Consider the following 51571-nt stretch of genomic DNA (forward strand, 5'->3'; position numbering starts at 1 on the left):
AGCGCCGCCGAGCCCAAGGCAAAACCGACCGAGAGATCAAACGCTGCCTCAAACGCTACATCGCCCGAGACCTCTACCGACGCCTCGAAACCCCACCCCCACCACTTGACGCGGCATAGGAGCGTCCTGTTCCTGGCCGTAGCGCCTCGTCTCGACCACGAATGAGTGGCCCGCGCCGGGGTACGCTGTCGCGCGTGCCGCCGTTGAATCTGGGCAACCAGCAGCCGAAGACCCCGCTGGACGCCGACCAGGCCTGGCAGGCGACCGCCGGCCGGGCGTCCGACACCGTCCTCTTCTTCGACTTCGACGGCACACTCGCGCCCGTCGACGACGACCCGACCGCCGTGCAGCCCGCGCCGAAGGTGCTGGCCGCGATCGAGGCCCTCGCGCCGCTGGTGCGCCGGGTCGCCATCGTCTCCGCCCGCCCCGTGGAGTTCCTCCGCGACCACCTCGGCGGGCTGGCCGGCATCGACCTCTACGGCCTCTACGGCCTGGAGCACAGCCACTCCGGCGGCGAGACCGTCACCGAGCCCGCGGCGCTGCCCTGGGTGCCGACGATGCAGGAGCTGTCCGACCTCGCCCGCGCCGAGCTGCCGCCCGGCGCGCTGGTGGAGTTCAAGCGGCTCTCCGTGGCACTGCACTGGCGCACCGCCCCCCAGCTCCGCGAGATCGTGGAGGAGTGGGGGCAGGCCCAGGCCGAGCGGCTCGGGCTGCGCGTGCAGGCCGGCCGGATGGTGCTGGAGATCAAGCCCCCGGTCGACCGCGACAAGGGCATGGTGATCGGCGAGGTGGTCCGGGACGCCGGCGGGGCCTGGTATTTCGGCGACGACGTCTCCGACATCAAGGCGTTCGCGGCGCTGCGCGCCCGCGCCGCGGCGGACCCGGACTTCCTCGGGGTCTGCGTGGCCGTGGCCAACCCGGAGACCGGCCACGAGGTCGCCGAGGCCGCCGACCTGACGATCGACTCCCCCGCCGCCCTCGGCGACTTCCTCACCGAGGCCCTGCCGCGCCTGCGGTGAGCCCGGCCCCGCCCGGCCGCCGCCCGGTCGGGCTCGGGGCCGGGCGGGTCAGACGCCGAAGCGGCGCTGCCGGTTGGCGTACGAGCGCAGGGCACGCAGGAAGTCGACCCGGCGGAAGTCGGGCCAGTTCAGCTCGCAGAAGTAGAACTCCGAGTGGGCCGACTGCCAGAGCATGAAGCCCGACAGGCGCTGCTCGCCGCTGGTCCGGATGATCAGATCCGGGTCCGGCAGGCCCCGGGTGTAGAGGTGCTCGGAGATGTGGTCGACATCGAGGGTCTCGGCCAGTTCCTCCAGCGTGCCGCCGGCCGCCGCGTGCTCGTGCAGCAACGAGCGGACCGCGTCGGCGATCTCGCGCCGGCCGCCGTACCCGACGGCGATGTTGACCTGCGCGCCGCCGGCGCGCTGCCGGGTGCGTTCCTCGGCGGCCTTGAGCGCCGCCGCGTGGTGCGCCGGGAGCACGTCGAGCGCGCCGACCATGCGCAGCCGCCAGGGGTTGCCCTCCTCGGCCAGCTCGGTCGACAGATCCTCGATGATCTGCAGCAGCGGGTCCAGCTCCTCCGCCGGGCGGGACAGGTTGTCCGTCGACAGCAGCCACAGCGTCACGTGCCCGACGCCGGCGGCGTCGCACCAGCGCAGCAGCTCCTTGATCCGCTCCGCGCCCATGCGGTGCCCGTCGTTGGGGTCGACGAAGCCCATCTCCCGCGCCCAGCGACGGTTGCCGTCGCACATGACGCCCACGTGCCGGGGCACCGGCTTGCCCGCGAGCGTGGCCGTCAGCCGCCGCTCGTACACGGAGTAGAGGAGATTCCGCAGAGTCATCACTTGCAGAGTAGCGACCCCGCGCGCGCTTCAACCCTTCGGTGGCCGATGCCGCGCCGAGAGACCGACACCGATCATCGCGAGGGTCCGCGCGTCCAGGCGGCCGTCGCCGAGGCCCAACTCGACGACGGTGCCGAAGACCCGCTCGTCGCGCCGGGCCGCCCGCACCGCCGCGTCGACGACCCACCGGCGGCGGGCGAGCCAGGCCGCGGCCGAGCTGTGCCGCAGGTGCACGCCGAGGCGGCGGCGCAGCGCGGCGACGTAGTCGCGGGCGGCGTGGGCGGGGTCGCCGGCCGCCGCCGCGCCGGCCAGCGCGCCGGAGAGCAGCGCGTAGAAGATCCCCTCCCCGGTGAACGGGTTGATCAACGACAGGGCGTCCCCGGCGAGCAGCAGCCGCCCCCGGCCGGGCGGCGGGCGGTGCGTGGACAGCGGCAGGTGGTGGGCGCGCAGCCCGGTCACCATCGCCGGGTCGACGTCGGGCAGCAGCGCGGCCAGCCGGTCCAGCAGGTGCGCCCGGGTCAGCGGCTCGCCGCGCAGCACCTCCCCGTACCCGACGTTCGCCCGCCCGTCGCCGATCGGGAACGACCAGGCGTACGCCGGCCAGCGCGGGCCGGAGGTGACGATGAGCTGCTCGGGCGGGCCGGGGCGGGCCGGCGCGTACCCCCGGATCGCCAGGGCCAGGTGGCGGTCCGGGTTCACCGGGTGGCCGAGCGCCCGCCGCACGACCGACGACGCGCCGTCCGCCCCGACCACGGCCCGCGCGGCGATCTCGCCGTCGAGCACCACCCGCCCGCCGCGCGGCTCGACCCGCCGCACGGCGTGCCGGCGCAGCTCCGCGCCCGCCGCGACCGCCGCCGCCACCAGCCGGGCGTCGAACACCTCCCGGGGCACCGTGTACGCCGGCCGGGGCAGCGCCCGCGCCACCGCGTCCCCGCAGGGACCGACCAGCCGGATCCGGGGCAGCGGCGCGTACCCGTCGACGGCCCCGGTGACGCCCAGCCGGGCGAGGACGTCCAGCGCGTGCGCGGCGACGCCGTCCCCGCACGCCTTGTCCCGGGGGAAGTCGGCCCGGTCCAGCAGCAGCACCCGGGCACCGGCCCGGCGGGCGGCCAGCGCCGCGGCCGCACCGGCGGGACCCGCCCCGACCACCGCCACGTCGTACTCGTCGCTCATGGCGCCTCCCCTGTCCCCGGGCGGCTCACCCCCGGCGTCGGCGTGGCCTCCGCCCGGCCGGCGCGCCACAACCCGTACAACGCCAGGACGGCGGCGGCGAGCAACGGGGCGCCGTCACGGACCAGGCCGTCGACGCCGAGCAGCCACCAGCACAGCGGCAGGTCCACGGCGAGCACGCCGAGGGTGACCGCCACCAGCAGGCGGCGGGCCCAGCGCCGGCCGCGCAGCAGGAAGGCGGTGCAGAACAGCACGACGTAGCTGACCGCGATGCCGGCGGCGAACCAGAACAGCACGGCGGGCCCGGCGGCCGGCCGGCCGTCGAACACGACGCCGACGGCCACCAGGGCCGGGACGAGCATCAGCGGGCTGTACGTGAACGCGGCGGCCCGGCTGGTGAGCAGCCAGCCGGTGACCGGAGGCCGCTTCGGGGCGACCTCCCGCCAGGCGATCGTCCCGCCCTCGACGACGAGACCCTTCCGGTGCCGGACGAGGTGGCCGGCGACGGCGTCGGAGCGGTACAGCAGCCAGACCACGGCCACGCAGAGCGCGGTGAGCAGGGCGAAGCCGAGCAGCCCCGGCAGTGGCGGCACGCCCTGCCTCGGCACGACCAGCCGGCCGACGGCGAAGACGGTGGTGACGGCGAGGATCAGCCCGAACGGCCGGGCCAGGGCGCGGCCCCGGCGCACGTGCCCGATCAGCAGCAGGAAGCCCAGCGAGCGCAGCATCGCCCAACCGGTGCGCACGGCCAGCCCGAAGCCCTGCTCCGGGGCGTACCACCAGTTGAGCAGCTCGACCACGACGGTGGCCGCCGCCGTGACGGCCAGCAGGGTGGTCAGGGCCCGGACGGCGGACGGCCGCCGGACCTCGGTGGTCGCGGCGGCCGTCCTCATGGCATCCGATGGTGCCCGGTGCGGGCAAGCGTCACACCTACCGGCGGGGCTGTTCCTGGTCGAGCCGGGCGCGCAGCGCGTCGAGCTCGGCCCAGAGGACGCCGGGCAGCTTGTCGCCGAACTTCTCGAACCACTCGGTGATCAGCGGCAGCTCCTCGCGCCACTCGTCCGGGTCGACCTTCAGGGCGATCCGGACGTCCTCCGGGGTCATGTCGAGGCCGTCGACGTCCAGCGCGTCCTGCGCGGGAACCATGCCGATCGGGGTCTCGACGGCGTCGGCGCGGCCCTCGATCCGCTCGATGACCCACTTGAGCACCCGGGAGTTCTCGCCGAAGCCCGGCCAGAGGAAGTTGCCCTCGGCGTCCTTGCGGAACCAGTTGACGTAGTAGACCTTGGGCAGCTTGGCCTCGTCGCCGTCGGTGCCCTTGCCCATCTCGATCCAGTGCCGGAAGTAGTCGCCGGCGTGGTAGCCGATGAACGGCAGCATCGCCATCGGGTCGCGGCGCACCACGCCGACGGCACCGGACGCGGCGGCGGTGGTCTCCGAGGACAGGGTCGCGCCCAGGTAGACGCCGTGCACCCAGTCCCGGGCCTCGGTGACCAGCGGGATGGTGTCCCGCCGCCGGCCGCCGAACAGGATCGCGTCGATCGGCACCCCGTTGGGGTCGTAGTAGTCGTCGGCGAGGATCGGGCACTGCGTGATCGGGGTGCAGAACCGGCTGTTCGCGTGCGAGGACAGGCCCTCGCTCTGCGGCGTCCAGTCGTTGCCCTTCCAGTCGACCAGGTGCGCCGGCGGCTCGCCCATGCCCTCCCACCAGATGTCGCCGTCGTCGGTGAGGGCGACGTTGGTGAAGATGGAGTTGCCCCGGTCGAGCGTGCGCATCGCGTTCGCGTTGGTCTTCCAGTCGGTGCCCGGGGCGACGCCGAACAGGCCGTACTCCGGGTTCACCGCGTAGAGCCGGCCGTCCGGGCCGAAGCGCATCCAGGCGATGTCGTCGCCGATGGTCTCGACCTTCCAGCCGGGGATGGTCGGCTCCAGCATGGCCAGGTTGGTCTTGCCGCAGGCCGACGGGAACGCCCCGGCGACGTGGTAGACCTTCCCCTCCGGGGAAGTGATCTTGAGGATCAGCATGTGCTCGGCGAGCCAGCCCTCGTCCCGGCCCATCACGCTCGCGATCCGCAGCGAGTAGCACTTCTTGCCGAGCAGCGAGTTTCCGCCGTAGCCGGAGCCGTAGGACCAGATCTCCCGGGTCTCCGGGAAGTGCGAGATGTACTTCGTCTCGTTGCACGGCCACGCCACGTCCTGCTGGCCCGGCGCGAGCGGGGCGCCGATCGAGTGCAGGGCGTACACGAAGTCCGCGTCGTCGCCCATCGCCGCCAGGACCTTCGCGCCCATCCGGGTCATGATGCGCATCGAGGCCACCACGTACGGGCTGTCGGTGATCTCGACGCCGAACATGGGGTTCTCGGCCTCGACGGGGCCCATGCAGAACGGGATGACGTACATGGTGCGACCGCGCATGCAGCCGCGGTAGAGCTGCGTCATCGTCCGCTTCATCTCGGCCGGCGCCATCCAGTTGTTGGTGGGGCCGGCGTCCGCCTCGTCCACCGAACAGATGAACGTGCGCTCCTCGACGCGGGCGACGTCGGAGGGGTCGGTGCGGGCGTAGAACGAGTTCGGTTTCTTCTCCGGGTTGAGCCGGATCAGGGTGCCGTTGGCGACGAGTTCGTCGGTGAGGCGACGCCACTCCTCGTCGGACCCGTCCACCCAGACGACCCGGTCGGGAGTGGTCAGTTCCGCTACCTCACGGACCCAGGCGAGCAGTTTGGGGTGGGACGTCGGGGCCTGATCGATCCCCCGAACGGTGGCCGGAGCAACCATGACACATCTCCTTGTGGTCGACGCTGACCGGACTGCGGCATGCACGAGTGGTGACGGCGCGAGGCGTCGCCTTCGTGGAAACCTGGGATTGGCCTCAGCGTAAACCGGGCGACGTCGCGAGTCAGTGGGACTGGTTGTGAAGAACTGCACAAGGTGCGGTCACGCTGCGGCATCGCGATCTGATACCCGCTTTCACGCGCAGTTTCACGCAGATTCTTCCGCAACCTTCGCCGAGGTCCGGGCCCTGCGGAAACCGAAGGGCCGCGCGCGACGGGTGGTGCGGATGAGGGTTGCGGTGACATCGGCGAAGTGCCGACGGAATGCGCGAAGCTGTGCGCGAATGCGCATTCCCGAAACGATCCGCGAATTATCGCCCGGCCGGTTACGCTCCGCTCGGCCCCGGCCCGCCCGGTCACGCCACCGCCCCGCCCGGTCGCTGCTACCCGCCCGCGCAGCGGGCAACCGGTACGCTCAGCGGGTGGCCGCGACGATGACCGGTGACCAACCAGGGTCCCCGCCGACCCGACCCGGCATGGTCCGTGCCCTCATCGACCGCTTCGGTCACCTGATCCGCGAGCTGAGCAAGTTCGCCACCGTCGGCAGCGTCGCGTTCGTCGTCGACATCGCGCTGTTCAACTACCTCGCCAATGCCCGGGGCGTCGAGCAGGTCACCGCGAAGACGATCTCCACGGTGATCGCCGCGAGCGTGGCCTTTGTCGGCAACCGGTTCTGGACGTGGCGGCACCGCCAGCGCTCCAACCCCGCGCGCGAGTACGCGCTGTTCTTCTTCTTCAACGGCGTGGGCATGGGCATCGCGGTGGCCTGCCTCGCCATCAGCCGGTACGGCTTGGGCGCCATCTGGCCCGGGGTCTTCCAGACCGCCCTCGCCGACAACATCGCCAGCTTCGTCGTGGGCACCGGGCTCGGCACGCTGTTCCGGTTCTGGTCGTACCGACGGTTCGTCTTCGCCGAAGCGGGAACCCCGAAGGTCGCGGAAGCGGGAACCCGGACGGCCACGGAGGCGGCGACCGACCGGGATCCTCCGGCGTGACCCGCCGCCCATCTCGTCCGGCCGGACCGGCCCGGCCCGCCCACTCGCCTAAGGTGTTGCGCATGCGTCTTGTCCGTCTGCTGCCTGAGCGCTGGCAGAAGTTCATCCACGAGGCGCTCAAATTCGGCGTCGTCGGCGGCATCAACACCGCCATCAATTACGCGGTGTTCAACGCACTGGCACTCACGGTGTTCCGCGACGGCCAACTCAAGGCGACCGTCATCGCCACCATCGTGGCGACGATCACGTCGTATCTGATGAACAGGCACTGGACGTACCGGGATCGCCCGAAATCGGCATTGCGTCGCGAGTACGCCCTTTTCTTCCTGTTCAACGCGACCGGCCTCCTCATCGAACTCGGCGTCCTGGCGGCGGCCAAGTACGGCCTCGGCATGACCAGCCTGCTCGCCCTCAACGTGGCGAAGACCGGCGGCGTGCTGCTGGCCACCCTGTTCCGCTTCTGGTCCTACCGGACGTTCGTCTTCCAGCCCGCCCCCGCCGAACCGGCGGCCGACACCTGGCACACCATCCCGCGCGACGAGTGGGACACGATGGCCGAGCTGGACCCGGTGGCCGAGCTGGCCGAGTCCGTCACCGAGCTGGAGGAGTCCGAGCCGAAGCCGGGCCCCGCCGGGCGGCCGGCGGTCGGCCCCGACGAGCCCGCCACCGCGTACGGGGTCCCGACACCCGCCCAGGGCCGGCCCGCGCCGGCCGACGCGGGGCTCGGCAACGCGGGGCTCGGCAACGCGCTCGACGGTGAGCTGGCGGCCGAACTCGCCGAGGAGCTGCACGCCGGCACCCGCCGACGCCGGCGCTGAGTGAGGTGGCAGAGGTGACGAGGGTGACCGCAGCTCCCGAACCAGTCGCAACTCCCGGCCCGATCGCAGCTCCCGAGCAGGCCGCGCCCGCCGGGGCCGCAACCGGTCCCGAGCAGGCCGCGGCCCCCGAACAGGCCGCAGCTCCCGAGCAGGCCGTGGCTCCCAAACCGGCCGCGGCTCCCGGGCAGGCCGTGGTTCCCGCACCGGCCGGGGGGAACGGGGCGGTGGCCCCGAACGAGGGGGCGGGCGCGACGGAGACCGCGGGAGCGAACGAGGCGGCGGGCCCGACGGGCCCGGCGGAGGTGACCGGCCCGGCCCGGTCGGGCACCGGCGCGCCGGCCGAGCTGTTCTTCGAGGACCTGACGCCCGGGCGCACCTTCGACCTCGGCGAGATCCGCGTCGACGGCGCCGAGATGGTCGCCTTCGCCCGCCGGTTCGACCCGCAGTGGTACCACGTGGACGCCGAGCGCGCCGCCGCGAGCCACCACGGCGGGCTGATAGCCAGCGGCTTCTACACGGTCAGCCTCTTCATGCGCGCGTACGTCGACCACGTGCTGGCCCGGGCCGCGGCGGACGCCTCCCCCGGCCTGGAGGAGCTGCGCTGGCTGGCCCCCGTCCGCGCCGGCGACCGCTTGGCGGCCCGCCTCGACGTGATGGGCGCCCGCCCGTCCACCGCCCGCCCCGGGCTCGGCACCGTCAGCCTCAGCGGCACCATGTTCCGCCTCGGCCCCGACGGCCAGCCGGCACAGGAGGTGCTGCGCACCCGCTTCCGCGGCTGGTTCACCCTCCGTCCCGGCTGACCGCCTCCCGCCCTTCGCTCAGCGCGGCGGCGGGCAGAGGGCGGCGGGATCAGGCCGTCGGGTCGCGCAGCGGCTTGCCCTCTCGCATGTCCGCGAGGATGTCGCGCATCTCGCCGTCGCCGAGGGAGTGCTTGTCGTGGTGCGCCTCGACCAGCTCGTACAGCTTGGTCTGGACCTTGTCGACGTGCGGGACGTCGGTGAGCACCGACTGGCCCCGCTCGCCGGCCGACTCGATGGTCAGGGTGCCGCAGCCGAGCAGCCGCTCGACGAAACGCTGGCTCATCGCGTGGTCGTTGATCCGGGTGAGCGGGATGTCCCGCCGGTCCCGGGAGAGGACGCCCTCCTGCAGCAGCACCCGCTCGTTGGTGAACAGGTAGTGGGTGCTGCGCCAGACCAGGAATGGCCAGAGCCCGAGCCAGAGCACCAGCAGCACCGCCAGCCCCGCGAGGACGTACAGCGCGATGGTCGCGGCGTCACCGTCCGGGAGCAGGATCCAGCCCGCCACCACCGCCGCGACGGCGAGCACCAGCACCAGGACCGGACGCACCACGGCCTTCCAGTGCGGGTGCAGGTGCAACACGACGTGCTCGTCCTCGGTGAGCACGTCTTCGGGAAACGCCACGCCGAACCTCCTCGCCAGAAACCGGACGAGCTGACCGTAGCGGGTCGACGCCCCCGCGCGGATCACCCGGTGCGGTGGCTTTCACGCGCGCCGCGCCGCGACCGCCTGCGGGCGTGAGAAGGGGACCCTTCTCTACCGTAGGCGTTAACAAGGGGCCCTTCCTTTCACCGCAGATGCAGGACGTCGCCCGCCGCCAGGGTGCGCGGGCCGGCCGGCGTGTCGACCAGCAGCCGGCCGTCGGCGTCCACACCGGTCGCGGTGCCGGTCACCTCCTGCCCGCCGGGCAGCAGCACCCGCACCGACCGGCCGATCGTCGCGCAGGCCGCCACGTACGCCTCGCGCAGCCCGCTGGCCACCGCGTCGCCGCCGGCGCAGCGCCAGCGGTCGTACCAGTCGGCGACGGAGCGCAGCAGGGCGCGCAGCAGCGGATCCCGGTCGGTGGCGGCGGCACCGGCGAGTTGGAGCGAGGTGGCCGGCAGGCCGGTCGGGTTCGCCGGCAGCTCGTCGGCGCGCAGGGTGACGTTGAGGCCGATGCCGAGGACGATCGCCGGGGGCTGCTCCGGTGTCGGGCCGGGCACCGCCTCGGCCAGGATGCCCGCGCACTTGGCGTCGCCGATCAGCAGGTCGTTGGGCCACTTGAGGGCGGCGTCCAGCTCGGCGAGCCGGCCCACCGCCTCGACGAGCGCGACACCGGCGAGCAGCGGCAGCCAGCCGTACCCGGCGGCGGGGACCGCCTTCCAGCCGCGCTCCGCGGCGGCCTCGCCGGGCCGCAGCAGCACGCTGGTCGCGATGCCGGCGCGGGCCGGCGACTGCCAGACCCGGTCGCGGCGCCCCCGGCCGGCGGTCTGCCGCTCGGCGACCACCACGAGACCCTCCGGCTCGCCGGACCGGGCGGCGTCGGCCACGTCCGCGTTGGTCGATCCGGTCTCGGCGCGTAGCTCCAGCCGGGCCCACGGGCCGTGCGGGGCGGTCAGCGCGCGGCGCAGCCGGGCCGCCGACAGCGGCGGGCGGTCCAGGTCGGTGTACGGCGAGCCGGGCATCCCGCCAGCCTACGGCCCACCCGTGCGCGGCGGCGGGTGCCGGCCGGCCGACCGGTGGTGGATGCCGGCCGCGTTCGGGTGCGCTGCTGGTCCGGCGCGGTTACTGAGGCGTACTGCACACCGTCGGCCACCTGAACCATCGTTATATTCCGTGGGTGACCAACGAGACCGGGATCAACATCCACAGCACGGCGGGCAAGCTGGCGGACCTGGAGCGACGGGTCGACGAGGCGGTGCACGCCGGGTCGGCGCGCGCGGTCGAGAAGCAGCACGCCCGGGGCAAGAAGACGGCGCGGGAGCGGATCGAGCTGCTGCTCGACGAGGGGTCCTTCGTCGAGCTGGACGAGTTCGCCCGGCACCGGTCCACCAACTTCGGCCTGGAGCGCACCCGCCCGTACGGCGACGGGGTGATCACCGGCTACGGCACGGTCGACGGCCGGCAGGTGTGCGTCTTCGCGCAGGACTTCACGGTCTTCGGCGGCTCCCTCGGCGAGGTGTTCGGCTCCAAGATCGTCAAGGTGATGGACCTCGCCATGAAGATCGGCTGCCCGGTGATCGGCATCAACGACTCCGGCGGGGCCCGCATCCAGGAGGGCGTGGCGTCCCTCGGGCTCTACGGCGAGATCTTCTTCCGCAACGTGCGGGCCAGCGGCGTCATCCCGCAGATCTCCCTGATCATGGGCCCCTGCGCGGGCGGCGCGGTCTACTCCCCGGCGGTCACCGACTTCACCGTGATGGTCGACCAGACCTCGCACATGTTCATCACCGGCCCCGACGTGATCAAGACGGTCACCGGCGAGGACGTGGGCATGGAGGAGCTGGGCGGCGCGCGGACGCACAACGCGCGCAGCGGCAACGCGCACTACCTCGGCGCGGACGAGGACGACGCGATCGACTACGTCAAGGCGCTGCTGTCGTACCTGCCGTCGAACAACCTGGACGAGCCGCCGATCCTCGACGCCCCGGCCGACCTGGCGGTCAGCGACGCCGACCGGGAGCTGGACACGCTGATCCCCGACTCGGCCAACCAGCCGTACGACATGCACCGGGTCATCGAGCACGTCCTCGACGACGGCGAGTTCCTGGAGGTCCAGCCGCTGTACGCGCAGAACCTCGTGGTCGGCTTCGGCCGCGTCGAGGGCCGCCCGGTCGGCGTGGTGGCCAACCAGCCGATGCACTTCGCCGGCACCCTCGACATCGCCGCGTCGGAGAAGGCGGCCCGGTTCGTGCGCACCTGCGACGCGTTCAACGTCCCCGTGCTGACCTTCGTGGACGTCCCCGGGTTCCTGCCCGGCACCGGCCAGGAGTGGGACGGCATCATCCGCCGGGGCGCGAAGCTCATCTACGCGTACGCCGAGGCGACCGTCCCGAAGGTCACCGTGATCACCCGCAAGGCGTACGGCGGGGCGTACGACGTGATGGGCTCCAAGCACCTCGGCGCGGACCTGAACTTCGCCTGGCCCACCGCGCAGATCGCGGTCATGGGCGCGCAGGGCGCGGTGAACATCCTGTACCGGCAGGAGCTGGCCGCCGCCGAGGACCCGGCCGCCGTGCGCGCCGAGAAGATCGCCGAGTACGAGGACACCCTCGCCAACCCGTACATCGCCGCCGAGCGCGGGTACGTCGACTCGGTGATCGCGCCGCACGAGACGCGTACCCAGATCGTCCGGGCGCTGCGGGTGCTGCGCACCAAGCGCGAGACGCTCCCGCCGAAGAAGCACGGCAACATCCCGCTCTAGGTGCAAGGAAGGGCCCCCTGTTAACGCATTCTGCATAGCAGGGGCCCCTTCCAAACGCCCCGGCACCCGCGGGCCGCGCCACCGCGGGCCAGCGGCGACGGGGACGGCGGACGTCAGCAGGCCGGGTTGGCGGCGAGGCACATCCGGCGGGCCGCCGCGCGGCCCAGTTCGAGCAGCTCCGTGTCGCCCGTCCGGCGGTCGGCCGCCGGCAGGTCGAAGCCGAGCCCGCTCGCCGGCACGATCACGGTGACCAGGTCACCGACCCTGACCAGCAGCAGGGTCTCCGTCGACGGCTGCAGATCGAGCGGCTTCCCCGTCGCCACGTCCACGGGTGTCGACGAGGTGCGCTGCAGCACGACGGCCTGGTCGCCGGCGAAGTTGCCCGCGGCGGCCCGCCAGGTGTGCGTCACCGAGACCGTGACCGGCCCGCCGACCCACTGCATCGGCCGCGACTCGTGCCAGGTGTCGCAGGCCGCCATCGTCGCGGCCAGGTCAACGAACAGCCGGGTGGCGGCCCTCGGGGGAAGGCGGTAGACGTCCTGGGTGAGGACCCAGAGGCCGCCCGGCTGGTCCTTGTCGGGCGCGGCCCTCTGGAGCAGGGTCTGCGACCGGGAGTACCGGGACACGGGCGGCTCCGCCGCCAGCCCCCTTTCCCCGGCGCACGACTGGAGCAGCGGGTCGATCCGGATCGGCTCCTGGAGCCCCGAGTCGCCCAGCCGCACGTCGCTCGGCACGCCCACCTCGGTCGGGTCCAGCAGGGCCTCCTGCGGGATCTCGGCCCGGCCGGCCGGCTCCGCGCCGTTCGAGGAGAGCCGCTGGCCCGCCGGTGGCGCGAGGTGCCCGGCCCGGCCGCCGGCCGCCACGGCGAAGCCCGAGAGCACGGCCAGCACGGCGGTCGCCGCCGCCAACGCCGTACGCCGGCTGCGGCGGCGGGCCCGGGCGCGGATCTCCGCCGGTTCGAGCCAGCGTACGTCCCGCAGGTCCCGCCGCATCCGTTCGGCGAACGTCAGGTCGGTCAGCTGGTCCACGTCGTGGTCGTCACGCATCGGCGGCCTCCTCCAGGTCAGAGACGGCGAGCAGCCCGGCGAGCGCGGTGCGCCCCCGGGAGAGTCGGGCCTTCACGGTGCCGACCGGGGCGGCGGTCTCCCGCGCCACCTCGGTGACGGGCATGCCGAGCAGGTAGTACAGGGCGAGGGCGGTGCGCTGCTCCTCGGGGAGCTGACGCAGCGCGGCCACCACCGCGACGGTGTCGGTGCTCGGCGCGGGCGTGCTGTCGTCGGCGCCGTGTCGCAGGTACGCCCGCGCGCGGCTGCGCAGGCTGCGCCACCGGCTGACCGCGATGCGGGAGGCGACGACCCGCACCCAGGCCTCCGGGTCGTCGTAGCCGGCCACCGTGGACCAGCGTTGCCACGCCCGGATGTACGCCTCCTGCACGGCATCCTGCGCCTCGGCGAGGTTGCCGGTGAGCGCGTAGACGAAGCCGAGCAGCCGTTGCCGGCTGCCCCGGTAGAACTCGTCGAACCCGTCGACTTCCGCCATACGTCTTCTCCCCCGCGTCCGATCGCAGAGGACACGCGCGGGACGGGTCGGTCGGTTGCCTGATCGCGCCGCCGGTTCGGGGCGGCACACCTGCCCGGTCGGCCCGCCCGTTCCCGGTGGTGCGCCTCCCCGGGCGGGTCTGGCCGTCAGACGGTCAGGCGGCAGGCAGTCAGACGGTCAGGCCGGCGTCGGTGAGGATCGGGCCGGCCAGCAGCGCCGCGCCGACGACCAGGGCCAACAGGTTCACCAGCGCGAACAGCGCGACCCAGAACAGCGGCGGGAACGGGGTGAGCCGGGCCAGCTGGTCGGCGTCGGACTCCGGCATCCGGCCCCGGGAGCGCAGCCGCTGGAGCTCGACGACGGGCCGTACCCCGCCGAGGAGCAGGAACCACACCGACGTCCAGGCGAAGGCGGCCTGGACGTCCGGCGAGGCGTACCAGGAGACGGCGAGCACCACCCCGCCGGTGGCCAGCAACGACACCGCGCCGAAGGCGTTGCGGACCATGACCAGCATCGCCAGCAGCAGCGCCACGGCGATCCAGAGCAGCAGGGTGATCCGGTTGCCGCCGAGCAGCCAGGCGCCGGCGAGGCCGACCAGGGACGGCGCGACGTAGCCGGCGAGCAGGGTGAGGATCATGCCGGGGCCGGTGGGGCGGCCGGCGGAGAGGGTGAGCCCGGAGGTGTCCGAGTGCAGTCGGATGCCGTGCAGCCGGCGGCCGGTGAGCAGGGCGGCGAGGGCGTGTCCGCCCTCGTGGGCGATGGTGACGGCGTTGCGGGCGATCCGCCAGGGCAGCCGGGTGGAGACCACCGCCAGCGCCACCGCGGCGGTGACGACGACGAGCAGCGGCGGCGGGTCGGGCTGCGCGGAGAACAGCTTGTCCCAGAGCGTGCCCAGCTCGTCGATCGCCACCATGGGGCGCGAGCCTACCGGCCCCGGCCGGGCTGAGGTCGTACCGAGCCGAGGATGAAAGTTTCCTTTGAACATCTTGTGATCTAGGGCAACTAGCTCCAAAGATGGATGTCAATCGAATGGCGTCCCTCTGGAGGAACCCATGATCCGTACCGGATTCACGCTGCGCCGACTGATCGCGGCGGGGATCACCGCCGTAGCGGCAGCGGCCACCGCCCTCGTCGCCACGACGGGCCCGGCGGCCGCCGCCACCACCGCCGGCGTCGACGTCTCCCACTACCAGGGGTCGATCAACTGGACGAGCGTCCGCAACGCGGGCATCGAGTTCGCGTTCATCAAGGCCACCGAGGGCACGAGCTACAAGGACCCGAACTTCAACGCCAACTACGTCAACTCCTACAACGCCGGGGTGATCCGCGGGGCGTACCACTTCGCCCGGCCGAACATCTCCTCCGGCGCCACCCAGGCCAACTACCTGGCCAGCAACGGCGGCGCGTGGTCGGCGGACAGCCGCACCCTGCCGGCCGCGCTGGACGTCGAGGCCAACCCGTACAGCGGTGGCACCTGCTACGGCCTCAGCACGTCCGGGATGCGCAGCTGGATCCAGGACTTCCTGAACACGTACCGGTCCCGCACCGGCCGGTACGCGGTCATCTACACCACCACGAGCTGGTGGAACCAGTGCACCGGCAGCTGGACCGGGCCGTGGGCGAACCACCCGCTGTGGCTCGCCCGCTGGTCGAGCACCCCCGGCACCCTGCCGGCCGGCGCGCCGGTCTGGAGCTTCTGGCAGTACACGGCGTCCGGCAGCGTCTCCGGCATCAGCGGCAACGTCGACCGCAACTACTGGAACGGCGACCGCAGCCGGCTCATCGCCCTGGCCAACAACACCTGATCCGCGCCTGATCCGCACGCCTGACCGGCACGTCCGTGGCGGTGGTCGGCGGCAGCGGGATCGACTGCGACCGTACGGTCGACGGTCGCTCCGGCTGCCGCCGGCTCGTCGCTGCCCGGCCCTCGTCAGCCGGCACTCCCCTACCAGGCCCGGGTGACGGGGCGCGCCGGCAGCGCGTCCTCCCGCACCACCGTGGCCCGTCGCGTCAGGCGCCAGGTGGCCACCCCGGCGACGGTGACCGCCACGACGCCGAACATCGCGAACAGCACCGGAAGGCCCGCGCTGACCAGCAGCAGCGCCACGTCACCGAGCGCGACGAGCATCCACAGTGCCAGCCGGGGCCGCGCGTCCCTGCGTCGGTATCCCATATCGCACCTCCTTGCGTCGTCCGGGATCAGATACCCCGTTCGACGCAAGGTCATGCGAGCCGCTTTCACGGCGGTGGGAATCGCCTGCTCAGCGGGCCGGGTCGCGGGTCGCGGGTCGCGAACCGGCTCCGGCCGGGCGCTCAGTCCTTCCGGCCGGGCGCTCAGTCGACCCGGTCCGGCTCGAAGCCCTTGGCGATCCGGTCGAAGTCGGCCAGCCGCGCCTGCCAGTCCTTGTTCGCCACCTCCCAGCGGAAGGCGTACCCCCGGTTTTTGGCGGTGACGAAGCCCCGGTTGCGGACGTGGATCCGGGTGTTGTCCCGGGTCTCCAGCCACTCCCAGTCCGCACACGTCTTGTAGTAGTCGCAGCGCTCGATGCTGAGATACTGGTAGTTGTTGACGCGGCTCTTCCGGGCCGGTTCCTGCTCTCTCCAGTCGGCGACGGCGTCGGGCTGCGGGGTGTTCGTCCACTGCACCAGCAGCTCGCCCACCCCGTCGCGCTCGTCGAACACGATCGTGTTCTGCCCGACGTTGCGCCGCACCCAACCCTTCGGCAGGGGCAGCGAGAAGCCCGCCGGGTCCTTGTGCAGGACCCAACCCTCGGGCAGAGCATTCGGGTCGACCGACGGGGTCGCCGACGGCGTCGGGCTGGGCGGTGCGGCGCTGCTGGTGGCCGGCGCGGGCGAGGACGGCGCGGCGGCCGACGGCGTCGCCGAGGACAGGCCCGCCTGCGGGTCGCCGGGCCCCGGGTCGTCGTCGCCCCGGCCGAGCAGCGGCACCGCCACCAGCAGGCCGAGCAGCAGCACCGCGACGAGCACGCCGACCAGCAGGCTGCGGCGGCTGCGCTCGGGCTTCGTACCCGAAACGACCGCGGCCCGGCCCGTCGACGAGGGTGCCGGGCCTGCGGCGGCCGGCAGCACCGACGTCGGCGTGGCCCGCTCGCGGGCCCGGTCGGCCCACTCGCGCGGCGGCCCGGCCTTCCCGCTCGACGGACCGGTCTTCTCGCTAGACGGTCCCGCGTCCTCCTGCGGCCGGTCGGCCTGGTCGCGCGACCGGTCGGTCTGGTCCCCGGAGGCGTCGGCCTGGTCCCCGGCGGGCTCGGCCCGCTCGACAGGCGGCGCGGGCGGCGACACCGGCACGGCGGGGCCCGGGTCGACCCGGGTGTCGTCGACCTGCCCGGCCGGGGCGGCGTCGACCCCGTCGACCGCGCCCCCGGTGCCCGTGACCTCGCCGGAGCCGGCCTCGTCGGCCTCCTCCGCCGGTGACTCCTCGCTCCCGTCGACCGGCGCCCCCGCGACCCGGTCGGCGCCGGTCGCGGCGACCGGACCGGGAAGCTTCGCCGTGGGGTCGGCCGCCCGCGCGCCGGTGTCCGCGACCTTCGCCGTCGGCGCGGCGTTCGTGCCCGACGCCGGAGGGTCGACCTTCGCCGTCGGCGCGGCGTCCACCCCCGGCGAGGGGACCTTCGCGGTCGGCGCGGCGTCCGTGCTCGGCGGGGAGACCTTCGCGGTCGCGTCGTCACCTGCCGCGCCGGTCACCGCCGCGCCGCCGGCGACGAGGCCGCCCCCCGGGGTACGCGGCGCGGGCGGCACGGCCGGCCGGCTCGTGCGCGGCTCGGCCGGGCGGGGTGCGGGCACCACCGGCGGTCGCGGCTCGCGCGGCCCGTTGGGCCCCGGCCGGCGTACGCCGTCGAGCAGCGAAATCGTCTTGGAGCGCCGCCCGGCGGCCTTCCGCAGCAGCCGCTCGGCCACCTCGGCGTCGATCCGCTCGGCCGGATCCTTGCGGAGCAGCCCGTTCAGCACCGGCTTCAGCGGGCCGGCGTTCCTCGGCGGCGGCATCGGCTCGGTGGCCAGCGCCGCCAGGGTGGCGATCGCCGACGGCCGGGCGTACGGCGACTTGCCCTCCACCGCCGCGTAGAGCGTCGCGCCCAGCGACCACAGGTCGGCCTCCGGCCCCGCCGTGCCGTCGCGCGCCCGCTCCGGCGCGATGTACGCCGGGGAACCCAGCACCATGCCGGTGCGCGTCACGTTCGGGTCGCCCGGGATCGTCGCCAGGCCGAAGTCGGTCAGCACCACCCGGCCGTCCGTGCCGATCAGCACGTTGCCCGGCTTGACGTCCCGGTGCATCACGCCGGCCTTGTGCGCCGCCTTCAGCGCGCCCAGCACCCCCAGGCCGATCTCGACCGCCTTCGCCGACGTCACCGGCCCGTCCTCGGCGATGGTGTCCTGAAGGGACTTCGACGCCACGTACTCCATGACGATCCACGGATCGCCGTCGGTGCGCAGCACGTCGAAGATGCGGACCACGTTGACGTGGTTGAGCCGCGCGATCGCGCGGGCCTCCCGCAGCGAGCGCTCCCGCATCTCGCGGCGCTCCTCCGGGGTGAGGCTGGGCGGCGGGACCAGTTCCTTGATCGCCACGTCCCGGTGCAGCACCTCGTCGCGCGCCTTCCACACCCGACCCATGCCGCCCTGGCCGAGCGGCGAAAGGAGCCGGTACCGGTCGGCGACGAGTTGGGGAAGCGCGTTCGACATCGGTGGAGACGGTACCCGGCGGCGGCCCGCCGCACACCGCCGGCACGCCACTGTGCGACGAAGGTCAAGTTCGCGACGCGTACGCTGGAGGGCATGTCTGCCGATGAGCCGCTGTTCCGGGTGACCCGGGGCGTGCCGACCGCCGAGGAACTGGCCGCGCTGGTCGGCGTCATCGTCGCCCGGACCCGCCCCACCGCCGCCCCCGAACCGGCCGCACCGTCGGCCTGGGCACGCAGCGGCCGCCCCCTCGGCACGGCGCTCGCCGCCGGCCCGGGAGCCTGGCGCGCCTCCGGCCTGCCCCGCTGATCCTCCGGCCGCCGTCCGGCACGCCCCGCTGCCGTCGGGGGCTCCCGGAGGTCGGCGACACCCGTTAGCCTCACTCAGGGAAACGGTGTCGTGACGGGTCGGGAGGGCCGATGATCCCCGAGGAGGACCGCCCAGCGCCCTGGTTGAGCGGCTACGGCAGCATCGAGGCCGACATCCGCCAGATGCGCGAGTTCGCCGACAAGCTCCAGGCGGAGGTCGAGCGAAACTACGCTCCGCACCTGTCGTACATCGCGGACGACATGAAGGCGCAGATCCCCAACCCCGCCGACGCCTTCGTCGAGCTGGTGCAGTTCCTCAAGGCACACAACGAGACCCAGCAGGCCACCGCCACGATGGTCTGGTCCGTCGGTGGGGCCACCGGCCACCTGGCCGCCGCAGCCGGCCGGATCGCCACGCAGTACGCCGACTCCGACGCCTTCTCGGCCGCCCGCGTCTCCGACGTGGAACGGGCCCTCGCCAACCCCGGCGGGGCCGGGCAGGGGCGGCCCAGGCCAGCCCTGCCCGATCCGACCGGCCCGGACAGCGGGCCGGGGCGGGCGGTGCTGCCATGATCGAGCGGGGCAGCGGCCGGACGTCCGGCCTCACCGACTGGCGGTTGATGGACCTGCTGAGCATGTGGGCCTGCATCCAGGACCACGACACCGCAGGGCACTGGAAGCAGGTCGCCGGCTGGCGCAAGGTCTGCGACCTCGCCCAGGCACACCTGGGCCGGCTCAAGGAATACCGGCGCGGCCTCGCCGAGGCGTGGCCCCCGGCGACCAACGCCGCCGCCCAGGCGTACCTCGGCGAGCTGGACGACCTGATCGACAAGGTGCAGCGCACCCACGACGCGGCAGCCGCGAACTACGACGCCCTCGCCGCCGCCACCCGAGCGATCAGCAGCGCCCGCGCCGAACTGAAGCCCCTGCACGACGAGTACGTGGAGAAGCTCCAGCAAAAGCGGACGTACGAGGCGACCGCCGCCGATCCGAAGGCGGCGATGGGCGCCCGGGTGCCGGACAAGCCGGTGACCGACGCCGACCTGGAGCGACTCAACGTCCAGGCCCGGAACCTGATGTACGGGTTGAGCGGCGAGCTACAACAGGCCCAAGTAATGCTCCGCCAACCTCCAAAGGTCAGGCCACCCAAACAAACTGACAACCCAGACGTGTATGGCGCTTCAGCTGCACCCGAGATCCCGCCGATCATCCCCGTCCCTCTGGCCACAACTAGCAGTAGTTCGACCCCCAAGTCTGTTGGGACGCCAAAAGGCGTAGAGGCAGCATCACCGCCTAGAATCAGTCACGGGCCAATCCTCGGCGGGACGAATGCCACATTGAGTCCCATTTCCGGAATTTCGAGCACGAACCCACCACTTCAATCGACTTCTCCGGCTGGGCCCCACCCTGGCCCAATTTCAATCCCTCCCCTCTCAAATACCAACAATGGTCACACCACCCCTCGAATCAGTCCGGAAAGATTGAGTTCGAACTTCAGGCCACCCGGCGACGGGAAGACCGCAACTCCAGGCCCCCCTAACACACCTCGGCCACTTCCATCAGGGGGCATAATTGGCACCCCGCCGAGTATGGGGTCAGGGCATCACGGAAGCATGAACGCCTCCCGCCGAATCAACCCAATAGGCGGCGTTATCGGAGGGGGTGCCGGGACCGCACCGAGCGGAGCAGCCGGATCTCGGCCGGGCATCGGCCGCGGCATACACTTCGGCGCAGGCCACTTCGCGCCCCCTTTCGGCAACGCCCCTGGAACAGGCGGCGCACCCTTCCCTGGAAACACGACGGGGCGACTACAGGCAGAAGGTGAAGGCGAGTCGCGACATTGGGACCCTGACCATCCCTGGGAAACAGATTCCGGAGTAACGCCAGTAATGCGGCCGCTTGACGAGAATGGCCCCATCGATCCCGGACCGGCCATTGGCTTCGATCGGTAGTTCCGCCCTGCGTTACGCAGTACGCGCGGCTGCAACCATCACCCAGTCAGCTATTATCGCCGGCTCGGGGATGGTTGCTCCGCCCAATATCGCACCAACACCAGACGGATCGGCCTTAATTCGGACCGACCAGTGGCACTTGCGCTACCTGGATACCATCGACGCTCATCGCATTACCCGGGGGCGAGGAGTAACGATCGCCGTACCCGACACAGGGGTTGATCCCCACCCCGATCTGCGTAAAAATTTACTTTCCGGCATAGATGTTATCCCCGGCGGAAATGGGAGCGGAAAGGGGGATCTGGATAGCCACGGAACCGCAATGGCCGGCCTTATCGCCGCCCACGGCCAGCACAACGAGGTTGGCGCGCTGGGCATAGCCCCCGAAGCTAAGATTCTACCAATATTCAGCTCTCCACCCAACGGCGACGGCGACCCGGACGCATTAGCCCAGGGCATCGAATTTGCCATCGACACGGGTGTCGACATTATCAGCGTATCAAGCGGAGGGAGTTCAAGCCGTAGACTTATAGAAGCAGTCAAGCGGGCATGCGCATCGAATATTGTAGTTGTTGCAGCTGCGGGCAATTCTCCGGAAGACACAGGAGTTACATATCCTGCTTCAGAGGACGGAGTCATCGCGGTTGGCGGGATAGATCGGAACGGAAATCACGCCACCATCTCAGTAACCGGCACAGGAATCGACCTCACCGCACCGGCGGTCGATATTTACAGCACTAGTTATGGCGGCAAGTACTCCAAAGGGACCGGCACTTCCAGTGCCACTGCGATAGTCGCGGGGGCCGCTGCTCTTGTCCGGTCCAAATACCCCGACCTGCCAGCCTCGGAGGTCGTCCACCGCCTCACTGCCACCGCCGTCGACAAGGGGCCGCCCGGCCGTGACGACGAGTACGGCTACGGGGTCGTGGACCTGGTGGCGGCGCTCACGGCAGACGTACCCCCTCTCGGTTTCGAGTCGGCTACGGCGGGTGCGCCGGGCGCGGGCGGGCCGACCACGACGGTGGTCGCGGAGCCGGCCGATGATGGTGACGACGGGTCTACGGCTCGTGGCCTGGCCACGTTGGGGGTGATCGTGGCCGCTGCGGGAGCCTGGGCGTTGGTCGCACGGCGCCGACGACTGAGCGACGACCCGCCGCCGCGGATTAGCCGGTGAGCCGCCAGCTGTGACGCCATGTCGGCGACATTGGGGGGTTGGAGCGGGCGGGATACCGCGATGTCGGCGACATGGAGTCGATCAACGGGCAGGCCGGCACCCACCTGCCCGGAGTCGATCAACGGGCAGGGCGGCACCCACCGGCCCGGAGTCGATCAAGGCGGCGAGTCGATCAAGGCGACAGAGCGGGTCGCGGCCAGGCAGAGGCGGCGCAGGTGGTGGAGGCGGTAGCGTCGGCGGCGTGTCGAACTCGATTGCGCTCCGACTCGTGCTCGCGTCGGCGAGCCCTGCCCGTCGCAAGCTCCTGCATGCCGCCGGCATCGAACCCGATGTGCTGGTCAGCGGGGTCGACGAGTCTCAGGTGGTCAGCGAACGGGCCGAGGACCTGTGCCTGGAGCTGGCCCGGCTGAAGGCGCAGGCGGTCGTCGGCCGGCTGCGGCCCTCCGCCGACGAGCGGACGCTGGTGCTCGGCTGCGACTCGGTGCTCGCCTTCGACGGCGAGATCCTCGGCAAGCCCGCCGACGAGGCCGACGCCACGCGGCGGTGGGAGCGGATGCGGGGGCGCAGCGGGGTGCTGCACACCGGGCACTGCCTGATCGACGTCATCCACGAGACGCGGGCCGAGGCCGTGGCCTCGACCACCGTGCGGTTCGCCGAGGTCAGCGACGAGGAGATCGCGGCGTACGTCGCGACGGGCGAGCCCCTCGCGGTGGCCGGCGCGTTCACCATCGACGGGCTGGGTGGGGCGTTCCTGGAGGGTGTCGACGGCGATCCGGGCACGGTGGTCGGGCTTTCCCTGCCGCTGCTGCGCCGCCTCCTCGGCGAGCTGGACCTGCGGATCATCGACCTGTGGACGAAGGTCGCGCCGGGCGGCCAGGAGGTCGAGGCGCTGGGTACGGTCCGGTCATGACGACGAAGTCGCTGCCGCTGACCCCGGAACTGCACGCGTACGTGGTGGCCCACGGCTCCGCCCCGGACGAGGTGATGCGGGACCTGGTCGAGGAGACCCTCGCCGCGCTGCCCGCCGAGGCGAGGATGCAGGTGGCCCCGGAGCAGGCCGCGTTCCTGACGTTCCTCACCCGGCTGGTGGGGGCGCGGCAGGCGGTGGAGGTGGGCACCTTCACCGGGCTGTCCTCGCTGGCGATCGCGCGCGGGCTGGCCGAGGGCGGGCGGTTGACCTGCTTCGACATCTCGGCGGAGTACACGGACGTGGCACGGCGGTACTGGGCGCGGGCCGGGGTCGACGACCGGATCGAGCTGAGGATCGGGCCGGCCGGGGACACGCTGCGGGAGCTGCCGTACGAGCGGCACCTGGACTTCGCGTTCATCGACGCGGACAAGGTCGGCTACCCGGTCTACTGGGCGGAGCTGGTGCCGCGCATGCGCCCGGGCGGGATCGTCGCGGTGGACAACACGCTGCGCGGGGGTCGGGTGCTCGCCCCGAGCAACGCCGACGACCGGGCCGTCGCCGCGTTCAACGACGAGGTGATGGCCGACGTCCGGGTGGAACCGATGCTGCTGCCGATCGCCGACGGGCTGACGCTGGCTCGGGTGCGCTGACGACGGCCCCGGGCCGACCGATCGCTCCCGCTCGCCGACGCTCAACGTGCCCCGCCGCACCCCGATCATGCTGGGGTGCGGCGGGGCACGTTGTTTGGAGGGGGCCCTTCCTATACAGAAAGCGTTAACAGGGGGCCCTTCCTTGCACGCGTCGCGCGCATTGCGCGCGTCGCCGTGCCTCAGCGGACGCTGCGGGCGAACTGGCGGGCGGCCCAGGCGACGCCGGCGGCGGCCAGCACCGCGATGATGCTCAGGCCCTGCCAGACCTTGTCGTTGCCGAGGTCGCCGGCGAAGAGGGCCCGGGTGCCGTCCACGGCCCAGGAGAACGGGTTCCACTCGGCGACGCCCTGGAGCCAGCCGGGGGCGAAGGTGAGCGGCAGCAGGATGCCGGAGAGCAGCAGCACCGGCTGGGCGACGGTGTTCATCAGCGGGGCGAGCGCGTCCTCGCTCTTGACCTTGAGCGCGACGCCGTAGGAGACGGCCGAGGTCATCAGCGCGATGAGGGCGAGCATCAGGTACGCCAGGAGCAGGTCGCCGATGAACACGCGCAGCTCGAACAGGAGCGCGAGCACGGTGATGATGACGGCCTGGGCGAGCAGCGACACGACGTCGCGCAGGGACCGGCCGAGCAGCAGCGCGAGCCGGCTGACCGGGGTGACCCGGGACCGTTCGATGACCCCGGCGCGCAGCTCGGCGATCAGGCCGAAGCCCTGGAAGAGGCCGCCGAAGATGGCCAGCAGCACCAGCAGGCCGGGCACGAAGATCTTGTACGCCTCGGCCTGGGTCGGCGCGTTCAGCGCCGGCTTGAGCAGCGGGGCGAAGAGCAGCAGGTACATCACCGGCTGGAAGACGCCGACGAAGACCCAGACCGGGTTGCGGAGCAGGAGCTGCGTCTGGCGTTGGAAGACGAGCCAGGTGTCGCGGGCGAACTTCATGGTCGACTCCGGGGAGGTCAGGACTCGCGCAGCGAGCGGCCGGTCTTGGTGAGGAAGACGTCGTCGAGGCTGGGGCGGTGCAGCTCGATGGAGTTGAGCGCGAGGCCGGCGTGGTCGAGCCGGCGCAGGACCTGCGGGATGGCGGTCGCCCCCTCGTCGACGGTCAGCCGCAGGCCGCCGCCGTCGACGGTCTCCAGCTTGGCGACGTACGGCTCGGTGTCGAGCAGTTGGGCGGCCTGCCCGGTGGTGGCGACGTCGAGCCCGACGAGCAGCACCTCGCCGGAGATCTCGCGCTTGAGCCCGGTCGGGGTGCCCTCGGCGACCACCTCGCCGTGGTCCATGATCGCGATGCGGTCGCAGAGCGCGTCGGCCTCGTCGAGGTAGTGGGTGGTGATGAAGACGGTCATCCCCTCGGCGCGCAGCCGGCGGATCTCGTCCCACATGTGGGCGCGGCTCTGCGGGTCGAGGCCGGTGGTCGGCTCGTCGAGGAAGACGATGCGCGGGTCGTGGATGATGCCGAGGGCGATCTCGACGCGGCGACGCTGACCGCCGGAGTAGGTCTTGCACTTGCGGTCGGCGTACTCGGTGAGCTGGAAGGCGGCGAGGGCGCGTTCGGCGCGGCGGCGGGCGTCTGCCTTGCCGATGCCGTACATCCGGGCGTGCAGGACCAGCTCCTCGCGGGCGGTGGAGTCGTCCCAGGTGCTGCCGCCCTGGGCGACGTAGCCGATGCGGCGGCGCACCTCGGCGGGGTCGCGCAGCAGGTCGGCCCCGGCGATGGTGGCCTGGCCGCCGTCGGGGGCGATGAGGGTGGCCAGCATCCGCAGGGTGGTGGTCTTGCCGGCGCCGTTGGGGCCGAGGAAGCCGAAGATCTCCCCCTCGGCGACGTCCAGGTCGACGCCGCGGACGGCGTCGACGGTCTTGTGCTGTCGACCGGCGCGGGAGCGGAACGACTTCCGCAGCCCTCTGGTCTCGATCATCTTCGCTCCTGGTCGTCCTTGGCCGGACGGGGCCGGCCTTTCCCCCGGGGACGCCACGCGACACGGGTGGCCCCGAAACTCCCGGCGAGGCTAACGCGATATAACTTCTCTAGTCAACTTTGATTATTCTGCTCGCGTGCCCCTTCCCCGACGCTCCAGTCGTCCCGCCCGGCCAGCCCTTCCGGCAGGTACGGCACGCCGGCCTCGATCCGGTCGGCGACCCGCTCGCACCAGTCCGCCTCGACCTCGCCCCGGGCGATCCACAGCTCGTACGTCCAGCTCACGCCCACCGGCTTGGAGTCGCGGATCCAGGCGGACGCCATCGAGGCGCGCATGCTCTCCACGCCGGCCCGCAGCACCTGCCCCCGGCTGCGCAGCGCGGCCGCCGCCTCCGGCCTGGGCAGCGCCGGCAGGAACGCGAACGCCGCCATGAACGGATCGTTCGTCTGATGATTGCCCCACCACAGGTCGCGCAGCAGGGTCTCGAACTCGTCGACCCCCTTCGGGGTGATCTCGTACGTCGTCCGGGCCGGCCGGACGCCGACCTGCTCGGTGGCGACCTCGCGCAGCAGTCCCTCCTCGCCGAGCTTGCGCAGCGCGTGGTAGATCGAGCCGGGCTGCACGTTGGCCCACTTGTCGGCGCCCCAACTGAGCAGCTCGCGGCGGACGTCGTAGCCGTGCACCGGCTGCATCCACTTGACCAGGCCGAGAATCATCATCCGAGTGGCAGACACCGGAGAAGCGTATTAGGCAAGTTTGACTATCGGCGGCGGGACAGTGCCACATCCCACACTGAGCGATCGTTAGGGCCGCGACCTCGGCCGATAAACTCCCCGTCAGTAACATCCCGGGAGGAGGCACGAGGTGCGCAAGGTACTCATCGCCAACCGAGGCGAGATCGCCGTCCGCGTCATCCGCGCCTGCCGCGACGCCGGCCTGGGCAGCGTCGCCGTCTACGCCGACTCCGACCGGGACGCGCTGCACGCCACCCTGGCCGACGAGGCGTACGCCCTGGGCGGCGACACCGCCGCCGAGACGTACCTGCGGATCGACAAGCTGATCGCCGTCGCCGCGCAGGCCGGGGCCGACGCCGTCCACCCCGGGTACGGCTTCCTCTCCGAGAACGCCGACTTCGCCCAGGCCGTCCTCGACGCGGGCCTGACCTGGATCGGCCCGACCCCGCAGGCGATCCGCGATCTCGGCGACAAGGTCACCGCCCGGCACATCGCCCAGCGGGCCGGCGCGCCCCTGGTCCCCGGCACCCCGGACCCGGTCGCCGGCCACGACGAGGTGACCGCGTTCGCGGTCGAGCACGGCCTGCCGGTGGCCATCAAGGCCGCCTTCGGCGGCGGCGGGCGCGGCCTCAAGGTGGCCCGCACCCTGGAGGAGATCCCGCACCTGTTCGAGTCGGCCACCCGCGAGGCGGTCGCCGCGTTCGGCCGGGGCGAGTGCTTCGTCGAGCGCTACCTCGACCAGCCCCGGCACGTCGAGGCGCAGGTCCTCGCCGACCGGCACGGCAACGTGGTCGTCGTCGGCACCCGGGACTGCTCGCTGCAACGCCGGCACCAGAAGCTCGTCGAGGAGGCCCCCGCGCCGTTCCTCACCGACGCCCAGCGCGCCCAGATCCACGACAGCGCCAAGGCGATCTGCCGGGAGGCCGGCTACCACGGCGCCGGCACGGTGGAATACCTGGTGGGCGCGGACGGCACGATCTCCTTCCTGGAGGTCAACACCCGCCTCCAGGTCGAGCACCCGGTCACCGAGGAGACCGCCGGCATCGACCTCGTGCGTGAGCAGTTCCGCATCGCCGACGGCGAGCGGCTGCGGCTGACCGAGGACCCGACGCCGCGCGGACACGCCATCGAGTTCCGGATCAACGGCGAGGACCCGGGCCGCAACTTCCTGCCCGCCCCCGGCACGGTCACCGCGCTGCGGCTGCCCACCGGGCCCGGCGTCCGGGTGGACACCGGCATCTCCGCCGGCGACGTGATCGGCGGCAACTTCGACTCGCTGCTGGCCAAGGTGATCGTCACCGGCGAGACCCGCACCGAGGCACTGGAGCGGGCCCGGCGGGCGCTGGACGAGATGGTCGTCGAGGGCATGGCCACCGCGCTGCCGTTCCACCGCCTGGTGGTGCGCGACCCCGCGTTCACGGCCGCGCCGTTCACAGTGCACACCCGGTGGATCGAGACCGAGTTCGACAACACCGTGCCGCCGTTCACCGCCGTCGCCGGCCCCGCCGAGGGCCCGGCCGAGCGGGAGACCGTCGTGGTCGAGGTGGGCGGCAAGCGGCTGGAGGTGACGCTGCCCGCCGGCCTCGGCGCGGGTACGGCCACCGCCGCGCCCGCCGCGCGTAAGCCGGCCCGCCGGGGCGGCGGGGCCAAGGCCGGCGCGGCGGTCGACGGCGACGCGCTCACCTCGCCGATGCAGGGCACGATCGTGAAGATCGCCGTCGCGGACGGCGACACCGTCGCCGAGGGTGACCTGGTCGTCGTGCTGGAGGCGATGAAGATGGAGCAGCCGCTGCACGCGCACAGGGCGGGCACGGTCAGCGGGCTGTCCGCCGAGGTCGGCGCGGTCATCACCGCCGGCTCCCCCATCTGCACGATCGCCTGAGGCGCGTTAGGAAGGGCCCCCTGTTAACGCATTCTGTATAGGAAGGGGCCCTTCCTAACGCCCTGCGCCGCCGCCAGGCGCGGCGGGCCGCCCCGTGCGCCGCCACCGGGAGCCGGCCGGGAGCCGACCCGGCCACAGGGCGGCGCGTACCGGCCCGGGGGTGTTTTCCGCGACCACCGCGGGCGGCGGAGCCCAGGTCCGGCAATGATGGCCGGGTGCGGTTCCTTCATGGCGCGGTCCCCGCGCACGACCTGACCTACAACGACGTCTTCATGGCGCCGGCCCGATCCGAGGTCGGCTCCCGGCTGGACGTCGACCTGGCCACCTCGGACGGCACGGGCACCACCATCCCCCTGGTGGTGGCGAACATGACGGCGGTGGCCGGCCGGCGGATGGCCGAGACCGTCGCCCGGCGTGGCGCGATCGCGGTGATCCCGCAGGACATCCCGATCGACGTGGTGGCCAACGTGGTCGGCTGGGTCAAGCGGCGGCACCTGGTGCACGACACGGCGATCACCCTCGGCCCCACCGACACCGTCGGCGACGCCATCCACCTGCTGCCGAAGCGGTCGCACGGCGCGGTGGTCGTGGTCGACGAGACCGGCCGCCCCCTGGGCGTGGTGACGGAGGCGGACACCCTGGGCGTGGACCGGTTCGCCCAGCTCCGGCACGTGATGTCGACCGAGCTGCACACGGTGCCGGCGGACGCGGACCCGCGTACCGGATTCGACCGGCTCTCGGCGGCCCGGCGGCGGCTCGCGCCGGTGGTGGACGGCGACGGCCGCCTCGTCGGGGTGCTGACCCGCAAGGGCGCGCTGCGCGCGACCCTCTACCGGCCGGCGGTGGACGACGGGGGCCGGCTGCGGATCGCGGCGGCCGTCGGCATCAACGGCGACGTCACCGGCAAGGCCGCCGCGCTGCTGGAGGCCGGGGTCGACACCCTGGTGGTGGACACCGCGCACGGGCACCAGGAGCGGATGATGTCCGCGCTGCGGGCGGTGCGCAGGCTCGACCCGGGCGTCCCGGTCGCGGCCGGCAACGTCGTGACCGCCGACGGGGTACGCGACCTCGTCGAGGCCGGTGCCGACATCGTGAAGGTGGGCGTCGGGCCGGGCGCGATGTGCACCACCCGGATGATGACCGGCGTGGGGCGGCCGCAGTTCTCGGCGGTGCTGGACTGCGCGGCGGCGGCGCGGGCGCTCGGCCGGCACGTCTGGGCCGACGGCGGGGTGCGGCACCCGCGCGACGTGGCGCTGGCGCTGGCCGCCGGCGCGTCGAACGTGATGATCGGGTCCTGGTTCGCCGGCACCTACGAGTCCCCCGGCGACCTGTACACCGACGCGGACGGCCGGCGGTACAAGGAGAGCTTCGGGATGGCCTCGTCGCGGGCGGTCAGCGCGCGTACGGCCGAGGACGGCGCGTTCGACCGGGCGCGCAAGGGGATCTTCGAGGAGGGCATCTCGTCTGCCCGGATGTATCTCGACCCGGACCGTCCGGGCGTCGAGGACCTGATCGACGAGATCATCTCCGGGGTACGCAGCGCGTGCACGTACGCGGGTGCGCGCACGCTGGCGGAGTTCGCGGAGCGGGCGCTGGTCGGGGTGCAGAGCACGGCCGGCTACACCGAGGGGATGCCCCTCCCGACGAGCTGGTGAGCCCGCCGAGGTTCCCCGCGCGCCAGGTGAATTACTCGCCTGTCTAACTATTATCGGGTGCTAACTTTTACCCATGGAGCACGTTTCGCCCGCATCACCGGCGCGGGCAGTCGTGCCCGGCGCCCAGGCGAGCCCGGCGGACAGCGGGACGACGCGCAATGGGAATGCGGGCAGCGGGACCGCGGGCAACGGGGCCGCGGGCCGGCCGGCGGCGGACACCGAGACGGTGGCGGCGCTGCGCGACATGCTCCGGATCGCCGGGGACACCCGCGCCGCGCTGGCCCGGCGGCTGGGCATCGGGGCGACCGACGCCGCCGCGATCGAGCACCTCGTCGCCAGCGCGGAGCCGCTCGGCCCCGTGGAGCTGGGCAACCGGCTGGGCATCCGGTCGGCGTCGGCGACCAGCCTGGTCGACCGGCTGGTGCAGGCCGGGCACGTGGCGCGGGCGCCGCACCCGCGCGACCGGCGGCGGCTGTGTCTCCAGGTCACCGACCACGCCGCCGAACAGGTGGTCGAGGCGCTGCGGCCGATGCTCGTCGGGGTGGAGCGGGCGGTCGGTCGGCTCTCTCCGGAGCAGGCGGCGGCGACCGCCGCGTTCCTGCGCGAGATGGCCGAGGTGATGCGCGAGTACATCGACGCGACCCCGGCCGAGCCGGCGCAGCGGCGCGCGCCGCGCTGAGCCGGCGTCAGCCGAAGCCGAAGGCGGGGGCGTCAGCCGACAGCCGGGCAGCCGAAGCCGAAGCCGGGGGCGTCAGCCGACAGCCGGGCAGCCGAAGCCGAAGCCGGGGGCGTCAGTCGTGGCCGGGCCGACGTCAGTCGAAGAGGCGGCGGATGACCTTCCGGGCGGCGGCCTCCGGGTCCGGGCCGGTGCGGGGCGGTAGCGCCCCGGCCAGCCAGAGGGTCGCGAATCCGTGCACGATCGACCAGGCGGCGAGGGCGTCCGCCTCCTCGTCCGGGTCGGTGCCGTCGCGCGGGAGGGCGGCCACTCCGGCCCGCAGCGCCGCGCCGGCCCGCTCGCGGGCGGCCGCCACCTCCGGGTCGTCGCGGCGGTAGAGCTCGGGGCGGAACATCACCTCGAAGTGGGCGCGGTGCCCGACCGCGAAGCGGACGTACGCGACACCGGCGTCGAGCAGGTCGCCGGCCTCGCGGAGCGCCCCGGCCAGCAGGTCGAAGCCCTCGACGGCGAGCGCGGTGAGCAGCCCCGCCTTGTCGCCGAAGTGGTGGGCGGGGGCGGCGTGCGAGACCCCGGCGCGGCGGGCCAGGTCGCGCAGGCTCAGGGCCGCCGGCCCGGCCTCGGTGATCGCCTCGACGGCGGCGGCGAGCAGGGCGCGACGCAGGTCACCGTGATGGTAGCCACGCTGTCCGGTCATGGCCGAAGCCTAACTTGTCGTTGACAAGATGGCGAGCCGGGCGCAATCTAGTCAATGACAAGTTGCCCCTGACCGAGGAGGTTCCCATGGCGCCCCTGATCGCCCTCGTCGCCGGATTCACCCTGGCCCGGCTGGCCGGGCTGCTCGGCGTGGACGCCCTGGACGGCTGGCACCCCGCGCTGCGGGTCGGGCTGGCGGCCCTGTTCGCGCTCACCGCGTTCGCCCACTTCACCGGCCGCCGGGCCGACCTGATCGCCATGGTGCCGCCCCGGCTGCCCCACCCGGGGCTGCTGGTGACCGTCACCGGCGTGCTGGAGCTGGCCGGCGCGGTGGCGCTGCTCGTGCCGGCCACGGCGGGGTGGGCGGCGGCCGGGCTGGGGCTGCTGCTGCTCGCCATGTTCCCGGCCAACGCCTCGGCCGCCCGGCGCGGGCTGACCCTGGCCGGTCGGCCGGTGACCCCGCTCGTGCCTCGCGCGTTGCTCCAGGTGGTCTTCCTCTCCGCCGCCGCCGCTATTTCGTTTGGGGCCTGACTATCAGGGGGCTAACATGAGCGCATGGACCTGATCGGGCTGCGGGACGTGCCGCTCGGCCGGCTGCTGGTGACCGCCGGTCACATCGTCGGCCAGCGGTGGAACCGTTACCTCGCCGAGGAGCACGGTCTGACCCAGGCGGGCATGGCCACCCTGATGACCCTGGCCCAGCACGGCGAGCTGCCCCTCCGGGCGGTCGCCGAGGCCGGCTTCATCCGCCCGGCCACCCTCACCGGCATCGTCGACACGCTGGAGCGGGACGGCCTCGTCGAGCGGCAGCGCGACGACACCGACCGGCGCAGCGTGCGGCTCGTCCTGACCCCCGCCGGCCGGGAGCGGGTCGCCGCACTCATCACCCTCATGCAGTCCGGCCGACCGCTGACCTCGGTCGACGCAGACCCGGCGAAGGCGGCCGTGATCCGGCAGTTCCTGCTCGAGGTCATCGGCAGTGGAGAGGAACCACAGATGACGCCCCACGACACGAGACCGGAGACCTCGGCGTGCTGATCCGGCTACTCCGCGCATACCTGCGCCCCTACCATCGGCCACTGGCGGCGGTGCTGGCGTTCCAGTTCGTCGGCACGATGGCCTCGCTCTACCTGCCGAGCCTCAACGCCGACATCATCGACCAGGGCGTGGCCCGGGGCGACACCGGCTACATCATGCGTACGGGCGGCTGGATGCTGCTGGTCAGCCTGGTGCAGATCGCCTGCTCCACCGCCGCCGTCTACCTCGGCGCGCGCACGGCGATGGGCTTCGGCCGGGACGTCCGCGCCGAGCTGTTCGCCCACGTCAACCGGTTCTCCGCCCGCGAGGTGGCCCGCTTCGGCGCGCCCTCGCTGATCACCCGCAACACCAACGACGTGCAGCAGGTGCAGATGCTCGTGCTGATGAGCTGCACCATCCTGGCCGCCGCGCCGATCATGAGCGTCGGCGGGGTGGTGATGGCGCTGCGGGAGGACATCGGGCTGTCCTGGCTGATGCTGGTCAGCGTCCCGGTGCTGGCGGTCGCGCTCGCGCTGATCATCCGGCGGATGGTGCCCGGGTTCCGGCTGATGCAGACCCGCATCGACGCGGTCAACCGCGTGCTGCGCGAGCAGATCACCGGCATCCGGGTGGTCCGGGCGTTCGTCCGGGAGCCGTACGAGACGGAGCGCTTCGGCCGCGCGAACGCCGACCTCACGGCGACCGCCCTGCGCACCGGCCGGCTGATGGCCCTGATCTTCCCCATCGTGATGCTGGTGCTCAACGTCTCCAGCATCGCCGTGCTCTGGTTCGGCGCGGAACGCGTCGACGCCGGCCAGATCCAGGTCGGCGCGCTCACCGCATTCCTGCAATACCTCATGCAGATCCTGATGGCCGTCATGATGGCCACCCTCATGCTGATGATGGTCCCCCGCGCCGCGGTCTGCGCCGAGCGGATCGTCGAGGTGCTGGACACCGACTCGACCGTCGTCCCGCCAGCCGCGCCGGTGACCGAGGTGACCGTCCGGGGCGAGCTGGAGCTGCGCGACGTCCGGTTCCAGTATCCGGGGGCGAGCGCGCCGGTGCTGCACGACATCTCGTTCACGGCACGCGCCGGGCGCACCACGGCCGTCATCGGCAGCACGGGGGCCGGCAAGACGACCCTGCTGACGCTGATCCCCCGACTGGTCGACGCCACGGCCGGGGCGGTGCTGGTCGACGGGGTGGACGTGCGCGACCTCGCCCCGGACGAGCTGTGGCGGCGGATCGGGCTGGTGCCGCAGCGGCCATACCTGTTCAGCGGCACGATCGCCAGCAACCTGCGGTACGGCAACCCGGATGCCACCGACGCCGAGCTCTGGGCCGCCCTGGAGGTCGCCCAGGCGCGCGACTTCGTCGCCGAGCTGCCCGAGGGGCTGGACGCCCCGATCGCACAGGGCGGCACCAACGTCTCCGGCGGGCAGCGGCAGCGCCTCGCGATCGCCCGCGCCCTGGTGCGCAAGCCGGAGATCTACCTTTTCGACGACTCGTTCTCGGCGCTCGACCTCGGCACCGACGCCCGGCTACGGGCGGCGCTGCGGCCGGTCACCAGGGACGCGGCGGTGGTGATCGTGGCCCAGCGGGTCTCCACGATCGTCGACGCCGACCAGATCATCGTGCTCGAGGACGGGGGCATCGTCGGGATGGGCCGGCACGCCGAACTACTGGAGAACTGCCCGACGTACGCGGAGATCGTCGCGTCCCAGCAGACGGCGGGGGTGCCGGCATGACGGCCGTACCGGACCAACGGCCCGTCGGGGCGGCGAAGGCGGAGCCGGCCACGCCGAAACGGCTGCCCCCCGGCGGCCAGCGCGGCGGCCCGCCGTGGATGGGCGCCGGCATGCCGGCCGAGAAGTCGATGAACTTCGGGCCGTCGGCCCGGCGGCTGCTGCGCCGGTTGCGACCCCACCGCCTCCAGCTGATCGTCATCGTCACCCTCGCGCTGGTCAGCGTCGGTTTCAGCGTGTACGGGCCGAAGGTGCTCGGCCACGCCACCGACCTGATCTTCAGCGGGGTGATCGGTCGGCAGCTCCCGGCCGGGACCACCGCCGAGCAGGCGGTCGCGGCGGCCCGCGCGGCCGGCAACGACAACTTCGCCGACATGCTGGCCCGGATGGACGTGGTGCCCGGGGTCGGCATCGACTTCACCGCCCTGGGCCGGGTGCTGCTGTTCGCGCTCGCCCTCTACCTGGCGGCCAGCGTGCTCATGTGGTGGCAGGGCTGGCTGCTCAACGGGGTGGTGCAGCGCACGGTGCTGCGGCTGCGCGCCGACGTCGAGAACAAGCTGAACCGGCTGCCGCTGCCGTACTTCGACCGGCAGCCCCGGGGCGAGCTGCTCAGCCGGGTCACCAACGACATCGACAACATCTCGCAGACCCTCCAGCAGACGCTGAGCCAGCTGCTCACCTCGCTGCTGACCGTGGTCGGCGTGCTGGCCATGATGTTCTGGATCTCGCCGTTGCTGGCGCTGGTGGCCTTGGTCGCGGTGCCGCTGTCGGTGGTGGTCACCGGCGCGATCGCGAAGCGTTCGCAGCAGCGGTTCATCGCCCAGTGGACGCACACCGGCGAGCTGAACGGCCAGATCGAGGAGGCGTTCACCGGCCACGAGCTGGTGAAGGTGTTCGGCCGGCAGCGCGAGGTGGAGGCCGCCTTCACCGCCAAGAACGACGAGCTGTTCCGGGCCAGCTTCGGCGCCCAGTTCATCTCCGGGATCATCATGCCGGCGATGATGTTCATCGGGAACCTCAGCTACGTCGCGATCGCCGTGGTCGGCGGGCTGCGGGTGGCGTCGGGCACGATGAGCCTCGGCGACGTGCAGGCGTTCATCCAGTATTCGCGGCAGTTCACGCAGCCCCTGGCCCAGGTCGCCTCGATGGCCAATCTGCTGCAGTCCGGGGTCGCCTCCGCCGAGCGGGTGTTCGCGGTGCTCGACGCCGAGGAGCAGAGCCCCGACCCGGCCGTGCCGGCCCGGGTCGCCGACCCGCACGGCCGCGTCGAGTTCGACCGGGTCTCCTTCCGGTACGAGCCGGACAAGCCGCTGATCACCGACCTGTCGCTGGTCGCCGAACCGGGCCACACGGTGGCCATCGTCGGGCCGACCGGGGCCGGCAAGACCACCCTGGTCAACCTGGTCATGCGCTTCTACGAGCTGGACGCCGGCCGGATCACCCTCGACGGGGTCGACATCACCACCCTGCGCCGCGACGACCTGCGCGGCCGGATCGGCATGGTGCTCCAGGACACCTGGCTCTTCGGCGGCACGATCCGCGACAACATCGCGTACGGCCGGCCGGGCGCGAGCGAGGAGGAGATCGTGGCCGCCGCGCGGGCCACGTTCGTGGACCGCTTCGTGCGCAGCCTCCCCGACGGCTACGACACCGTCATCGACTCCGAGGGCAACAACGTCAGCGCGGGCGAGAAGCAGCTCATCACCATCGCGCGGGCGTTCCTGGCCGAGCCGTCGCTGCTGATCCTCGACGAGGCGACCAGCTCGGTGGACACCCGCACGGAGGTGCTGCTCCAGCGGGCCATGGCGGCGCTGCGCTCCGACCGGACCAGCTTCGTCATCGCCCACCGCCTGTCCACCATCCGCGACGCGGACCTGATCCTGATGATGGAGAACGGCCGCATCGTCGAGCAGGGCACCCACGAGCAGCTGCTGGCCGCCAGGGGCGCGTACCACCGGCTCTACCAGGCCCAGTTCAGCCAGCCGGACCCGGTCGCCGTCGGCGAGCCGGGACCCCTGCCCGCCCCGGTCCAGGGCTGAGCGTCGTGACACGGGCGGGCCGCCGGCACGGGACCTGCCGGCGGCCCTGGCGGCCCGGACGTCGGGAACGAGGGCCCGACGTGCGGGGCCGCGCCCCGACAACGGTACGCCGCTCGTCACGGACGCGCCGACCGCCTCCACCCGTACGCCGAGGTTGCCGGCCCGCCGGCCGTGTCGGCGGTCACCACCGGCCGGGGTGGGCTGCGGTGACGCCGGGCACGCCGGCAGGCTTCGGTGCATCCGATCGGCCGGACCCGGCGAGGGGGTTGTCGTGCCTGAGCTGCTGACCAACGTCGCCTCGCCGCTCTGGGCCTACCTGGTCCTGCTCGGGTTGCTGGCGATCGACGCCTTCGTGCCGGTCGTACCCACGCAGGTCCTGATGATCACCGGCGGCGCGCTGACCGTGTACGGCGGGCTGAGCCTGCCGGTGACCATCGGCGTCGGCGCGCTCGGCGTCTTCGTCGGCGACCTCGCCTGCTATCTGCTGGGCCGGCGCGCGCCGGACCGCCGGCCGGCACCGACCGCCGCGCCCGGCCGGGCCCGCCGGATCGCCGGCCGGGTGACCCGGGGGCTGCGCCGGCCGGGGCCGCTGGTGATCCTGCTCTGCCGCTTCGTGCCCGGCGGCCGGATGGCCGCCTGCTTCGCCGCCGGCCGCAGCCGGTACCCGTACCGGCTGTTCCTCGCGTACGAGGCGCTGGCGGCGGCCGGCTGGGCCACCTACGGGACGCTGATCGGGCACCTCGGCGGCACGGCGCTGACCGAGTCGGCGTGGCAACTGCTGGTGATCGCCGGGGCGGCGGCGGCCGGCTTCGCGGCGGCCGGGTGGGCGATGACCGCCCTAGCCTCCCGCCGCGCCCGCCCCGAACCCCCGACCGACTGACCTGGCGCGCCTCCCACCTTGCCGAATAAGCCGAACTTATATTCGTGAGGCGTGGGACGTGAGGCTGCATCCCGAGGTCGAGGCGTGGTTCCTGCTGCTCTGCCGCACCGATCCGGCCACCGCCGACCTGGTCAGCGAGGCCATCGACCTCCTGGCCGAACATGGCCCGGCGCTGGGCCGCCCGTTGGTCGACCGCCTCAAGAGCAGTTCCTTCCATCACCTGAAGGAACTGAGGCCCGGCTCAAGCAAATCGACAGAGGTGCGGATGATCTTCGCCTTCGACCCTCGGCGGGAAGCGGTGTTCCTGGCGGCCGGAGACAAGTCGGGAAGTTGGCAGAGCTGGTACCGGACGGCCGTACCCTTGGCGGACGAGCGATTCCAGGAACACCTGATCAGTCTGAAGGAAGCGCAACGATGACCGGTGGAGCGGATTGGCGGGATGTCAAGGCCAAGGCCCGGGAGATCGACCCCGAGTGGGAGCACCCCGAGCGAGTGGCCCGGCGTGAGGAGCTGCGCGAACGGATGCTGGCAACGGTCAGCGGCGCTCAGCTGGCCGAGATCCGCAAACAGCTCGGCATGACCCAGACGCAACTCGCGGAGACCGCGGGGCTGTCCCAGGCACGGATCAGCCAGATCGAGAACGGCGAGCACACCAGCCTGGAGAGCCTCCGCGCATACGTCACCGGCCTGGGCGGACACCTCGACGTGGTCGCCCGGATCGGAAACATCCGACTCGACGTCGCATGAAGCCACCGGGCTGACCACGAGGGGTGGCAGGGAGCCGGCTCGGCTACTCCAGCTCGTGGAGCATGAGCTGGCGGGCCGCCTCGGTGATCGAGCCCGACAGGCTCGGGTAGATCGTGATGGTCTGGGCCAGCTCGTTGACCGTGAGGTTGTTCTCCACCGCCATCGTGATCGGCAGGATCAGCTCGCTGGCCTTCGGGGCCACCACCACGCCGCCGATCACCTGGCCGCTGGCCGGGCGGCAGAACAGCTTCACGAAGCCGTCGGCGAGGTCGTCCATCTTCGCCCGCGCGTTGCCCGACAGCGGCAGCATCACCTGGCGGGCCGGGGTCCGACCCGCGTCCACCTCGTCCTGGGAGACGCCCACGGTGGCCAGCTCCGGGTCGGTGAAGACGTTCGCGGCGACCGTACGCAGCCGCAGCGGCCGGACCGCCTCGCCGAGGGCGTGCCACATCGCGATCCGGCCCTGCATCGCGGCGACGCTGGCCAGCGGTAGCACCCCCGTGCAGTCGCCGGCCGCGTAGATCCCGGGGACGTTGGTGCGCGACACCCGGTCGACGGTGACGTAGCCGCCCCGGGCCAGCTCCACGCCGTATTCTGCGAGGCCGAGGCCGGCGGTGTTGGGGATCGAGCCGACCGCGATGAGCGCGTGCGAGCCCTGCACCAGCCGGCCGTCGGCCAGCTCCACCTCCACCCCGTCGGCGGTGCGCCGCACGCCCTCGGCGCGGGAGTTGTTGAGGATCGTCATGCCCCGGGAACGGAACACCCGCTCGATCGCCATGGCGGCGTCGGCGTCCTCGTGCGGCATCACCCGGTCCCGGCTGGAGACGAGGGTGACCGGGACCCCCATCGCCAGGTACGCGCTGGCGAACTCGGCGCCGGTGACGCCGGAGCCGACCACGATCAGGTGCTCGGGCAGCTCGGGCAGGTCGTACACCTGCCGCCAGGTCAGGATGCGCTCGCCGTCGGGCACGGCCGTGGGGAGCTGGCGCGGGGTGGCCCCGGTGGCGACCAGCACGGTCGACGCGTCGATCGAGTGCTTTCCGGAGCCGTCGGCCGGGGTGACGACGACGCGGTGGGTGTGGCCCAGCATGTCCTCGCCGAGCCGGGCCGTGCCGGCGACGAAGGTGACGCCGGCCTTGACCAGCTTGGCGTGGATGTCGGCGGACTGGGCCAGCGCGAGCCGCTTGACCCGCTCGTGCACGGTCCGCGCGTCGACCGTGACCGCCTCCAGCCCGTCGGAGTGCACCCCGAACTCCTCGGTGTCCCGGTAGCCGGTGACCACCTCCGAGCTGGCGATGAACGTCTTCGAGGGGACGCAGTCGGACAGCACGCACGCGCCGCCGGCCCCCTCGGCCTCCACCACGGTGACATCGGCGTCCAACTGGGCGGCGACCAGAGCCGCCTCGTACCCGGCCGGCCCACCGCCGATGATCACGATCTGGCTCACAGCTGTCGCCCCTCGTCCATGCTCACAGTGACTTTCTTCTCCCCGACACGTCCGACACGCACCGTCGTATTCTCCCCCACCCGTCCGCCGGGCTATCGTCATCGCCGTGCGTCATTACGCCGCCTACGGCTCAAACCTGGATCCCGCCCGGATGCGCGCCTACTGCCCGCACTCCCCGATGGTCGGCGTCGGCTGGCTGGAGGGCTGGCGGCTCACCTTCGCTGGCGAGGGCGTGATCGGCTGGGAGGGCGCGGTCAGCACCGTCGTCGAGTCCCCCGGCGACCGGGTGTTCGTGGCGCTCTACGACATCCACCCCTACGACGCCGCCCAGCTCGACGAGATCGAGGGGGTGGCCTCCGGGACGTACCGGAAGCTGCACGTCCGGGTCTCCACCCTCGACGGGGACGTGACCGCCTGGGTCTACGTCTTCGACGGCTACGAGGGCGGCCTGCCGACGGCCTGGTACCTGTCGGAGATCGCCAACGCCGCCGAGAAGGCGGGCGCGCCCGACGACTACGTCAGCGAGCTGCGGTCCCGCCCCACCGGCACCGCGTCGGCATAGCGCGTCTCCCACGCCCCCAGTCTGCTCTTCCCCGGATCGGGGCGCACGGCGGCCCGGGGCGGGGTCGCCTGGCCCACACCGGCGGGCCGCCCGTCACGCAACGGCGGGTTTCCTGTCACGCAGCGGCGGGGCTCCGTCACGTGCCGGCGGCGGGGACGGTGCGCTCGTACATGTCGGCCCAGTGCAGCTCCCGCAGCCCCACCGAGCGGTAGAGCGTCGCCGGGGAGGTCGGGTTGGCGAGGTCCACGCCGAGGCCGGCCTGCCGCCGCCCCTTGGCCGCGTAGATCGCGAAGGCCCGGCGCAGCAGCGCGGCCCCCACCCCGCGCCGCCGGTGCGTCGGCAGCACCGACAGGGTGCGCACCCAGCCCATGTCCTGCTCCAGCGCCTGGTCGGACGACTGCAACGCGCCGGCCGGCTCACCGTCGACCTCGGCGACGAACCACTCGTCCCAGGTCCTGGCGTACGCGGGCAGGTGCTCGCGCCACTGGTCGTACCCGACCGGCTCGTAGTCCGGGGTGTCCCGGAACGCCGTGTCGAAGATCCGGTGGAACAGTCGCAGGTCCGCCTCGTCGCCGGCCCGCAACGAGCGGACCGTCACCCCCGGCGGCAGCGGCGGCTCGGCGGGCAGGTCGGCCAGCTCCCGGCTCATCCGCAGGTACCGCTTCACCCGGGTGAACCCGGCCTCGGCCAGCTCGCCCGCCCACCGGGTCTCCGGCCCGTACGCCGAGACGCGGACGGTCAGCGCGGGCAGGCCCCGTTCGGCGGCCCGTTCGGCGACCCGGTCCAGCATCCGGGCGAGCAGCGGCGCACGGACCGCCGCGCCGTGCTCCGGGTCGACGAGGACGTCGACGAACTCCCGGCCCACCCCGGTCGGGTTGTCGACCAGCGACCAGGCGACGAGCCGGCCCTGAGGGTCGCTGACCAGCCAGGAGTCGCGCGCCGGGTCGAAGTGGGGTGCCGTCAGCGCGGCCTTGACGTCCTCGGCGTCGAAGTCCGGGTGGCCGATCGAGAAGGTGTCGGCGGCGTGCACGACCGCGAGGATCGCGGGTACGTCGTCGAGGGTGGGGCGGCGCGCCGCCCAGCCGGCGGGAAGAGTCACGGGGCGATCCTGGCAGCCACCCCTGCGCCGCGCCCCCCATTTTCCTCCCGCCGCTCCCGCGCCCCCTGGCGCGCTCGGCGCCCCGCAGCGCCCCGCGCCGCCCCGCGCGCCGCTCGGCGCGGGGCGGCGTGGTGAGAAGGGGACCCTTCTCTACCTCAGGCGTTAAGAAGGGGCCCTTCCTTGCACCAGGGTGTGCGCGGTGGTCAGCAGGTCGAGCAGTTCGGTGCCCTCGGCCGGGGTGAGGGCCCGGAAGCCGACCGACGTCAGGCGGTCGGTCACCGCGTCGGCCCACAGCCGCCGGCGCACCAGGGGCCCGGCCGGGGGATACGGCGGCGGCCAGCCGCAGGCGAGCGCGGCGGACTCCCCGTCCGGGCCGGACAGCACCGACTCCAGCGGCGTCAGCCCGCCGGCCCGCGACGCCAGCAGGCACGCCCCGATGACGTGTTCCCGGAGCAGCAGCAGCCCGACGGCGGCGCGGGCGGCCGGTGAGTCGGCCGGCGGCGGCGTGGCCCGCCAGGCGGCGAAGAGCGGCATCGCGCTGGCGTCGGCCGCGTCGGCCACCCGGTGCAGCAGGGTCGCCAGCCGGGTCACCCCGGCCATGGCGGCCAGGTGCTCGATGCCCCACCGGCAGCATTCGGCCAGGTACGCCGCCGCCACCTCGGGCGGCCGGAGCACGCGGGCGGCGGCGTCCCACCCGTCGGCGACGGCGTCGGGGGCGACGAAGCCGAGGGCGGCGGTCACGGTGGCGACCCGGACGTCGCCGAGCACCCCGGCCCGGCCGGCGATGTGGAAGGCCCAGCCGGGGATGCCGAGCCGGCCGGCCCGGCGCAGGGTGGCCGGGCAGCGGGTGAACGCCGACCCGAGCCCCAGCACCAACGGCTTGCTCGCGGCGGCGACCTGCTCCGGCGTCATCGGGATCAGTCTGCCCCGCCGGGGCCTTCCGCCGCAGCCCCCTCTTCGGCGTCCACCGCCTCGATCGCGCCCTCGACCTCGCCGGTGCGGCGGCGGGCGGCGGTGACGGCCCGCTCCGCCGCCCGGCGGGCCAGCTTCCGTCGGCTCAACTCCTGTTCGGCCTGGGCGCGCCGCCGTTCCAGCTCGGCCAGCGACCGTTCGATGCCGGCCAGTTCCTCGGCACCGTCGTGCTCGGCCTCCGCCGCGCCGGCCAGCTCCGCCTCGGCCCGCTCCTGGTCGGTACGCGCCCGCGTCAGTTCCCGCTCCAGCGCCCGGCGCTGCCGGGCCCGCTCGGCCCGCGCGGCGCGCTCGGCCTCCCGGGTGGCACGGGCGGCGTCCCGCTCGGCACGGTCGGCCTTCCGGGCGGCACGCTCGGCGCGGTCGTCCTCCCGGGCGGCGCGGCGCCCGGGGCCGGCGGGTGGGCCGGCGGGTGGTGTCGGCTCCTCGCCGCCGGTGACCAGGCGGAGCTGGGGGCGGGGCACCTCGCCGAAGCCGGCGTAGCTGGCGGCCCGCAACAGCCGGCCGGAGCGCACCTGCTCGGCCACCTCCGCGTCCGAGAGGGCGGCGTTGAGGGTCGCCTCCACCTCGCCCAGCGGCAGCTTCCCGGCCGGCGGGCCGCCCTCGACGTCGGCGGCCAGCCGGCGCGCCTCGGCGACCAGCGCGGCGACCGCCGCCCGCCGCTGGGCGGACAGCTCCCGCAGCCGGGGGCCGCGCAGGTCGCGCTGGGCGGCGCGCAGCGCCTCGGCGAGCCGGGTCAGGTCGGCGACCAGCTCGGGGCGGCGCAGGGCGAGCAGGTTGACCAGCCAGGCGGCCACGGTGGGCCGGCGCAGCCGGGCGATCTCGCGGGCCGTGGCCGGGTCGCCGGAGCGCCGGGCCTCGGCGACGGCCGCGTCGCGGGTGGCGACGAACCCCTCCGGCGGCTCGGTGTAGAGCCGCCGGAGGAGGTCCTGCGGGAGTGGCACGGCTCAGGCGTCGAGCCGGCTGCCCGGCTCGAGGCGCTGGTAGTCGGTGCCGGACAGGGCGGCGTACTGGCGGTCGAGGACGGCGAGCCCGTTGTCGTTGAGCAGCCCGTCGTGCAGGGCGAAGGCCCGGCGCGGGGCGACCGCGCGGATGAAGTCGACGACCTCGGAGAACTTCGACCAGGGGGCGTGGATCGGCGCGAAGAGCGTGTCCACCTGGACGTCCTCGGGTGCCACCAGCGCGTCGCCGGGGTGGTAGACGACGTCGTCGAGCAGGTATCCGAGGTTGTCCACGACCGGGATGTCGGGGTGGATGACGGCGTGCCGGCCGCCGTAGGCGCGTACCGGCACACCCGCGGCCGTGAACGACTGACCGGGCGCGACCGGCTCCAGGGCCTCGGCCGCGTCGCCGAGGACGCCGGCCAGCGAGGCCGGGCCGTGGATGCGCAGCGGCCGGCGGTCGAGCTGCCGGGTGAGGGCCGCGACGTCCACGTGGTCGGGGTGCTCGTGGGTGATCAGCACCGCGTCCGCCCCGTCCAGCGCGCCCGGGTCGCTGAAGACGCCGGGGTCGACGACCAGCACCCCGCCGTCGTGCTCGACGCGGAGGCAGGAGTGGGCGTACTTGGTGAGCTGCATCGTGACTCCTCGATTGACCTAATCGTGATGTCTCAGAGCGCAGTCTGCCGGAACCGGCCCGGTGCCGCGCCACGTCTGACGTAACGCCCGACGGGGGGCGCAGACGATCGGAGCTGTTGATGGACGGACACGCGAGACGCAGGTTGTGGACCGCGGTGGGGTTGGTGGCGTTGCTGGCGGTCGGCGGGTGCAGCGCCGACGGCAGCGGCGGCGCCGAGGACTCGGCGGCGGTGGCTCCGCAGCAGGAGGCACCGGCCGGCGGGGCGAAGGCGGAGCAGGGGGCCGACGCCGGTGGGGCGCGCTCGGGCGCGGGCGGCGGGTCACCGGACCTGCGGGTCGACCAGCGCTCGATCATCTACACCGGAACCATGCGGGTACGGGTGGACGATGTGGACGCCGCCGCCCGGTCGGCCGTCACGGCGGTCACCGGCATCGGTGGCTTCGTCGGCGGCGACGAGCGCAGCAGCGGGGGGACCGCCAACGCCCGGGCGGAGCTGCAGCTGCGGGTGCCGGCGGAGCGGTTCACCGCCGTGCTGGAGGAGCTGGCGCGGCTCGGCCGGCAGGAGCAGCGGGCGATCCGCACGGAGGACGTGACCGAGGAGACCGTCGACCTCGACGCGCGGATCGCCACCCAGCGGGCCCGGGTCGAGAGCGGTCGCAAGCTGCTGGCGCGGGCCACCTCGATCGGCGACCTGGTGACGCTGGAGAGCGAGGTGGCCCGCCGGGAGGCCGACCTCGCCTCGCTGGAGGCGAAGAAGCGCCGCCTGGCCGACCTGACGGCGCTCTCCACCATCACCCTCACCCTGGTCGGGCCGGAGGCGGACGTCCGGGACCCGGAGCCCGACACCGGTTTCCTGGTCGGTCTGCGCGGCGGCTGGACGGCGTTCGTCGCCTCGCTGGGCGTGCTGCTCACGGTGCTCGGGGCGCTGCTGCCGTTCGCGGTGGCCATCGGCGTGCCGGTGGCCGTGCTGGTGACGGTGCTGAGGCGGCGCCGGCGGCGGGCGCCGGCGCCGGTCGTCAGCGCGCCGCCGCCAGTGCCCGCAGCGCGGTCTGCACCATGACCCGGACGCCGACCGCGATGGCCCGCTCGTCGACGTCGAACGAGGCCCGGTGCAGGTCGACGTTCGGGCCGGACCGGCCGACGCCGAGGCGGGCCAGCGCGCCGGGGACGTGCTCCAGATACCAGCTGAAGTCCTCGCCGCCCATGCTCTGCGGGGTCTCGGCGACCCCGTCCGGGCCGAGCGCGGCGTGGGTCGCCGCCGTCAGCACCTGGATCGCCCGGGCGTCGTTGGTGACCGGGGGCCGGCCGCGCAGGTATTCCAGGTCGACGGTGGCGCCGGTGGGGGCGATGACGTCCCGCACCACCTGAGCGACGATCTTGGGGGCCTCGTCCCAGGTGTTGCGGTCCATCACCCGCAGGGTGCCGGACGCGGTCGCCTCGGACGGGATCACGTTGTACCGGGTGCCGGCCGAGGCGTGGCCGAACACCAGCAGCAGCCCGCTGTTGGCCGGCACCCGGCGGCTGACCAGGGCGGGCACCTCGGTGACCAGCCGGCCGAGCGCGTCGACCAGGTCGACGGTCAGGTGCGGGCGGGCGGTGTGCCCGCCCGGTCCGGTGAGCCGCACGGTGACGTTGTCGGCGGCGGCGGTGATCGGGCCGACCCGCAGGCCGACCTTGCCGACGGGCTGGTTGGGGTCGCAGTGCAGCGCGAAGATCTGCACGACGTCGTCGAGGCCGCCGGCCTCGATGACCTCCAGCGAGCCGCAGGGCAGGATCTCCTCCGCCGGCTGGAAGATCAGCCGGACCCGGCCGTCCAGTTCGCCGAGGTCGGCGAGCTGGGCCAGCAGCATGCCGACGCCGAGCAGCACCGTGGTGTGCACGTCGTGGCCGCAGGCGTGGCAGACGCCGTCCTTCGTGGACCGGTAGGGCACGTCCTTGACGTCGGTCAGCGGCAGCGCGTCGATGTCGGCGCGCAGCGCGACCACCGGGCCGTCGGGGCGGCCGTCGATGTCGCAGATGACCCCGTTGCCCTTCGGCAGCAGGCGGGGCCGCAGCCCGGCGAGGGACAGCTCGCGGGCGATCAGGGCCGCTGTCTCGAACTCCTCGCCGGAGAGCTCCGGGTGGGAGTGGATGTGCCGGCGGGTGGCGATGAGGCCGGGCACCCGGAGGGCGAGCAGATGGTCGAGCTCGAAGGGCAAAGGCTGCGACCCGGACGGCGACTCCGGCCAGGCCGACGACGCCAGGTGGCTGCCGTTCGGCAGCGTCAACGCACTCGTCACGTCGAAATCTCGATCACTAGGAATGGATGGATCTTCGGGGATGACAGCCGCCAGCCTAGACCTTCGACGGTGACTCTGTGCAACATCATTCCCGTAGTGATCGGACCGCGCAGCGTCACGAAAGCCCTGGTGGGAGGGCTCCATAATCTGCGGGACAGCAGGTAGATCGCGGTTGAACGCCGTCATCTGCCCCACACCTCCTACAACCCGTAACCGATTCGGCGGTCACGAAATCACCCTCGATCCGGGGCCGTCGCTACCGAATTGTCGCATTAGTCGCTTCGGCTAACCGCCGCTCAGACAATTAACCGACCGCACTCGGCGGCCGGACGACTCCCGACGGTGACACGACGGGTCGGCATGCTCCCGCACACGCTGTCCGTCCCGTTCACCCGGACGGGTTACCCACTGCCCCGGGTGGCACACACCGGGCCGCCCCGGCTGGGCTCACACCGGCGACCCTAGCCCCGCCCGGTTACGCTTCGCGACCCCTCAACCGACGGATCAGGGGTGGGTCAGAACCTGTCGCTGGGGCGGTACGTGCCCCAGACCTGGCGCAGGGTGCCGCAGACCTCGCCGACGGTGGCCCGGGACCGCAGCGCCTCCTTCATCGGGTGCAGCACGTTCGCCGTGCCCTCGGCGGCGGCGCGCAGCTCGCCCAGCGCCCGCTCGACGGCGGCGTTGTCCCGCTCGACCCGCAGCTTCGCCAGCCGCTCGGCCTGGGCCGCCTCGATCGTCGGGTCCACCCGCAGCGGCTCGTACGGCTCGTCGGTGTCGACCGTGAACCGGTTGAGGCCCACCACCACCCGCTCGCCCGAGTCGATCTCCTGGGCCATCTGGTACGCCGACTGCTCGATCTCCCGCTTCTGGAAGCCCGCCTCGATGGCGTCGACCACCGAACCGTGGTCGGCCACCCGCTCCATCAGCTCCACCACCGCCGCCTCGATCTCGGCGGTCATCGCCTCCACCACGTACGACCCGGCGAACGGGTCGACGGTGGCGGTCAGGTCCGTCTCGTACGCGAGGACCTGCTGGGTGCGCAGCGCCAGCCGGGCAGCCTTCTCGGTGGGCAGCGCGATGGCCTCGTCGAAGCTGTTCGTGTGCAGCGACTGGGTGCCACCGAGCACCGCGCCCAGCCCCTGGATCGCCACCCGGACCAGGTTCACCTCGGGCTGCTGGGCGGTGAGCTGCACGCCCGCCGTCTGGGTGTGGAAGCGCAGCATCATCGACTTCGGGTTCTTCGCGCCGAACTCGTCGCGCATGAGCCGGGCCCAGATCCGCCGGGCGGCGCGGAACTTCGCGACCTCCTCCAGCAGGGTGGTGCGGGCGACGAAGAAGAACGACAGCCGGGGCGCGAAGTCGTCCACGGCCAGCCCGGCGGCGAGCGCCGCCCGGACGTACTCGACGCCGTTGGCCAGGGTGAACGCGATCTCCTGCGCGGGCGTCGCGCCGGCCTCGGCCATGTGGTAGCCGGAGATGGAGATCGTGTTCCACTTCGGCACCTCCGCCCGGCAGTAGGCGAACGTGTCGGCGACCAGCCGCAGCGACGGCTTCGGCGGGAAGATGTACGTCCCCCGGGCGATGTACTCCTTCAGGATGTCGTTCTGGATGGTGCCGTTGAGCGCCGCGCCCGGCACCCCGGCCTCCTCGGCGACGAGCTGGTAGAGCAGCAGCAGCACCGACCCGGGCGCGTTGATCGTCATCGAGGTGGACACCTTGTCCAGCGGGATGCCGTCGAACAGCAGCCGCATGTCCTCGATCGAGTCGATCGCGACGCCGACCTTGCCGACCTCGCCGTGGGCGATCGGGTCGTCCGAGTCGTACCCCATCTGGGTGGGCAGGTCGAACGCGACGGACAGGCCCATGGTGCCGGCGCGCAGGAGCTGGTGGTAGCGCGCGTTGCTCTCGGTGGCGGTGCCGAAGCCGGCGTACTGTCGCATCGTCCACGGTCGGGAGGTGTACATGGTGGAGTAGACCCCACGGGTGTACGGGAACTCCCCCGGCCCGCCCAGCCGGTCGGGCAGGTCCTCCGGCAGGTCCGCCTGGGTGTAGACACCCTTGATCGGGAAGCCGGACTCGCTCGACCGCGGTTCGCTCATCCCCGGATGGTAGGACGTGCCGCCGCGCCGGAGGGTGAGGGATTCCGCACACCGGACCCCTGTCTTTCCCGGCGCCCCCGAGGGTGAACGCCTGGCCACGTAGGGTCCGGTTCGGTAAACGTCCGTCGCGTCGGGTTTCGCATCGGGCGTCGGAACCAGCAAGATAGGGGTGTTGTGTCCCAGCCCCCTCGATTTCCCCCGGTGGCTTTTCTGTGACTCAGATCCCGACGTGGAGCGGCGGACCAGTCAGCCCACCCCACGGACGTGCGGCAGCCGGCACCACCATCGGTGACCGATACTCCCTCCGGTCCGCGGTGGGCAACGGCGGCATGGGCACGGTCTGGCGTGCCACAGACACCCTGTTGCGGCGCGACGTGGCGGTGAAGGAGGTCGTCCTCCCGCCGGGCCTGGCCCCGAGCGACCGCGACGCCATGTACGAACGCACGCTGCGCGAGGCCCGCGCGGCGGCGGCCATCCAGCACCCGGCCGTCGTCCAGGTGTACGACGTGGTCACCGAGGGTGGCCGCCCCTGGATCGTGATGGAGCTGCTGGACGCCCGCAGCCTCGCCGACATGGTGATCGAGGACGGGCCCGTGGCCCCCCGCGCGGTCGCCAAGATCGGCATCGCCCTGCTCGGCGCGCTGGAGGTGGCCCACGCGATCGGGGTGCTGCACCGCGACGTCAAGCCGGCCAACGTGCTGATCTGCACCGACGGCCGGTGCGTGCTCACCGACTTCGGCGTGGCCAAGCTCCCCACCGACGTGCAGCTCACCACGCCGGGGATGGTGCTCGGCTCGCCGCACTTCATCTCGCCGGAGCGGGCCATGGGTCAGGATTTCGGCCCGCCGAGCGACCTGTTCTCCCTCGGCGTGACCCTCTACACGGCGGTGGAGGGCCGGCCCCCGTTCGACAAGGGCGACCCGATCGAGACCATGCACGCCGTGGTCGAGGACCCGCCGGCCACACCGCAGCGCAGCGGCCCGCTGACCCGGGTGCTGATGGGGCTGCTGGAGAAGGACCCGGCCCGCCGCCTCGACGTGCACACCGCCCGCGCGATGCTGCGCGAGCTGCTCGCCGGCCCGCTGACCAGCACCGCCACCGCCGTCAACTCGGTCACCGACCCGTACGCGGTGGTGCCGGTCAAGCCGCGCCCGCCCGTCGTCACGCCGCCGCCCGCCGAGGAGCCGAAGCCCAGCGGGCAGATCGGCGGCCGGGCGATGCTCGCCCCCGGCGAGTCGCTGACCGACCGGCTGGCCGCGCTGCGCCGGGGCGAGAAGGGCAAGAACAAGAAGAAGACCGCCGCCGCCGCGAGCGCCGCCGCGCTGGACGACACCAGCGCCGACGCCCTCGCCGGCCCGCTGCACACCCCCACCGGGGCGATGCCCGCGCCGCCCCCGCCGCCGGCCGGCCGCACGTACGGCGGCCCGCCTGCGGCGACCCAGCGGGTCGACGCGGACGCCGCGCCGGAGGCCACCCAGCGGATGACGTACGGCGGCTCGTCCGACGCCACCCAGCGCGTGCCCCAGGGCGGCGGCTCGCCCGACGCCACGCAACGGGTCTCCGGCCTCGGCGCCTCGCCCGACGCGACGCAACGGGTCTCCGGCTTCGGCGGGGGTGCGGCCGACGCGACGCAGCAGGTGCCCGGCTTCCGCGGCGGCTCGCCGGACGCCACCCAGCAGGTGCCGTTCGGGCCCCGACCGGACGCGACGCAGCGGGTCACCTACGGCAGCCAGCCCGACGCCACCCAGCCGGTCCCCGGCTTCGGCGGCTCCCCCGACGCCACCCAGCGCGTCGGCGGCGGCGCGTACGGCGGCGGCCAGTGGTCGGTGCCCGGCACCGGCCAGCCGTGGACCGCCCCGGCCGCCGGCGCGCCCGCCCCGGCCACCGGCGGCGGAGCAGCCGGCCGCCTCGTCGCCACCGTCAAGGGCTGGCCGCGCAAGGCGCAGCTCGCCGCGGCCGGCGGCCTCGCCGTGCTGCTGCTGGTCGCCGTGTTCGCCTTCACCGGCGGCGACGACCCGGAGTCGCCGGCCACCCCGCAGGGGCAGCCGAGCGCGGGTGCGCCCGCCGGTCCCGGGGTGGAGATGCAGGAGCAGTCGGCCAAGGGCGTCACCGTGCAGGTGCCGAAGGGCTGGGAGCGCCGCAGCGCCGACGGGGCCGTGTGGGTCGACTACGTCGACCCGGAGGACAACGGTCGTAAGGTGCGCATCCTCTCCGAACGGTGGAGCACCTCGTCGATGCGCTGGGCCGAGTCCGCCGCGAACGGCCTGCGCAGCCGGTCGGCCTCCTGCCAGAAGCCGTACAACCAGGTGTCGATGACCGAGCAGGAGCTCGACGGCAAGGCGGCGGCGGAGTTCGAATACACGTGCGGCGAGGGCGACAGCAAGCGGCACGGGGTGTGGCGCGGGGTGGTGCACGAGGGCAAGGTCTACTCGTTCTACCTCTCCTCGACCGACGCCCGGTTCGCCGAGAGCAAGCCGATCTTCGACCAGATGGTGGCCTCGTTCAAGCTCGGCGGCGGCAGCAACTGACCCCGACGGGGCGACCCGACACCGGCCCGGCCGGGCCGACGCGACGTGGTGATCCGCCGCCGTGCTATCAAGAGCCATGGCGGCGGAACCCACTGACCTTGACGAGACCCGCGACCGCGACGACGCACGCGGGCTCGACGACCTTCGCGACCAGGCCCGGCGGTGGCTTGACGACGACCCCGACCCGGCCAGCCGCGACGAGCTGCAGGCCGTGCTCGACGGGCTGCCGGCGAGCGCGCCCGAGCTGGCCGACCGGTTCGCCGGGCCGCTGACCTTCGGCACCGCCGGGCTGCGCGGCCCGCTGCGCGCCGGCCCCAACGGGATGAACCTCGCCGTCGTCACCCAGGCCGCCGCCGGGCTCGTCGCCTGGCTCGCCGCCCAGGACGCCACCGGCCCGCTGGTCATCGGGTACGACGCCCGGCACGGCTCGCGGGAGTTCGCCGAGCGCACCGCCCAGGTCGCCACCGGCGCGGGCCGCGCCGCCCTGCTGCTGCCCCGCCCGCTGCCCACCCCCGTGCTCGCGTACGCGGTGCGGCAGCTCGACGCGGCGGCCGGCGTGATGGTGACCGCCAGCCACAACCCGCCGCAGGACAACGGCTACAAGGTCTACCTCGGCGCGCAGCTCGGCGGCGAGCTGGGCGCGGGGGCGCAGATCGTGGCGCCCGCCGACACCGGCATCGAGGCCGCCATCCGGGCGGTCGGTCCCCTCGCCGACGTGCCGCTGGGCCCGGCCGGTCAGGTCGTCGGCGACGACCTCGTCGTCTCGTACGTCGACCGGGCCGCCGCCGTGGTCGAGCCGGCGGGGGCCCGGCGGCTGAAGGTGGCCTACACGCCGCTGCACGGCGTCGGCGCGGCCGTGCTGACCGCCGCCTTCGCCCGCGCCGGCTTCGGCATCCCCGGCGTGGTGCCCGACCAGGCGGTGCCGGACCCGGACTTCCCCACCGTCAGCTTCCCCAACCCGGAGGAGCCGGGGGCGATCGACCGCCTCGTCGGCCTCGCCCGGCGCACCGACGCCGACCTGGCCATCGCCAACGACCCCGACGCGGACCGCTGCGCGGTCGCCGTCCGCGACGGGGGTGCGGCGGGCGCTGCCGGCCCGGCGACCGTTGCCGGCCCCGCGGGCGCGAACGGGGGCGGCGGCTGGCGGATGCTGCGCGGCGACGAGGTGGGCGCGCTGCTCGCCGACCACCTCATGCGCCGGGGCGTGCAGGGTCTCTACGCCACCACCATCGTGTCGTCGTCCCTGCTGCGGGCCATGTGCGCCGCCCGGGGCCTGCCGTACGACGAGACGCTCACCGGGTTCAAGTGGATCGTCCGGGCCGGCGGCGGTTCCGCGCCGCTCGTCTACGGCTACGAGGAGGCGCTGGGCTACTGCGTCGCCCCGGACCACGTACGCGACAAGGACGGCATCACCGCCGCGCTGACCGTCGCCGAGCTGGCCGCCGGGCTCAAGGCGCAGGGGCGCACCCTCACCGACCGGCTCGACGAGCTGGCCGCCGAGTTCGGCGTGCACCACACCGACCAGCTCTCGGTGCGGGTCGACGACCTGCGGATCATCGCCGACACGATGGCCCGGGTGCGGGCGGCCACCCCGACGACGCTGCTCGGGCAGCCGGTGACCGAGGCGCGGGACCTGCTCCCCGAGGCGGACGTGGTGATCCTGCGCAACGAGGCGGCCCGGGTGGTGATCCGCCCGTCGGGCACCGAGCCGAAGCTGAAGGCGTACCTGGAGGTGGTGGAGCCGATCGCGGACGGCGACGTGCCGGCGGCCCGCAGCCGCGCGGCGACGGCGCTGGCGGCCCTCCGCACGGAGATCGCCGCCGCCCTCGGCGTGTAAGGCCGCACGCCCGCCCCCTCCGGCGTCCTGACCGGCACCCGCGGCCGGGCCGGGCCCGCCGCAACTCGGTGATCAAGAGGTTTGCGTCATCGTCGAGGCCGACGATGAC

Annotated in this window: 48 protein-coding genes; 26 read left to right on the top strand and 22 right to left on the bottom strand. The window is 73.2% G+C overall.

The window, feature by feature from the left end; genetic code table 11:
* The first annotated feature begins 194 nt into the window (after positions 1–194).
* Positions 195–1019, top strand: coding sequence for a trehalose-phosphatase (gene otsB / locus LPA42_RS30210; RefSeq protein ID WP_077936142.1), 825 nt, complete (start codon positions 195–197; stop codon positions 1017–1019).
* A gap of 48 nt (positions 1020–1067) precedes the next feature.
* On the opposite strand, the gene LPA42_RS30215 is transcribed toward otsB, so the two are convergent.
* The 4 genes from LPA42_RS30215 to LPA42_RS30230 are packed head-to-tail and all read right to left on the bottom strand — an operon-like array spanning position 1068 to position 5783.
* Positions 1068–1838 (bottom strand): isoprenyl transferase, encoded by a 771-nt coding sequence (locus LPA42_RS30215; protein ID WP_077936141.1) that lies wholly within the window; start codon positions 1836–1838, stop codon positions 1068–1070.
* Between the two features lie 30 nt (positions 1839–1868).
* Positions 1869–3011, bottom strand: a complete 1143-nt coding sequence (locus LPA42_RS30220; protein ID WP_077936140.1) for a geranylgeranyl reductase family protein — start codon at positions 3009–3011, stop codon at positions 1869–1871.
* Entirely contained in the window at positions 3008–3901 is an 894-nt protein-coding gene (locus LPA42_RS30225; protein ID WP_077936139.1) for a hypothetical protein, read from the bottom strand. Before LPA42_RS30225 ends, LPA42_RS30220 begins: the two co-directional genes overlap by 4 nt.
* A gap of 37 nt (positions 3902–3938) precedes the next feature.
* Entirely contained in the window at positions 3939–5783 is a 1845-nt protein-coding gene (locus LPA42_RS30230) for a phosphoenolpyruvate carboxykinase (GTP) (RefSeq protein ID WP_077936138.1), read from the bottom strand.
* Between the two features lie 490 nt (positions 5784–6273).
* Here LPA42_RS30230 and LPA42_RS30235 point away from each other — a divergent pair, with 490 nt between their 5' ends.
* The 3 genes from LPA42_RS30235 (at position 6274) to LPA42_RS30245 (ending at position 8452) form a co-directional block, all read left to right on the top strand.
* A complete protein-coding gene (locus LPA42_RS30235; RefSeq protein WP_043963945.1) occupies positions 6274–6834 on the top strand; it encodes a GtrA family protein in 561 nt (186 codons plus the stop codon).
* Between the two features lie 62 nt (positions 6835–6896).
* Positions 6897–7652 (top strand): GtrA family protein, encoded by a 756-nt coding sequence (locus LPA42_RS30240; RefSeq protein ID WP_077936137.1) that lies wholly within the window; start codon positions 6897–6899, stop codon positions 7650–7652.
* Between the two features lie 224 nt (positions 7653–7876).
* On the top strand, positions 7877–8452 hold the full coding sequence (locus tag LPA42_RS30245; protein ID WP_198956449.1) for a MaoC/PaaZ C-terminal domain-containing protein: 576 nt from the start codon (positions 7877–7879) through the stop codon (positions 8450–8452).
* Positions 8453–8501: 49 nt separating this feature from the next.
* Here the strand turns inward: LPA42_RS30245 and LPA42_RS30250 are convergent, their stop codons facing one another.
* Positions 8502–9074: a PH domain-containing protein gene (locus LPA42_RS30250; RefSeq protein ID WP_077936136.1), complete on the bottom strand. Its 573-nt coding sequence runs from the start codon at positions 9072–9074 to the stop codon at positions 8502–8504.
* A gap of 164 nt (positions 9075–9238) precedes the next feature.
* Positions 9239–10114, bottom strand: coding sequence for a biotin--[acetyl-CoA-carboxylase] ligase (locus tag LPA42_RS30255; RefSeq protein ID WP_077936135.1), 876 nt, complete (start codon positions 10112–10114; stop codon positions 9239–9241).
* Between the two features lie 155 nt (positions 10115–10269).
* Between LPA42_RS30255 and LPA42_RS30260 the strand changes: the two genes are divergently transcribed.
* Positions 10270–11853: an acyl-CoA carboxylase subunit beta gene (locus LPA42_RS30260; RefSeq protein ID WP_077936134.1), complete on the top strand. Its 1584-nt coding sequence runs from the start codon at positions 10270–10272 to the stop codon at positions 11851–11853.
* Positions 11854–11966: 113 nt separating this feature from the next.
* Here LPA42_RS30260 and LPA42_RS30265 read toward each other — a convergent pair whose 3' ends face one another.
* The 3 genes from LPA42_RS30265 to LPA42_RS30275 form a co-directional block, all read right to left on the bottom strand.
* Positions 11967–12899, bottom strand: coding sequence for a hypothetical protein (locus tag LPA42_RS30265; protein WP_077936133.1), 933 nt, complete (start codon positions 12897–12899; stop codon positions 11967–11969).
* Entirely contained in the window at positions 12892–13392 is a 501-nt protein-coding gene (locus LPA42_RS30270) for a SigE family RNA polymerase sigma factor (RefSeq protein WP_077936132.1), read from the bottom strand. Before LPA42_RS30270 ends, LPA42_RS30265 begins: the two co-directional genes overlap by 8 nt.
* Positions 13393–13561: 169 nt before the next feature.
* Positions 13562–14305, bottom strand: a complete 744-nt coding sequence (locus LPA42_RS30275) for a M50 family metallopeptidase (protein ID WP_077936131.1) — start codon at positions 14303–14305, stop codon at positions 13562–13564.
* A gap of 139 nt (positions 14306–14444) precedes the next feature.
* Here LPA42_RS30275 and LPA42_RS30280 point away from each other — a divergent pair, with 139 nt between their 5' ends.
* Positions 14445–15197 carry a GH25 family lysozyme gene (locus LPA42_RS30280; protein WP_043961879.1) on the top strand — a complete coding sequence of 251 codons (753 nt, stop codon included), beginning with the start codon at positions 14445–14447 and terminating at the stop codon, positions 15195–15197.
* 140 nt (positions 15198–15337) lie between these two features.
* On the opposite strand, the gene LPA42_RS30285 is transcribed toward LPA42_RS30280, so the two are convergent.
* Together LPA42_RS30285 and LPA42_RS30290 are read right to left on the bottom strand one after the other, a co-directional pair.
* The gene (locus tag LPA42_RS30285) at positions 15338–15565 is read right to left on the bottom strand and encodes a hypothetical protein (RefSeq protein WP_077936130.1); all 228 of its coding nucleotides are present in this window, start codon (positions 15563–15565) and stop codon (positions 15338–15340) included.
* Between the two features lie 161 nt (positions 15566–15726).
* On the bottom strand, positions 15727–18093 hold the full coding sequence (locus tag LPA42_RS30290) for a serine/threonine protein kinase (RefSeq protein WP_077936129.1): 2367 nt from the start codon (positions 18091–18093) through the stop codon (positions 15727–15729).
* A gap of 93 nt (positions 18094–18186) precedes the next feature.
* On the opposite strand from LPA42_RS30290, the gene LPA42_RS30295 reads away from it, so the two are divergent.
* The 6 genes from LPA42_RS30295 (at position 18187) to LPA42_RS30320 (ending at position 23084) form a co-directional block, all read left to right on the top strand.
* Positions 18187–18399, top strand: a complete 213-nt coding sequence (locus LPA42_RS30295; protein WP_077936128.1) for an acyl-CoA carboxylase subunit epsilon — start codon at positions 18187–18189, stop codon at positions 18397–18399.
* A 110-nt stretch (positions 18400–18509) separates the two neighbouring features.
* Complete coding sequence (locus tag LPA42_RS30300) at positions 18510–18971, top strand: hypothetical protein (RefSeq protein WP_043961875.1); 462 nt, start codon at positions 18510–18512, stop codon at positions 18969–18971.
* Positions 18968–20350: a hypothetical protein gene (locus LPA42_RS30305; RefSeq protein WP_077936127.1), complete on the top strand. Its 1383-nt coding sequence runs from the start codon at positions 18968–18970 to the stop codon at positions 20348–20350. Before LPA42_RS30300 ends, LPA42_RS30305 begins: the two co-directional genes overlap by 4 nt.
* 70 nt (positions 20351–20420) lie before the next feature.
* A complete protein-coding gene (gene mycP, locus LPA42_RS30310; RefSeq protein ID WP_096761579.1) occupies positions 20421–21524 on the top strand; it encodes a type VII secretion-associated serine protease mycosin in 1104 nt (367 codons plus the stop codon).
* Between the two features lie 241 nt (positions 21525–21765).
* Positions 21766–22434 carry a nucleoside triphosphate pyrophosphatase gene (locus LPA42_RS30315; RefSeq protein ID WP_077936126.1) on the top strand — a complete coding sequence of 223 codons (669 nt, stop codon included), beginning with the start codon at positions 21766–21768 and terminating at the stop codon, positions 22432–22434.
* Positions 22431–23084, top strand: coding sequence for an O-methyltransferase (locus LPA42_RS30320; protein ID WP_077936125.1), 654 nt, complete (start codon positions 22431–22433; stop codon positions 23082–23084). The genes LPA42_RS30315 and LPA42_RS30320 overlap by 4 nt, the downstream gene beginning before the upstream one ends.
* A 179-nt stretch (positions 23085–23263) precedes the next feature.
* Here LPA42_RS30320 and LPA42_RS30325 read toward each other — a convergent pair whose 3' ends face one another.
* From LPA42_RS30325 to LPA42_RS30335, 3 genes are all read right to left on the bottom strand, one after another.
* Positions 23264–24019: an ABC transporter permease gene (locus tag LPA42_RS30325; protein ID WP_043961872.1), complete on the bottom strand. Its 756-nt coding sequence runs from the start codon at positions 24017–24019 to the stop codon at positions 23264–23266.
* 17 nt (positions 24020–24036) lie between these two features.
* Positions 24037–24996, bottom strand: coding sequence for an ATP-binding cassette domain-containing protein (locus LPA42_RS30330; protein ID WP_077936124.1), 960 nt, complete (start codon positions 24994–24996; stop codon positions 24037–24039).
* Positions 24997–25109: 113 nt separating this feature from the next.
* Positions 25110–25715, bottom strand: a complete 606-nt coding sequence (locus tag LPA42_RS30335) for a PadR family transcriptional regulator (RefSeq protein WP_077936123.1) — start codon at positions 25713–25715, stop codon at positions 25110–25112.
* Positions 25716–25860: 145 nt separating this feature from the next.
* Between LPA42_RS30335 and LPA42_RS30340 the strand changes: the two genes are divergently transcribed.
* The 3 genes from LPA42_RS30340 (at position 25861) to LPA42_RS30350 (ending at position 29946) form a co-directional block, all read left to right on the top strand.
* The gene (locus tag LPA42_RS30340; RefSeq protein ID WP_077936122.1) at positions 25861–27612 is read left to right on the top strand and encodes a biotin carboxylase N-terminal domain-containing protein; all 1752 of its coding nucleotides are present in this window, start codon (positions 25861–25863) and stop codon (positions 27610–27612) included.
* 215 nt (positions 27613–27827) lie between these two features.
* On the top strand, positions 27828–29267 hold the full coding sequence (locus LPA42_RS30345; RefSeq protein WP_077936121.1) for a GuaB1 family IMP dehydrogenase-related protein: 1440 nt from the start codon (positions 27828–27830) through the stop codon (positions 29265–29267).
* 73 nt (positions 29268–29340) lie between these two features.
* Complete coding sequence (locus LPA42_RS30350) at positions 29341–29946, top strand: MarR family transcriptional regulator (protein ID WP_308291162.1); 606 nt, start codon at positions 29341–29343, stop codon at positions 29944–29946.
* Positions 29947–30079: 133 nt separating this feature from the next.
* On the opposite strand, the gene LPA42_RS30355 is transcribed toward LPA42_RS30350, so the two are convergent.
* Positions 30080–30637 (bottom strand): TetR/AcrR family transcriptional regulator, encoded by a 558-nt coding sequence (locus LPA42_RS30355; RefSeq protein ID WP_077936120.1) that lies wholly within the window; start codon positions 30635–30637, stop codon positions 30080–30082.
* An 86-nt stretch (positions 30638–30723) separates the two neighbouring features.
* On the opposite strand from LPA42_RS30355, the gene LPA42_RS30360 reads away from it, so the two are divergent.
* The 7 genes from LPA42_RS30360 (at position 30724) to LPA42_RS30390 (ending at position 37064) form a co-directional block, all read left to right on the top strand.
* Entirely contained in the window at positions 30724–31167 is a 444-nt protein-coding gene (locus tag LPA42_RS30360; RefSeq protein ID WP_077936119.1) for a DoxX family protein, read from the top strand.
* A gap of 24 nt (positions 31168–31191) precedes the next feature.
* Positions 31192–31674 carry a MarR family winged helix-turn-helix transcriptional regulator gene (locus LPA42_RS30365; RefSeq protein ID WP_043961863.1) on the top strand — a complete coding sequence of 161 codons (483 nt, stop codon included), beginning with the start codon at positions 31192–31194 and terminating at the stop codon, positions 31672–31674.
* Positions 31668–33401 carry an ABC transporter ATP-binding protein gene (locus LPA42_RS30370; protein WP_077936118.1) on the top strand — a complete coding sequence of 578 codons (1734 nt, stop codon included), beginning with the start codon at positions 31668–31670 and terminating at the stop codon, positions 33399–33401. The genes LPA42_RS30365 and LPA42_RS30370 overlap by 7 nt, the downstream gene beginning before the upstream one ends.
* Positions 33398–35437: an ABC transporter ATP-binding protein gene (locus LPA42_RS30375; RefSeq protein WP_077936117.1), complete on the top strand. Its 2040-nt coding sequence runs from the start codon at positions 33398–33400 to the stop codon at positions 35435–35437. Before LPA42_RS30370 ends, LPA42_RS30375 begins: the two co-directional genes overlap by 4 nt.
* Positions 35438–35708: 271 nt before the next feature.
* Entirely contained in the window at positions 35709–36317 is a 609-nt protein-coding gene (locus tag LPA42_RS30380; RefSeq protein WP_077936116.1) for a DedA family protein, read from the top strand.
* A gap of 58 nt (positions 36318–36375) precedes the next feature.
* Positions 36376–36735, top strand: coding sequence for a type II toxin-antitoxin system RelE/ParE family toxin (locus tag LPA42_RS30385; RefSeq protein WP_228987040.1), 360 nt, complete (start codon positions 36376–36378; stop codon positions 36733–36735).
* A complete protein-coding gene (locus LPA42_RS30390; RefSeq protein WP_077936114.1) occupies positions 36732–37064 on the top strand; it encodes a helix-turn-helix domain-containing protein in 333 nt (110 codons plus the stop codon). The genes LPA42_RS30385 and LPA42_RS30390 overlap by 4 nt, the downstream gene beginning before the upstream one ends.
* Before the next feature lie 43 nt (positions 37065–37107).
* Here LPA42_RS30390 and LPA42_RS30395 read toward each other — a convergent pair whose 3' ends face one another.
* Positions 37108–38511 (bottom strand): NAD(P)H-quinone dehydrogenase, encoded by a 1404-nt coding sequence (locus LPA42_RS30395; protein ID WP_077936113.1) that lies wholly within the window; start codon positions 38509–38511, stop codon positions 37108–37110.
* 106 nt (positions 38512–38617) lie between these two features.
* On the opposite strand from LPA42_RS30395, the gene LPA42_RS30400 reads away from it, so the two are divergent.
* Entirely contained in the window at positions 38618–39073 is a 456-nt protein-coding gene (locus LPA42_RS30400) for a gamma-glutamylcyclotransferase (protein ID WP_077936112.1), read from the top strand.
* A 136-nt stretch (positions 39074–39209) separates the two neighbouring features.
* Here LPA42_RS30400 and LPA42_RS34620 read toward each other — a convergent pair whose 3' ends face one another.
* From LPA42_RS34620 to LPA42_RS30420, 4 genes are all read right to left on the bottom strand, one after another.
* Positions 39210–40172, bottom strand: coding sequence for a GNAT family N-acetyltransferase (locus LPA42_RS34620; RefSeq protein ID WP_077936111.1), 963 nt, complete (start codon positions 40170–40172; stop codon positions 39210–39212).
* A 162-nt stretch (positions 40173–40334) separates the two neighbouring features.
* Entirely contained in the window at positions 40335–41084 is a 750-nt protein-coding gene (locus tag LPA42_RS30410; protein ID WP_077936110.1) for a hypothetical protein, read from the bottom strand.
* Positions 41085–41089: 5 nt separating this feature from the next.
* On the bottom strand, positions 41090–42085 hold the full coding sequence (locus LPA42_RS30415; protein WP_077936109.1) for a hypothetical protein: 996 nt from the start codon (positions 42083–42085) through the stop codon (positions 41090–41092).
* Between the two features lie 3 nt (positions 42086–42088).
* Positions 42089–42718 carry an MBL fold metallo-hydrolase gene (locus tag LPA42_RS30420; protein ID WP_077936108.1) on the bottom strand — a complete coding sequence of 210 codons (630 nt, stop codon included), beginning with the start codon at positions 42716–42718 and terminating at the stop codon, positions 42089–42091.
* Positions 42719–42882: 164 nt separating this feature from the next.
* On the opposite strand from LPA42_RS30420, the gene LPA42_RS30425 reads away from it, so the two are divergent.
* Positions 42883–43779, top strand: coding sequence for a DUF4349 domain-containing protein (locus LPA42_RS30425; RefSeq protein WP_228987041.1), 897 nt, complete (start codon positions 42883–42885; stop codon positions 43777–43779).
* On the opposite strand, the gene LPA42_RS30430 is transcribed toward LPA42_RS30425, so the two are convergent.
* Together LPA42_RS30430 and LPA42_RS30435 are read right to left on the bottom strand one after the other, a co-directional pair.
* Complete coding sequence (locus tag LPA42_RS30430; protein ID WP_077936106.1) at positions 43736–44998, bottom strand: amidohydrolase; 1263 nt, start codon at positions 44996–44998, stop codon at positions 43736–43738. The two genes, LPA42_RS30425 and LPA42_RS30430, sit on opposite strands and share 44 nt — an antisense overlap.
* A gap of 515 nt (positions 44999–45513) precedes the next feature.
* Entirely contained in the window at positions 45514–47097 is a 1584-nt protein-coding gene (locus LPA42_RS30435) for a methylmalonyl-CoA mutase (protein WP_077936105.1), read from the bottom strand.
* 212 nt (positions 47098–47309) lie between these two features.
* Between LPA42_RS30435 and LPA42_RS30440 the strand changes: the two genes are divergently transcribed.
* Both LPA42_RS30440 and LPA42_RS30445 read left to right on the top strand, forming a co-directional pair.
* Entirely contained in the window at positions 47310–49625 is a 2316-nt protein-coding gene (locus LPA42_RS30440) for a serine/threonine-protein kinase (protein ID WP_228987042.1), read from the top strand.
* Positions 49626–49701: 76 nt separating this feature from the next.
* Positions 49702–51462 carry a phospho-sugar mutase gene (locus tag LPA42_RS30445; protein ID WP_077936103.1) on the top strand — a complete coding sequence of 587 codons (1761 nt, stop codon included), beginning with the start codon at positions 49702–49704 and terminating at the stop codon, positions 51460–51462.
* Positions 51463–51571 lie beyond the last annotated feature (109 nt).

This window comes from Micromonospora sp. DH13, from assembly GCF_020873825.1.
Taxonomy (GTDB): Bacteria; Actinomycetota; Actinomycetes; order Mycobacteriales; family Micromonosporaceae; genus Micromonospora; species Micromonospora haikouensis.

Bases quoted from the DNA above. Each gene is read 5' to 3' on its own strand.
- LPA42_RS30230 (WP_077936138.1), bottom strand. From the start codon at position 5,783: ATGGTTGCTCCGGCCACCGTTCGGGGGATCGATCAGGCCCCGACGTCC.
- mycP (WP_096761579.1), top strand. From the start codon at position 20,421: ATGGTTGCTCCGCCCAATATCGCACCAACACCAGACGGATCGGCCTTA.
- LPA42_RS30295 (WP_077936128.1), top strand. From the start codon at position 18,187: ATGTCTGCCGATGAGCCGCTGTTCCGGGTGACCCGGGGCGTGCCGACC.
- LPA42_RS30365 (WP_043961863.1), top strand. From the start codon at position 31,192: ATGGACCTGATCGGGCTGCGGGACGTGCCGCTCGGCCGGCTGCTGGTG.
- LPA42_RS30290 (WP_077936129.1), bottom strand. From the start codon at position 18,093: ATGTCGAACGCGCTTCCCCAACTCGTCGCCGACCGGTACCGGCTCCTT.
- LPA42_RS30215 (WP_077936141.1), bottom strand. From the start codon at position 1,838: ATGACTCTGCGGAATCTCCTCTACTCCGTGTACGAGCGGCGGCTGACG.
- LPA42_RS30375 (WP_077936117.1), top strand. From the start codon at position 33,398: ATGACGGCCGTACCGGACCAACGGCCCGTCGGGGCGGCGAAGGCGGAG.
- LPA42_RS30420 (WP_077936108.1), bottom strand. From the start codon at position 42,718: ATGCAGCTCACCAAGTACGCCCACTCCTGCCTCCGCGTCGAGCACGAC.
- LPA42_RS30445 (WP_077936103.1), top strand. From the start codon at position 49,702: ATGGCGGCGGAACCCACTGACCTTGACGAGACCCGCGACCGCGACGAC.
- LPA42_RS30350 (WP_308291162.1), top strand. From the start codon at position 29,341: ATGGAGCACGTTTCGCCCGCATCACCGGCGCGGGCAGTCGTGCCCGGC.
- LPA42_RS30235 (WP_043963945.1), top strand. From the start codon at position 6,274: ATGACCGGTGACCAACCAGGGTCCCCGCCGACCCGACCCGGCATGGTC.
- LPA42_RS30255 (WP_077936135.1), bottom strand. From the start codon at position 10,114: ATGCCCGGCTCGCCGTACACCGACCTGGACCGCCCGCCGCTGTCGGCG.
- LPA42_RS30390 (WP_077936114.1), top strand. From the start codon at position 36,732: ATGACCGGTGGAGCGGATTGGCGGGATGTCAAGGCCAAGGCCCGGGAG.
- LPA42_RS30320 (WP_077936125.1), top strand. From the start codon at position 22,431: ATGACGACGAAGTCGCTGCCGCTGACCCCGGAACTGCACGCGTACGTG.
- LPA42_RS30220 (WP_077936140.1), bottom strand. From the start codon at position 3,011: ATGAGCGACGAGTACGACGTGGCGGTGGTCGGGGCGGGTCCCGCCGGT.
- LPA42_RS30275 (WP_077936131.1), bottom strand. From the start codon at position 14,305: ATGGTGGCGATCGACGAGCTGGGCACGCTCTGGGACAAGCTGTTCTCC.
- LPA42_RS30355 (WP_077936120.1), bottom strand. From the start codon at position 30,637: ATGACCGGACAGCGTGGCTACCATCACGGTGACCTGCGTCGCGCCCTG.
- LPA42_RS30270 (WP_077936132.1), bottom strand. From the start codon at position 13,392: ATGGCGGAAGTCGACGGGTTCGACGAGTTCTACCGGGGCAGCCGGCAA.
- LPA42_RS30335 (WP_077936123.1), bottom strand. From the start codon at position 25,715: ATGATGATTCTCGGCCTGGTCAAGTGGATGCAGCCGGTGCACGGCTAC.
- LPA42_RS30285 (WP_077936130.1), bottom strand. From the start codon at position 15,565: ATGGGATACCGACGCAGGGACGCGCGGCCCCGGCTGGCACTGTGGATG.
- LPA42_RS30300 (WP_043961875.1), top strand. From the start codon at position 18,510: ATGATCCCCGAGGAGGACCGCCCAGCGCCCTGGTTGAGCGGCTACGGC.
- LPA42_RS30280 (WP_043961879.1), top strand. From the start codon at position 14,445: ATGATCCGTACCGGATTCACGCTGCGCCGACTGATCGCGGCGGGGATC.
- LPA42_RS30330 (WP_077936124.1), bottom strand. From the start codon at position 24,996: ATGATCGAGACCAGAGGGCTGCGGAAGTCGTTCCGCTCCCGCGCCGGT.
- LPA42_RS30225 (WP_077936139.1), bottom strand. From the start codon at position 3,901: ATGAGGACGGCCGCCGCGACCACCGAGGTCCGGCGGCCGTCCGCCGTC.
- LPA42_RS30410 (WP_077936110.1), bottom strand. From the start codon at position 41,084: ATGACGCCGGAGCAGGTCGCCGCCGCGAGCAAGCCGTTGGTGCTGGGG.
- LPA42_RS30435 (WP_077936105.1), bottom strand. From the start codon at position 47,097: ATGAGCGAACCGCGGTCGAGCGAGTCCGGCTTCCCGATCAAGGGTGTC.
- LPA42_RS30305 (WP_077936127.1), top strand. From the start codon at position 18,968: ATGATCGAGCGGGGCAGCGGCCGGACGTCCGGCCTCACCGACTGGCGG.
- LPA42_RS30325 (WP_043961872.1), bottom strand. From the start codon at position 24,019: ATGAAGTTCGCCCGCGACACCTGGCTCGTCTTCCAACGCCAGACGCAG.
- LPA42_RS30360 (WP_077936119.1), top strand. From the start codon at position 30,724: ATGGCGCCCCTGATCGCCCTCGTCGCCGGATTCACCCTGGCCCGGCTG.
- LPA42_RS30240 (WP_077936137.1), top strand. From the start codon at position 6,897: ATGCGTCTTGTCCGTCTGCTGCCTGAGCGCTGGCAGAAGTTCATCCAC.
- LPA42_RS30265 (WP_077936133.1), bottom strand. From the start codon at position 12,899: ATGCGTGACGACCACGACGTGGACCAGCTGACCGACCTGACGTTCGCC.